Source organism: Synechococcus sp. 65AY6A5 (assembly GCF_002760415.1).
Lineage (GTDB): Bacteria > Cyanobacteriota > Cyanobacteriia > Thermostichales > Thermostichaceae > Thermostichus.
On sequence record NZ_AXUW01000001.1, the window covers coordinates 773,090 to 814,237 of the forward strand.

Here is a 41,148-nt window from a genome sequence, read left to right on the forward strand (position 1 = left end):
TGTTTGTGAGGAGCGTGTTCCCAAGACCTTGTCGGAACGGGTGCATGATTGCCCCCGTTGCGGGTCGTGGGACAGAGACTTGAACGCTGCTATCGAGATTTTGAAGCGTGGACTCAGGTCCCCCCGTATACGGGGGGATATAGGGGGGCGGTGGGACTGCCGCTCTCTGGCTGTGGAGGATCCTGGTTTACCAGTCCGTTGAAGCAGCAACTCCGGGAAGTGATTCTCGGAAGCTCCCGTCTACAGCCCGTCAGGGCTTAGCGGGAGAGGATGTCACCTCACGGTGTTTTGAATCGAAATCCAACGGCCATCAGGTGGGTTCATCACAAGCGGTAGCCGCGGGGAGTGATCAGCCGGCTGCCGTAGCGAAAGGTCTGCGAGCTGCCGATCAAGACCAGGGTAAACATGTCCACCTGCTCAGGATCCAACTCCCCTAGCGTGGTGAGGTGGATGGCCTCGCCGGGACGGTAGAGGTTGCGGGCCACCGCCACCGGGGTGTGGGTGGGGCGGGCCCGGCGAAAGATCTGCAGCGCCTTGAGGAAGGGATCCAACCGCTGCCGCGAGCGGGGGTTATACAGGGCCACCACAAAGTCGGCCTGGGCAGCCGCCTGCAGGCGTTGCTCGATGGCCGGCCAGGGGGTGAGGCGATCCGAGAGGGAAATAGCGCAAAAATCCTGCATGAGAGGGGCTCCTAGGCGAGCGGCAGCAGCTTGAAGGGCGGAGATCCCCGGCAGCACCTCCAGGGAGGGGCGGATCCCATCCCAGCCGCTGCGGGCCAAGTACTCCAGCACCAGGCCGGCCATGCCGTAGATCCCCGCATCCCCCGAAGAGATCACCGCCACCTGCAGCCCCTGCTGGGCCAGGGCGATGGCGCGCTGCGCCCGCTGCACCTCCTGGGTGATGGGAAAGGCTTCGCAAATCTGGCCGGGGTGCAGGAGGGGCGCCACCAAGTCCAGGTAAAGCTGGTAGCCAATCACCACCTCGGCTTGGGCCAGGGCCAGGCGGGCGGCCAAGGTCAATTGGGCGGGATCCCCAGGGCCGATGCCAATTAGCCACAGGTGCCCGGCGCGAGGGGAATACTCGCGGGCGGCGCGGGCAATGGCCAGGGTACAAGCTCCCTCGCTTTCTGAGGTGAAGATCTGCTTGGGGCAGACAAGGGTGGCTCTCCCCTGGGCTGGATTGTCCTCTCCCGACCAGCGCTGGGCCGCCAAAAGAGCAGCCGCCTCCGCCACCGAAGGGGTGCCCACCGCCTGCCGCACCGCCTCTGAAGGGTGGGGAACCGGGATCCCTGCCAGGGCCGCGGCGGAGAAAAACTGGATGGGCCAGCCATGGGCCTGGGCCAGCTCCAAGAGCCCCGCCTCATCCCGTTTCAGCTCCAGAGTGGCCAAGCCGGCAACGGCCTCGAGGGCCAGCCCCTGGTTTTGCAACAGGCGCCGCAGGGATCCCTCCAGCCAGGCGCGGCTGGTGCCCCGCTCGCAGCCCACCCCCACCCACAGCACCCGCGGATGCCAGTGGACGGTGGGGATGTGGGGGCAAGGCGTTGTGTATTCCCCAATCCGGATCTGGGCCACTGCTTGGTCGGGAGCCGTAGTCAAAAGAGGATGATCCGCTGGCCAGGCCCGCCGCCAGAGCTGCGTGCCGCAGGTTTGCTCTACGGCCACCGGCTCTCCCCGCGTCAGGGCAGCAGCTACCCCGTTCCAATCGCCACTGCCCCGCCGCCAGCCGTAGGGATGCCCCAACACATCCACAGGCGGGATCCCCAGCCCTTCGGAGGCAGAGGTGAGGATCGGCTCGGCTCCCAAAGCAGCCGCCACCTGCCGCGCCAGCGCATCGGCCCCGCCCACATGTCCCCCGCAGAGGCTAATGGCCCAGCGGCCTGATTCATCCACCACCACCACCGCCGGATCCCGGTATTTGTCCTGCAAGAGGGGGGCAATTAGCCGCACCACCGACCCAACTGGCAAGATGAAAAGACAGCCCTGCACCTGGGGCCAAGTTTGGGCCACCGCTGCCGCCAGGGATCTGGGCGCTGTGGGATGGCTGGGATCCCCATAGGCTTGCCAGGGCCAAGGCAGCGGCTCTCCCTGTGGATTGGCTTTGCTCCAGCAGATCCACTCCTCTGGCAGCAGCGACAGCAGAGCCTGGGCCAAGCGGCGACCGCGCGGGGTGGGGGCAAACAGGGCAAGCTTCATCAGCCTAGGGATCCTATACTGGACTACAGAGCCACCCGCAAATGGACAAGCGCCAATGCCAACCCCCCTTGGACTGATGCTGCCGCTGATCCCCCTGGAGGTTTTGCTCTCCACGAAGGGGCTGATGTTTTTGCTGCTATCGGCCTACGGCGGGGCCATGTGGACGTTTCTGAGCGGCGCACCGCGGGTTTACACCATCATCGTGCCCGATCTGGAGCAGGCGCGAGGGTTTTACGAAAAGGTCTTGAGGCTGCCGGAGGCGGAGCTGCCGCTGCAGTACTACTACGGCTATGAGCAAAGCATGGTCGGCTCCAGCCTGGGATCTGCCTACTTCCCGGCGGATATTGGCCTCAGCTCCCGCCTTGATGCCAAAGCCCGCTCCACCTCGACACCTCTCGATACCGCTGGCCTCTGGTATCAGCTCTCCGACACCGTGCAACTGCACGTGATCCCCGGTACCACGGATCCCTACGGCAGTCTCTCCAGAACTCCCTTTGTACCTGCCTACGGGGCGGCAGCCGGTCGCAGCAGCGGCGTCCGCTATCGCCACACCACCTACGAACGGGAAGCCCTCAAAGCCCTCCTGAAGCGGATCAACAAGCAAGGGATCCGCAGCAGCGTCCGCTCCGAAAAGCCTTTTGTCTTCTGGGTGCGCGACCATCAAGGGCAGATCGTCGAATTTGCCGAAATAGGATGAGGGGATCCCCTAAGATTGTTGGGGAGGCAAAAAGTCGGCACCGGGGGGACGCCAACGGATGAAACAGATGCTGCTGCTGTTGCTGGGTTTGCTGTGGATTGGGGTGTGGGCTGGACAGCCGGCCATGGCTCTGTCGCGAGCCAAAGATCACCCAGCAGTTACTGTGCAATCTCAAGCCCAGCAATTTATCACCACCGAGTCGGGTCTGCAGTACTACGACCTTGTCGAAGGTACAGGGCCTTCACCTCAGCCGGGGCAAACGGTGGTGGTGAACTACGTGGGCAAGCTGCAGGATGGCACCGTCTTCGATAGCTCCTACAAGCGCAATCAACCTTTTACCTTCACCTACGGGGTAGGGCAGGTGATCCGTGGCTGGGAGGAAGGTCTGGCCACCATGCGGGTGGGTGGCAAGCGGTATTTGCGCATTCCGCCGGAGTTGGCCTATGGCAGCCGCGGCGCCGGCGGCGTGATCCCTCCCAACGCTACTCTCGATTTTGAAGTGGAGCTCCTGGCCATCCAGTAGGTTCTGGATATCCACCCCTAAGCTTGACTGGGGGTGGGGAAAGTCAAGGCAGGGAGATGGCATGGCGCTGCGGCAACTCCCTTCTACGCTACAAACCTGTCTCCGTCTGTGGGGCCCAATTTTCTCCCCAAAGCTCGCTTGCGCCGGCACTTCCGCCAAGTGCGGCAAGGGGTGGATCGCTCTCTGGTCGAGCAGAAGATAGTGGCTCATCTGGCCTCTCAGCCCCGGCTTTTGGCGGCCAAGACCATCCTGGCCTACGTGGCCTTCGGCTCCGAGGTGGACTTGGGATCCCTGTTCGCCCTTTTCCCTGAAAAGCGCTGGGGGATCCCTCGTTGCTTGCCGCAGCGGCAGTTGCGGTGGCACCGCTACCACCCAGCTGAGCTTGTTCCCAACCGCTGGGGGTTGCTGGAGCCCTCTCCCAGCAGCGAAGTCATCGATCCCGCCGAAGCCGAGTTAATCCTTGTGCCCGCCCTGGCCTGCGATCGCTGGGGGAGGCGCCTGGGCTATGGCGGCGGCTATTACGACCGCTTTTTGGCCTCGCTGCCGGATCCCGGCGTGCCCAAGTGGGGCATTGTCCCGCAGGCCTGCCTACTGGAGCAGCCTCTGCCTCAGGATCCCTGGGATCAGCGCTTGGACGGGATCCAGACCGAGGAGGGGTTTTACCGGGCGGGGGATCCCCTAGACTAGGGGAGATGGGCCTTGGAGAAAAAACATGAGCCAAGTTTGGAAGAAGGGGCTTCGCTCCCTCTGCTGGAGCCTGGGTTGTGCAGCTTTGGCGGCGCTCTTGCTGGGTTTTGGAGCCATCCCCCTGCAACTGAAGGATTTGCACCTCACCCCCTGCCCGGATACCCCCGAATACACCAACCTGGTTACCAGCAACGGCAACCCCATACCGGCCAGGTGCCTATTCATTGAAGGCACGGTGGTCAACCGCTCCAGAAATACTGTGCTGAATGCGGATGTCTTCGGTCGCCTTTACGATGCCAACGGCAATGAGGTTCTGCCGGAGCGCACCCGCCTGGGAGCCATCGAGGAGGTTCCCCCCGGCGAAAGCCCCTTCTCCATTCGCATCTCCGTGCCCGTGACCAGCCCGCTGCCTCTGACTATGGAGCAGTTCAAAGCCAGCGGCTTCAGCGGCACCGTGCGCCGTTAAAGCTGGCGGGTGAAGTCCACCTGGGCCGGGCGCCCCGGCAAATGGAGCTGGGCAACCACCGGCGGGGTTTGGGCGATCAGCCGTCCCCGACGGAAAACGTACAGGCAAGCCGGTTGCAGGCGAATGGCTTCGACAGCATCGGCAGCCTGGAGCACCACCAAGTCGGCATAGCAGCCGGGTTCTAGTCCGTAGCCTTCTAACCCCAGAATGCGGGCCGGGTTTTCCGTAACCGCCAAGAAACACTGCCGCATCTGCTCATAGCCTGTCAGTTGGGCAGCGTGGATCCCCATGTGGGCCACCTCCAGCATGTTGCCGCTGCCCAGGGGATACCAGGGATCCATCACACAGTCCTGGCCAAAAGCCACCGTCAGCCCGGCGGCCATCAGCTCTGGCACTCGCGTCAGTCCCCGCCGCTTGGGGTAGGTGTCCTGGCGGCCCTGCAGCACCAGGTTGACCAGCGGGTTGGCGACCACTCCCAGCTCTGCCTCGGCCATCAGAGGAATGAGTTTGCTCACGTAGGCGTTGTCCATTGAGTGCATCGAGGTGAGGTGGGAGGCCGTCACTCGACCCTGCAGGCCCAGCCGCAGCGTCTCATAGGCCAAGGTCTCGACGTGGCGGGAGAGGGGGTCGTCTGTTTCGTCGCAGTGCAGATCCACCCGCAGGCCGCGCGCGGCTGCAATCTCGCACAGAGCCCGCACTGAAGCGGCTCCTTCGGCCATCGTCCGCTCGAAGTGGGGGATCCCGCCCACCACCTCCACCCCTAGATCCAAGGCCTTCTCCAAAAGCTGCACCGCCCCCGGCGAGCGGTAGTAGCCATCTTGGGGAAAGGCCACCAGTTGCAAATCCAGGTAGGGGGATACTTTTTGCTTGACCTCCAGCAAGGCCTGCACCGCCACCAGGTTGGGATCGCACACGTCCACATGGGCGCGGATGGCCAGGATCCCGCGCGCCACCGCCCAATCGCAATAGGTCAAGGCCCGCTCCATCACTGCCTCCGGCGTCAGCAGCGGCTTCAACTCCCCCCAAAGGGCGATCCCTTCCAGCAAGGTGCCCGATTGGTTGACGCGCGGGATCCCGTAGGTAAGGGTGGCATCCAGGTGAAAGTGGGCATCCACAAAGGGGGGCGACACCAAGCGGCCGCTCACATCAATTTCCTGCCAGGCAGTGGCCTGCAGATTCACCTCCAGGGCAACGATGCGCTCCCCCTCGATGCCGATGTCGATTCCCTTACGGCCATCCGGCAAATTGGCCCGGCGCAAAATCCAATCCATCCACCTCTTCCAAACCCGGCTTGACCATTTTCTCGCCAGCGGTAGCTACCTCAATGGCAAGCTCGATACAGGGATTCCAGCTTGGGCAGGTAAGGCAGGAGTCCAGGAAGCGGCGCACGATGTCTGACCGCCCATGCAGCAACAAAAAGGCCATCACCGGCACGTTGTTGCGGATAAACACCTCGTGATGGTTGAGGTCGGGGCTGGATCCCACCACCTTCAGTTAGCCGTCTACATAGGCACGAGCCTTCTGGGGGATTGCCGCCAACGCGCCGTTCGGCTTGTCCTGGTAGTTAACCTTTGCAGAGGATCTGGGGCCCCGTCGCCACGCCCCCATTGGCCCTGGGCCGGCGGCTCTCCCTCCCAGGCGGCTCGGACAAAGCGTGTATGGTAGATAAAAGCCTGTTTTCGGGTATTTCCTCGTCCCTATGCCCAGGGTTAGCGCCTCTCGCCAGCAGACCGACCTTGGTTTGAGCCTTGCCCAGGCCAAGGGGCTAAAACCCTATCAGCGCAAGCAACTGCAACGTCTTTACCAACTGCGCCTGCCCCCCAATCGCTTGGTGACGGTGGAGTTTGCCCAAAGGCTGGGAGCCCTCACTCAAGATCTGGAAAGCCAGCCCATCAGTGTCTACCTCAATCGGCGGGGCCAAGTGATTCGCGTGGGGCTGGGATCCCCTTTTGAAACGCAGATCCCGGCCTGGGAATTGCCCCGCCAAGGGGCGGAGCGCCTGTCTGGGATCCGCTGCATCACCACCCAGGTGGGCGAGGGCGGCCCCAGCCAAAAGGCGCTGACGGCCATGGCCCTGCAGCGGCTGGACGCCCTCATTCTCCTGTCGGTATCTCCCTCAGGAGGACGGCTGCGCCGCGGCGGAGGGGCCACGGGCTTTGTCAACTACGCTTATCTGGCCCACCTAGTGCCCCAGGGAGAGAGCCGCTGGCAGGTCTCCGAGCCTCTGCCGCTGGCGACCCTGGCAGAGCAGGATCTGCAGGAGCTGGTGGCGGAGTTGGAAGATAGTTTTCGTCGCCAATTCACTGCCCGCCAGGTGGATCCCCAGCAGGAGCGGGCCATCCTCGTGGGACTGCAGGAGCCGGGACAGAGCAGCGAAGACCTCATAGACAGGCTGGCCGAGCTGGGCCGCCTGGTGGAGAGCGCCGGCGGCCAGGTGCTGCAAACCCTTTGGCAGCGGCGGGAGAGTCCCAATTCGGCCACGGCGATCGGCTCCGGTAAGGTGCAGGAGCTGGCCCTGCTGGTGCAGGATCTGGGAGCTAACCTGGTGGTGTTCGACCGCGAGCTCACCCCCAGCCAGGTGCGCACCCTGGAACAGGCAGTAGGGGTGCGGGTGGTGGATCGCAGCGAGGTGATCCTGGATATCTTTGCCCAGCGGGCCAGAACCCGGGCCGGGAAATTGCAGGTGGAGCTGGCGCAACTGCAATATCTGCTGCCGCGCCTGGCCGGCCGAGGGCGCACCATGTCGCGGTTGGGGGGTGGGATCGGCACCCGCGGCCCCGGGGAAACCCAACTGGAAATGGAGCGGCGGGCCATTCAGCGGCGCATCGCCAAGCTGCGGCAAGAAGTGGAAGAGCTGCGCCGCCACCGGCAACGGCTGCGCCAGCGACGGGAGGGATCCCAAATTCCCGTGGTGGCCCTGGTGGGCTACACCAACGCCGGCAAGTCCACCCTTCTCAACGCCCTCACCCAGGCCCAGGTCTATGTGGCCGATCAACTCTTTGCCACCTTGGATCCCACCACGCGGCGGCTGGAGCTGCCCGGCCAGCAGGCAGTGCTGTTGACCGACACGGTGGGATTCTTAACCGAGCTGCCTGAGCAATTGGTAGAGGCCTTCCAGGCCACGCTGGAGGAGGTGACGGAGGCGGATGCCCTGCTGCACGTGGTGGATCTCTCCCACCCCAACTGGGAAGGGCACATCGAGGCGGTGGAAACATTGCTGGACGAGATGCCCCTGGCCACCGGCCCGCGACAACTGGTGTTTAACAAAATTGACCGCCTCGATCCCGAATGGGTCGAGGACGTGCGCCTGCTCTACCCCAAGGCCCTGTTTGTGTCCGCCGCCAACGGCCAAAACTTGGATCAACTGCGCCACACCCTGGCCCAGTTTGCCGCAGCTTTTGCTCCCAGACCCTGCGGGGGTCGGCAGTTTGGGGATCCCTGAAGCATTTCATCAGAAAATCAAAACTTGGCGGCTCCTCAACATTTAGTTACATCACGGTTACGATGAGTGCAGAGGGCAGTTAGGTAAAGTTGCCATTTGGCAGAGGGGGAAAACATGGCCGTTACGGCAGTTGCACCGCGTTCAGGCCATCTTACGCTGCAGACGCTGCTCATTGGAGCCGATACCCTTGCCATCCGCTCCCAGGACTGGGATCGGGATCGGTTTGATATCGAGTTCGCCCTGGAAAACGGCACCACCTACAACTCCTTTTTAATTCGCGGGGAGAAGGTGGCCCTCATCGACACCTCCCACGAGAAGTTTCGCCAGTTGTACCTGGATCTGCTGCGAGGCCTCCTGGATCCCGCCACCCTCGACTACCTGGTGGTCAGCCACACCGAGCCGGATCACAGCGGCCTAGTCGGGGATCTGCTGGAGCTGGCGCCCCAAATGACGGTAGTGGCCTCCAAAGTGGCCGTGCAATTTTTGGAAAACCTGGTGCATCGCCCCTTCCGGCACCTGGTGGTCAAGCAGGGGGATCGCCTGGATCTGGGCAAGGGACATGTTCTGGAGTTCATCTCTGCTCCCAACCTGCACTGGCCCGACACCATCCTCACCTACGACCACGGCACGCAGATCCTCTACACCTGCGACGTCTTTGGGATGCACTACTGCGATGACTTTGCCTGGGACGAGCATCCCCACCTGCTACAGGCCGACTTCAAGCTCTACTACGACTGCCTCATGGGGCCCAACGCCCGCTCGGTACTCTCGGCCCTGAAGCGCATGGAGTCCCTGCCCCCCATCGCCGCCATTGCTACCGGCCACGGCCCCCTGCTGCACCACCACCTGTCTGATTGGGTGGAGCACTACCGCACTTGGAGCCTGGAGCAGGCCAAAGCCGAACGAATGGTGGCGGTGTTCTACCTATCGGGCTATGGCCAGGCGGAAGCATTGGCCCAAGCCATTGCCCGCGGCATCCAAAAAACCGGCGTTGCCGTAGAGCTGGCGGATCTGCGGCTGCTGGATGCCCACGAGGTGCGCGAGCTGATGAGCTTGGCCGCTGGTGTGGTGATAGGCATGCCGCCCCAAGCGGGGCCTGATGCGGCCTCCACCCAGGTGCTGCTGAAAACCCTCCTGGCTGCTGCCCACAGCAAACAAGGCTTTGGCCTGTTCGAGTCGGGGGGAGCAGATGACGAGTCGGTCTACCTCTGCCGCAACACGCTGCAGGAGATGGGCGCCAAAGAAGTGTTCCCTCCTATTCTCCTCAAGCAACCCCTAGACGAAACCCTGCTGCAATTGGCGGAGGAAGCCGGCACCGACCTGGGGCAGTGGCTAACGCGGGATCGCACCATTCAGCAGATGAAAGCCCTGGATGCCGACTTGGATCGCGCCCTAGGCCGCATCAGCAATGGCCTTTACATCCTCACCGCCCGCAAAGGGCAGGCCACCAGCGCCATGCTCGCCTCCTGGGTGGCCCAGGCCAGCAGCGATCCGCCGGGGATCAGCGTTGCCGTGGCCAAAGACCGGGCCATCGAGTCCTTCCTGCAGGTGGGCGATACCTTTGTCCTCAACGTGTTGCAGGAAGGCCATCACCAGTCCCTAATGCGCCACTTCCTGAAGCGCTTCCCGCCGGGAGCCGACCGCTTTGCCGGCATCAAGACCTACCCCGCCGCCAACGGATCCCCCATCTTGGCCGATGCCTTGGCCTACCTGGAGTGCCGCGTGGCCAGCCGCCTAGAAACCAGCGACCACTGGGTGGTCTACAGCACCCTAGAAGCCGGGCGGGTCTCCAACCTGGAGGGCCTCACCGCCGTCCACCACCGCAAGGTGGGGAATCATTACTGATCCCTCACCCCCAGGGAGAGGAGAGGTTCAGCAGGGCTTGAAATAGCCGTCCTGCTAACGCGAAAACCTCCCCGCCTATTTCAATAGGACAGTTGGTAGACCAGCCCGTTGACATGGAGGAAAAAAGGGCTACCCTCTCCCAGAGGGATCCCGGCTGGCCGCAGTGGAAAAGGCAGCCCCTCTGGGCTCTGTTCCGCTTTCTGAGCGAGGCGGTAGAAGACCTCCCCAAACCCAGAAGAGGGAATCTCCGCGGCAGCATGCTGCTGTTGCCAGCGCTGGTAGGGGCTGAGTCGAGCTTCCCTCTGGTCGATGTTCGACGGCACAGGGAGAGAGGGCGATATAGCCGGCTGTCCGGCGGGCAAAAGAGCCGCTACCTCCGCTTGGGCCCATCCTCCCCTGGCCAAGGCCATAGCCAAAAGCCAGCCGCTTCCCCAAACCCAAATGAACTGCTGCATGACCGGATCCCTCGCTCTGCCTCGACTAGCCGCTTCTCGGGCTTTTTTGTCCGGCACTGAGAAGATAGCTCCCATCTTCTCGAAGCCAGACCGAGGGAAGCATGACGGAGATCCTGCCAAGCCTGTGATCTGGATCAGAACCATTTAGATCATCAGATCAACGGAGCTCCCCTCTATCCGCTAACTGATTTGCCAGTAGGGCTTGGGCTGCTGGCTCCCACATAGGCCTGCCAAGCCAAATCCAGCAGGCCATCCAAGACCGCCGCCGCCACTGCAGGGCCGCCCTTCCGTCCCTCAGTGCGGATGTGGGGCACCATGGAATCGGCCAGCTCCTGCTTGGCTTTCACCACATCCACAAACCCAGCCGGCGTCGCGATGACCAGGGCAGGGGATACCTCTTTCTCGGCGATCAACTGCACCAGGGTGGAAAGAGCCGTCTGGGATTGGCCAATGACAAAGATTGCCTCAGGGTAGCGCTGAGCTAGGGTTTGCAGGCCCCAGGCAGAGCGGGTCTTGTCCCTCTGGGGGCGGGTGACAGCTTCGCTGCCGCAGTAGATGGGGTTGGAGAAGGTGTTCTGCACGGCCCGCGCGATGCCTACCTGCACCATCGGCTCGTCCACCACAATGGTGGTGCGCGCCGCCAAAGCCGCCGCCCCAGCCTGCAGGGCTTCGTTGCCAAAACGGATGAGGTGGAGATACTCGAAATCTGCAGTAGCGTAAATAACTCGACGAACCACCTCATACTCGGCGGGGGAAAGCTCGTGCTTGCCCACCTCCTGGTCGATGATCATCAGGCTTTCCGCATCGGTAACATGCCACTCCATCGCCTCTAAACCTCGCCTGCCAGCCACCCTCAATGGCAGCATTCTAGCTGTAGAGGCCCCACTTGGCGGCAAAACCCGAAGCTAGCCCGGCGGCCAGCCCATCGCCCGACCGCCCAGAACGTGGATGTGCAGGTGAAAGACGGTTTGACCCCCGTCTTCTCCTTGGTTGATGACCAAGCGATAACCTCTGCTTAGGCCAGCTTCAACAGCCACCCGCTGAGCCGTCAGCAGCAGGTGCCCTAGCAACGCTTCGTGTTCGGGCTTGGCCTGGGCAATGCCGGGGATAGGCTCCTTGGGCACCACCAAGATGTGGACAGGAGCCTGGGGAGCAATGTCTTTGAAGGCGATGGCTCGCTCGTCTTCGTAGACAATCTGGGCCGGGATCTCCCTGCGGATGATCTTGCTGAAAACGGTGTCGCTCATGGGTAGTTACGAAACAATCCTGCCCTTAGCCTACCCGGTTTAGGGATCTCATTGGTTGAGCAGCCACTCAAACTCCTGCTGTAGGGATTGAATGGGCCCCACCCGCGAGATCAGCAGGACATCTTCTCCGGCATCCTGAAAGCGAGACCGCCACAAACTGACCAAGTCGGGATTGTTGCACCAGAAGCGAATAACCGCTTCGATTAGCTGATCCAAATCCCAGCCCCGCCGCGCCGGCACCTCCTCCAAGGATCCCAGCAGCGCATCCAGGGTGCAAGGGCGGGTGCCCAGGTACTCTACCCGACAAGGCCGCTTTGCCAGCTCCTGCTGCTGCCAGAAAAAATCGAGGGCAGGGGCAATGCCGATGATTTCAAAAGTATAAACCATTGGATCTGGTCCTAGTTTTCTTGCCAAAATAGAGACCTTGCAAAAAGAGGTTCAGAAACTCCTCGACCGATTCAAGTTGGGATCCCTTCCCAACCCTCTTCGGCCTGAACCTGAAGGTTAGTGGATGGTAGGCACTGATTATACTCAACTTGAGCCAATTGCCAAGGTAAAGAGCAGGTGGACACAGCTCTTTTGCCGCTGGCCACTACCTGGGAATCGGCTGCTGCGGCAAACAATCTTGTGCAGATAAGGCCGAAAACTGCTAGCAAACCAAAGCAAGGACTGCCAGCACTCCTCGAGATTTTTTGTGAGTTGACTCTGCCGACAAAACAGTTGACGCCCGCCTTTCCTGGAGGCGCCAGAGAGACGGTGGAAACAACGGCTTGGTGAAAGTCTCCGGCCTAGGCCCTTTCTTCTATCCAGGTCGGTATTGGGTTTTGCAGGTTTTGCGCGGCAGGAGAGCTGGGAGCGGGGAGATGAAACTCCAGGCGCGGCTGGCCTACCCCGTAGGTGAGGGTGTAGCTCCAGCTCAGGCAGCGCAACCACAGGCGGGGGTAGCGGGACTCCAGCCAGGGCTGCAGGCGCCGCACCAGCTTGGGAAACCAACTTCCCAGGAGGGCCGAGAGCAAAGCCAGTCCGGTGTAGCTGAAGTAGGTAGGTAGCCACTGGGCAAAGCCTTCCGCTCCTACTGCCTCCCAGATCCACAGCAGCAGCCGCGGGTTCTGCAGAGCCGCTTTGATAGCCATGCGGTTAAAGGCCAGCCAGCCAGCCCGGTCTTTGATAAAGTCGTCCACCACCTCAGGCGGCTCGGTGGCGAGAATACCGAAAAAGCTGTTGAGGATGGCGTTGATGCGCTCGGGCGGCAACACCTTGCCGGTGGGCACCATCATCCCCCGCGAAAACAGCCAAGTGACGGCGGAGTTGCCCTGGTAGGCGCGGATCTGGGCTAGGTCGGCGGCTTTGAGGAGATTATGGCGCAAGGCTGTGTCCAGCAAATCGCACAGGCGAGGGCAGTTGCGCACCAGGGATCCAAACCCCGTAAAGCTCAGGGGCGATTGCAGAGCTGCCGCATCCCCAATTAAAAGGAGGCGGTCGAAGGGCTCTTGGGGAGCTGGCTGCTGGCCAAAGCGTCCGGGGATGTAGCCAAAGGTGGCTTTTTTCCACTGCAGGCGCTCCGGGTCGCAGCGGCGGTATTCCGGCAGGATGGTGAAAAAGTCTTCGTACAGCTCCAAGAGGGAGCCCGGGTTTTCCGGATGCACCTGGTGGTAGTGGAACAGGTAGAAGGTGAGATCCTCCCCCGGCCCAGGGAACAGTTCCCAGATGAGCTGCCGACCGCGGCTGATGTCGCCGTGGCTGGCCAGGATGTCGCCAAATTGGGGATCCCAAACTCCTGGCTCAAACCCCCCTGCAATGGTGGCCCCTACCGTGGGGCAAACGCTGTCGAAGGCGCGGCGGCCGTAGAGCTGCTGGGCAATGGGGGAGGCCGTCCCCATGGCATCCACCAACAGGCGGGATCCCAGAGAGAACTCTTCTTGAGTGGTTAGGTCCTTAACCACCACCGTGACGCCTTGCTCCTCGATGTAGGCCCGCTGAAACTCGCTGCGCTCGTAGATGGCACCACCCCTGGATCTCAAGATTTGACCACAGAGCTGCAGGAGCTTTTCGGCATCAATGGCCAGGTTGAGCACCGTCGGCGTGTGCAGGACGGGGGCGCGCACGGGGCTGTTGCCATCAAAAAACTTGTTAAAACCATCCGTGTATTCCCTGAGGATGAGGCTCTCCATCTCCTCAGGGCTGAGGAGGCCAAACTCCACCAGCGTCTGCAGCTCCCGCCGCGAGATGTTCCACTCCCGGTTCATGCGGCCAAAGGGCAGCCGTTCCACCAGGGCCACGCGGTAACCTAAGCGGGCCATGGCCGCGCCGTAGATAGCCCCCAACGCCCCGCCCACGATCACCAAGTCCCACTCTTGGGGGGCGGGCTCTGGGGCAGGCTGGCGAAATAGCACGGGGGGCCGGCAAGCGTGAGGGGATTGGACTTCTTCCCGCCAGCGTTTCTCCCACCAGTAAACCCGCTGCAGGTCAAACTCCCCGTTGGGGATACGGCGGAAATACTTCACCGTCTGCGGGTAAAAGGGCTCCAGTTGCTCAAAGATGGATCCCTGGCTGAGATCGACATCTGGCAACTGCGGGTAGCGGTGGGGAAATTGGCTTTGGATAGCCCTTTCCACTTCCTTTAGCCAGCGGCCCTGCTGGGGGAAAGGCCGCTCTGACCACTGAAAGATCTTGAGATAGGTGGTGTTCAGCCCCGACCAGAGGAAAACGGCCAGCTGCGCTCCGGATCCCTCTAGGCGTAGCCCAGTGGGGGTGAGTACCTTTTGGCTGCTCGCAGGCAGAGGCAGGTGCTCCTGCAGCCAGCTCAGCACTTGAGCGGTATCTGGGCAAGGGATCTCGCGGTAGTACAGGAGCTTGAGCACAGCGCCAAGACACAAAAAAAGCCGATCTTTACCCATTGTGACACGAGGGGATGCCGGAGGTGGGGTTATCTCGACCATCCATTCCCAGAGACGAAGGGGAAGAGGCGAACTAATGCCTCAGTGACGGGATCCGACTCCAAGGCCCAAACCCGAGCCTAGGGGGCTTCCCACTCGCTCCCCTCAAGCAGGAAAAATCGGGGATCCCCTCTAGGAAGCTGCAAAACACTGCTTCATCTCCTGCAGCACCTGAGCATCCTGGGAGGCGGTTCTAGCGCCTGCCTGGGCGGCCCAGCACTTAAGGCTTTCGATCTGGTCGCGGGCAATGGAGGCCAGGGGCACAGTTTCGCGGATGGCCTGCAGGATGTCTTCCTGGGTAAAGTCTCGCCGAGCGCCGCTGCCGCTGCCTCCAAAGGCGTTGTACATAGCGTCAACGATAGCCTGCTCGATCTCGGCGCCACTGAAGTTTTGGGCGGCTGCTGCCAGCTCATCTAGGTCAAACTCCCGCAGCCGGCTGGGGCGCAGCCGCTGGAGGTGCACTCGGAAGATCTCCTTGCGCTCGGCCTGGGTGGGCAGGTTGAGAAAGAAAATCTCGTCAAAGCGGCCCTTGCGCAGCAGCTCCGGCGGCAAGAGGGGCACGTTGTTGGCGGTGGCCACGATGAAAACGGGGCTGGTCTTCTCCTGCATCCAGGTAATCAGGCTGCCAAACACCCGACGGCTGGTGCCCGAGTCCCCGTCGGCGCTGCTGGTGATGTTGCCAAAAGCTTTGTCGATTTCGTCAATCCAGAGCACACAGGGGGCCATGGCCTCCGCCAGTTGGATCATCTGGCGCACGCGGCTTTCCGATTCGCCAACAATGCCGGCAAACAGCCGCCCAACGTCCAGCCGCAACAGCGGCAGCCGCCACTCGTTGGCGATGGTTTTGGCGGAGAGGGACTTGCCGGTACCCTGGATCCCCACCAGCAGCACGCCCTTGGGATTGGGCAGGCCGTAGCGCCGCGCCTCTTCGGTAAAGGCTTCCTGGCGCACCCGCACCCAAGCTTTGAGGTTGTCCAGCCCGCCCACGCTTTTCAGGGTCTCGCGGGCGGTGAAAAACTCCAGGATGCCGGTCTGGCGGATGGCCTGCTTTTTCTCCTCCAACACCAGGTCGATGTCGGCCTCGTTCACCTCCTGCTTGGCGGCCAGGGCGCGAGCCAAGACGCGGCGGATGCGCTCCCGGCTCAGCCCCTGACAGGCTTTGACCAGTTGCTCGCGGGCCAGGGGGGTGAGCTTGAGTTTTTCCGGGGCCACATAGAGCTGGATGAGGCGGCTGATCTCTTCGCTGTTGGGCAGGGGAATGTCGACGACGGTGATCTCCTCGGCCAGGTCGCTGGGCACTTCTAGAATGTGGCTGAGCAGGATCAGCGTCTTGCGGGTGCGCTTGAGCTCGCGGCTGAGGTTTTTCAGCTCCCGCAGGATAGGGGCGTTTTTGTCGCTGCTGGCGTTGCGCAGCACAAAGTGCAGATCCCGCAACACAAACAGGGTGTCTTCCTGAGGAGCCGAGCGCCACACCCGCCCCAGGGCGGCCATGATGGAGCCGCGATCTTCGCCGCTATCTTGCCAGCCCCGCACCACGTCCCAAAACAGCAGCCGCCGCGGCGGATCGGTTCTCTTGGCTACTTGCACGAGCACAGCATCCGCTGGCTCCTCTTCTGGAGAAACCAAGTAGATCAGGGGGTAGCGAGCCCGGATCATCAGATCCAGCTCCCGCACCAGTTCCCCTTGCACTTCGGTGGCGATCCCGCTCAGGATGGGATCCCCGCCGCTTTGCCGAGTGGGGTCAGTGAGATCTTTTACGGCTTCTGCCATCGGGAGTTAGGAGGGTTTTGAGAAGATTCTGTGTCTAACTTCAGGATAGAGCAGGGATCCGTTGCAGTTCGGCCAGCATGGCACGGGCGGTCTGGGTGGGATCCGCCGCCTCCATGAGAGCCCGCACCACGGCTACGCGGCTGGCGCCTGCCTGGCGCACCTCGGCCAGGTTGTGGAGGTCGATGCCGCCGATGGCAAACCAGGGCAAGTGGGCCTTCTCAGCGGCCAGGCGCACGTACTCCAGGCCGGCGGGGGGTTTTTCCGCTTTGGTGGGGGTGGCATAGACGGGGCCGACACCGATATAGTCCACGCCGCTATTGAGGGCTTGGGCCAGCTCTTCGGCATTGGTGGTCGACAGGCCAATCAGGCGCTGGGATCCCAGCAGGTGCCGCGCCTGGGCAACCGGCAGATCCGTCTGGCCCAGGTGCACCCCATCCGCTTGGCTGACCAAGGCCAAGTCCACCCGGTCGTTGACAATCATCAACGCCTGGTAGCGGTCGCACAGTTGCCGCAGCTGTTTGAGATCCCAGAGCATCTCCCTATCGGTGAGGTTCTTGCGGCGGTACTGCACCAGCGTCACCCCTCCCCGCAGCGCCTTTTCCACCACCTCCAGCCAGTGGGGCACCGGGCTGGTGACCAGGTAGAGATGGGCCGCCAACAGCCGTTGGCGCAGGGATCCCCCCAGCAGCTCGCTTTCTAGAACATAGAGCCGATAACGCATGTCTTTGGCCAGCTTGGCCAGGCCGGGTGCTACCCAATGACTGGACTCGGCCAACTTGCCGTATTCTTCCAAGACCCGCAGCGCTTCTTGCACACGGCTGCAATTGGCCTGCAGCAGGTGGCCGAGATCCCGCCGTTGCTCCTCTTGCGGATGGGAGATCTGGGTGCCCGGATCGGCAGGGGTGTCGCGGGCCAACCGCAGCGGGTCGCTGTGCCAGCGGGCCAGGGCTTGGCGCATGGCCTTGCATTCGCTGGCCAGCTCGCCGTTTTCTAGGCCAAAGCGAAACCACTCCTCTAGCACCCGTAATCCCTCACGAGCTCGGTCGAGGTTGGCATCCAGGATACGGGCGACGGCCTGCGGTTTCATGTCCCCTGCGCGTGGGAGTTTTAATCTTTTTTTTACTGTAAGTTGAAACGGTTTCTCTGGCACCTGTCCTAGCCTTTGTCCGAAAAGGAGGCAGGCTGTTGCCAAAGGGCGTTGAGGAAAGCTTGCTGTGGCGTGTGTCCCCAGGCAAACTCACGGGGGCCGATCCCTTCCGGCAGGTAGGCCCAAGCATAGCACTCGCAGGCAGGAAAGTAGCGGATCTCCCACCAGGGCTGGCCGGCGGCCACATCCTTCACCGCCCGCCAAAAATACCCCCGCTGACGGGTAAGACGGGTCTCGACGAAGTAAGGGCCTTCCAGGCGCAAAGCTTCCACCGCTGCAATAAACTCGGCTCGTTGTCGCTCATTTCGGATCATTACCCTGGCTTCCCCTCGCAGGTTGGCTCTATTTTAAGAAGAGATTTTTGGTAAGCTACAGGGTTCTGCTCGTTTAGCTCGAATGGAGGCGGCAACACCCCAGAGTTGAACTCCCATCCTCTACCCAATGAATCCACAGAATTTGTCGCGGGTGCTGTGCCTGAGCAATGGCCACGGGGAAGATGAGGTGGGCAGTCGCATCGCCCTGGCCCTGACCGGCCTGGGGATCTCGGTGCAAGCCCTGCCGATTGTGGGGGAAGGCACCGCCTATTGCCGCCGCGGCATCCCGCTGCTGCCCCTGACCCAGGTGATGCCTTCAGGGGGATTTATCTATCAAGATTGGCGGCAGTTGTGGCGGGATCTGCGCGCTGGCTTGCTGGGCCTGACGGGGCGGCAACTGGCTTTGGTTCGCCGGGCGGCGGCTCAGGTCGAGCTGGTGCTGGCGGTGGGGGACATTGTGCCTTTGTTAATGGCCTGGTGGAGCGGCAGCCCCTACGTCTTCGTGGGCACAGCCAAGTCGGACTATTATTGGCGGGACGAACAAGGGCCCTACCGACGCGCTTGGCTGGGACAGCCGGTTTCCGATTACCTGCCCTGGGAGCGCTGGCTCATGGCCCGCAGGCGCTGTCGCGGCTCCTTCTTGCGAGATGAGCTGACGGCCACCGCTCTGCAAAAACGGGGCCTCCGGGCTTTCTACCTGGGCAACCCGATGATGGATGACCTGGAGCCGCGGGGAGAATTGCCTTTGGATCCCGACCGGCCCGCGGTGCTGCTGCTGCCGGGATCCCGCCCGCCGGAAGCCTACCGCAACTGGGCCTTGATGATGCAGGTGGTAGAGCAACTGCCGCCGGAAATCCAAGTTTACGCCGCCCTCAGCCCTAACCTGGAGCGGAACCCCCTTCAAGAGCGGATCCCTGCTCGACGCCGCGACCTGCTCCTGGTGTGGGGAGATTTTGGCACCTGTGCTCACCGGGCAACAGCGGTGCTGGCCATGGCGGGGACGGCCACGGAACAATGCGTGGGCCTAGGGAAGCCGGTGGTCACCCTGCCGGGGGAGGGGCCGCAATTTACCCCCCGCTTTGCCGAAGCTCAAACCCGTCTCCTGGGATCCGCAGTCCACCTCACTTCACCCCAGCAGGCCCCTGCCGTGCTCTGCCGGATTCTGAGCCGCCTGGCCAGCGATCCCGCTTACGCCGACCAACTGCGAGCCCACGGGCAGCGGCGTATGGGATCCCCTGGCGCTGCTCAGCGCATTGCCGCCCAGATTAAAGCCTGGCTCCCCAACCCCGCTGGCTAAGTCCGCCCCACCCTCTCCATCAAGTCGTCCAGCTCTGCGTAGTCCGGCAGCGCCGTGTCGATGGGCTGACCTTGGCGCAGCACCACCCGGTCGTGCTGGGGTCGGGAAAGCAGCTCGTCAAACCCCCGCCCCTTGAACAGCACCAAGTCTGCCGGCAGGCCCACCCCAATCGCCCCGGCCTCTACCAAGCCCATCATGCGGGCCGGGGTGGCAGTGATGGCCTGCGGCCAATCCCCATAGGGGGTGTCCAGGTGCAGGATGCGGGTGGACTCCCGAAACACTTCTAGGCCATCGTGATCTCCAAAGCCGTAGAAGGGATCCCGGCAGTTGTCGCTGGCGATCATCACCGGCACGCCCAAGGCTTTGAGCTCGTGCAGCAGCGTCACCCCCCGCCAGCGGGGCGTGTGGCCGGGGCGGCGGTCTTGCAAATAGAGATTGCACAGGGGCAGGCTGACCACGGCGATCCCCGCCTCCTTCACCAGGGCCATGGTCTGGTGGGCCACCTGCGGCGGCTGCACCGCCAAACTGCAGCAGTGGCCGCACACCACCTGGCCTGCAAACCCATGGCGCAGGGCTGCCGCTGCCACATGCCGCAACGTCAGGGATTCAGGGTCGTCTGTCTCATCGGTATGAAAATCCAGATCCAGCCCCCGCTCCTGGGCCAGGGCAAACACCCGCTCCAACTGCTTATCCAGCTCCGGCCCCATCGCCGCCACTCCGCCCAGGATCCCGCCCAGCTCCGCCACCTTGTCCGCCAGCTTCTCCCCTGCCGGTGTGAGAAAAACATCCAAGTAGGTCAGCGTCACCGCCTGCAGCTCTAGCCTGCCCGCCCACTCTCGGCGCAACTGGGCAAAGACTTCCCAGCTCACCTCGGCTTGAGGGCCCTCGCAAACCAGGTGGGTGCGCACCGCCTGGGATCCATGGGCGTAGCTGCAGCGCAGGCCAAAGTTGCAGCGGCGGTAGACATCCTGCCAAAGTTTTTCTCGCCTGCCGGCGTAGGCCCGCTCCATCTTGGCCCAGTCTTCCTGCTCGGCCCGGGTGGCCCCGGCAAAGGTGCCGTCGGGGTTGGGGCTGCGCGGCCACACGTGCCCTTTGTCCAGGTGGGTGTGGATATCGACAAAACAGGGCCACACCTGGCCCCGCCTTAGATCTACACTCGGGATTCCCTGGGGCGGGATCCCTGTGGCCGCTCGGATATGGCCAATTCGCCCTTCCCTAATCTCCAGATCCAGCAGCACCAAGCCCTCTCGGTTGGGAACCGCCGCTGGCACCACATCCTTCAGCACCGAGATGGGAACTTGGGCATTCAGCAGCCAGTAGCGGGCAGCGCCAGGGATCTGCACAGTGGTACAGCAATTAGGCAAACTGGCCCACCACCTGCATGGCAAAGCTCAGCAAAATAAAGGCCAACCAGGGGGAGAAGTCCAGGCCGCCGATGGGGGGGATGAGGCCGCGGAAGAGGTTGAGATAGGGATCCGTGAGCTGGCTGAGCACCGACAGAATGGGGTTAGACCAGTTCAGTTGCGGGAACCAGCTCAGCAAAATCCGCACAATCAACAGCGCGTTGTAAATGACGATGAACTGGTAAAGGGAGCGAAACAGCAAAGACGCGGCACTGCCGTAGACCAGCCCCAGAGAGAGGCCGTCTGTCCAAGGGAGAGGGAGCAACAAAGGGCTGAGCATCATGGTTAGAAACAGCGAGGGAACAACTCTTCAACAACTTAAGCGCTGTCGGCAGAGGCAGACCTGATCCAGGAGAGCAACTCAGCCGAGAGGCGAGAACGCTGGCACTCCCCAGAGGAGAAAGCCAGTGCCGCCTCTAGTTTGGCATGGACAGGGGTCCCCTGCTTAAGGCTTTTCCTCGACAGCGCTAGAAGATATCTCCTTGACGAGCAGTTGTGCGCGGGTGGCCTGGATCGCCTCGTTCAACTCGGCAATCTTGGCTTCGAGGGTGCGGCGGGCCTGGGCAATCCGCTCTGTTTCCTGTTCCCACTCCCTCCAGTCGCCGGAGCTGGGCACAGCCGGCTCACCCGAGGCTCGGAGGCGCGGTCGTTCAGGAGGGACAGAGGTGCCGTTGAGACGGTCGGGATCCCGGCGCTGGCCTTCGGCGGATCCCTTGCTTAGTCGGGGGGCCAGCACAAAGGCGATCACCCCGCCGATGATCCCGCCCAACACAGCGCCGGCTACCACACCGGCAATGAAGTCGCCTTTCTGATCTGCCACGCTTTTGTCCAGCTCACCAAACTTAAGCTATCTTTTTCCGTTTTACCTTTCCTGTCCCACTCCCGCCAGCCAATTCGGCCAGGGCTGGGGAAGTCGCCAGGGGCTGAGCCGCTCCAGGTGGGCCTGCACCTGTTCCCTCAACTCGGCCAAAGTATGTTGCAGATCGCTGGTTGAGGGCAGGGATCCCAGTGCCGCCTGCCAGAGGTGAGTTGGAGACAAGTCGGGGCTGATCACATGCCACAGCCGCTGCAGCTCCTCAAAGTGAAGGCGGTCATCTTCCGTGAGAGAAAGCACCAACTGGCGGCGCAGTTCACGGGCCTCCTCCGACATCAGGTAGCGCAAACCCATGCGGGCGGTGGGTACCCAATCCAGCCCCCCATCGCTGCGGGCAATTTGGATCAGGTTCTCCAAGCGGTTCCAGCGGAACTTGCCATCTTTAATTAGCACTTGCAGCAGCCGCTGGCGAATGCGGGGCGATTCGTCCGTCAGCAGGCGCTTGGCCACATAGGGATAGGCCACGCCGACAATGCGAAACTGCGGATAGAGGCTGAGGGCCACCCCCTCTTGGGTAACCAAAGAGCGGATGACCAACGCAAAGTGGGAGGGCACCTGAAAGGGGTAGCGGTACATCAAATCGGAGAACTGGTCGGTGGCGGTTTTGAAGTTAAAGTTGCCCACCTCCTGGTTCAACACATCCGCCAACACCGTCTCCAAAGCAGGGATCAGCTCTTGACGGTTGACATCCGGCTGTAAAAAGCCCAAGTGAATAAAATCGTCGAACAAGGCGTCGTAGTCGCGATCCACCAGGTGAACCAGCGCGTCCACCAGGTACTCCTTCATTTCTTCGGTGAGCTGATCCATCATGCCAAAGTCGATGTAGGCCAGGCGGCCATCGGGGAGGGCAAACAGGTTGCCCGGATGGGGATCGGCGTGGAAAAAGCCGTATTCCAGCAACTGCTTCAGTCCGGCCACCACGCCGATGCGCACCAGTTGTTTCACCTCCAAGTTGGCCGCCCGAATGCGCTCCACATCGGTGAGCTTGATGCCGTCAATCCACTCCAGGGTCAACACCCGGCGGGTGCTGTAGGCCCAAAAGATGCGCGGCACATACACATCGGGATCGCCGCGAAAGTATTCGGCAAAGCGCTCGCAGTTCCGTCCCTCCTGCAGGTAGTCGATCTCCTCAAACAGCTTGCGACCAAACTCATCCACCACCGCCGTCAAGGTGTTGCCCAGGTTCAGGGGCAGCCAAGGCCCCAGCCAGGTGGAGGCCCAGCGGATGAGGTACAGATCCAGGCTCAGCCGCTCCCGCAGGTGGGGCCGTTGCACCTTCACCGCCACCCATTCGCCACTGTGCAGTTGCGCTTTGTAAACTTGGCCCAAGCTGGCGGCAGCCACCGGCTCGGGCGAGATCTGGGCGTAGATCTCGGTGATCGGACGGCCCAACTCTGACTCAATGCGGGCAAACGCCTCCTGGGAAGGAAAGCTGGGCAATTGATCCTGCAGCTTGGTGAGCTCTTCCAAGTAGTCTTTGCGCACCAAGTCCGGTCGCGTCGAGAGGGCCTGCCCCACCTTGATGAAGGTAGGCCCTAGGTCAGTGAGCAGCTTGCGCAACTGCTCTGCCCGCTGGGGCACTTTGCGATCGCCCTGTCCCCAAAGCTGATCCCAGCGTAGACAGAGAACAAACCAGAGGAGGGGCCAGAGAATGGCCAGCGCCCGACCCATCACCCGGAGCAGGCGCCAGCGGTAGTAACGAGTGATGAATTGCGGATCGTAAACTTCTAGGTCGGCAATGGAGGAAATCCTGTTAACCACGCTCAAGGGATCTCACAATCTGTTTTTAAAGCTCTTAATATCTATCGTAATCTATCGTAATGGCAAAAGCCTCTTGTTTTCTCTTATCTTGCTTAACAGCGCCTCCTCAGCGTTCGCCAGCCAGGTTCTCGGCCAAAGCCGGCTTCCCCCGATCAAATGACGGTGTTGTCCGGGATCACCGAGTCCTTGATGATGGTGACGATGCCGTTGCTGATCCAGATCCCTTCCTCTTCCCGCTGCGCTTCGCTGACGTGATCCTTGTTGAGGATGCGGACATTGCGCCCGATGCGGGCGTTTTTGTCCACGATGGCGTTGACGATGTGGGAGTTGGCGCCGATGCCCACCGGTGGGATCCCAGCCTCCAGCTTGGCCTGCCGCTCTTCTGCCGACTCGTAGTAATCGGCCCCCATGACCAGGGTATTCTCTACAATGGTATTGGCCTCCAGGCGGCTGCGAATGCCGATGATGGAATTGCGAATTTGAGCATTTTTGATGATGCAACCGTCGGCAATCATGGAGTTGACGATCTGGGAATCGAGGATTTTGTTGGGGGGCAAAAAGCGTGGGCGGGTGTAGATGGGCATTTCGCTGTCAAAGAAGCTGAAGGGAGGGTTGGGCTGCTGCACCAGCGCCAGGTTGGCTCGATAAAAAGCCTCGATGGTGCCGATGTCCTCCCAGTAGCCCTTGAACGGGTAGGCCTGCAGATGGTACTTGCCGATGGCTGACGGCAGCACCTCTTTGCCGAAGTCGGTGTGCTCCTTCACCTTCAGCATCTCGATGAGGGCCTCCCGCCTGAATACATAGATGCCCATCGAGGCGATGTAGGGCTTGGCTTTGGCCTCTTCCGGGCTGAGGCCGAGGGCTTGGGTATCCACCTGACAGGCTTTCAGCAGCTCCCCTTGCGGCTTTTCTTTGAAATCGACGATCCGTCCATCGGCGTCGATCTTGAGCAAGCCAAAACCCGAAGCCACTTTTTCTTCGCAGGGGAGCACCGCCAGCGTCACATCGGCTCCGGTTTGCCGGTGATAGTGAATAAAGGGGCGGTAGTCCATGCGGTAGAGGTGATCCCCCGATAGGATGAGGAAGTCACGCGGCTTCCAGGAGTCCATCAGCCAGAGATATTGGCGAACGGCGTCAGCCGTGCCCTGGAACCAGTCGGGGTTATCGGGGGTTTGCTGGGCCGCTAGGATATCTACAAAGCCGCCGGTGAAGGGAGACAGGCGGTAGGTATTGATGATGTGGCGGTTTAGCGAGGCGGAGTTGAACTGCGTGAGGACGTAGATCTTATCGATATCGGAATTGATACAGTTGCTAACCGGAACGTCGATAAGGCGATACTTGCCTGCTAGAGGTACAGCCGGCTTGGCGCGGCGCTTGGTTAGAGGATAGAGGCGGGTGCCCCGCCCACCGCCTAGGATAATTGCCAGTACATCGCGCATGGTGGTTCTCCACCAGGTTACACCCAATAGCATAGACCGCGGCGAGGGGAAGCGGCTGCAACGGCCCTGGGGAAGCTGATGGCACGCATCCTGGCCTTTACCAACAACAAGGGCGGCACTGGCAAGTCCACCCTCTGCGTCCACGCGGCCCAGTTGACGGCCCAGCGGGGCCACGCCGTTCTGCTAGTCGATCTCACCTCCCAAACCACCGCCAGCAGCTTTTACCTCGAAGAGGCCGGATCCCTTCCCCCAGAGGAGACCGTTTGGGCTAGCCTCCACCCTCACCACCAGCGGCCTCTGGAGGAAGTCATCTATTGCACCGACAAGGGAGTGGATGTGGCGCCCTCCCACCGCACCATGGCCGAAGTGGCGGCCCAACTGGCGGCTGCTGGCGACTCCGGGCAAGACCTGTTGCAGCATCAGCTCGCTCCCCTGCTGCCGGATTACGACTTTGTCTTTCTCGACACGCCAGGGGAGCTGAATGCCCTCACCGCCAATGCTTTGCGGGCAGCCCAGCGGGTGTTGATCCCGACACGGCTCAACCGCGTCGACTTCTCTTGTACAGAGGTGACCCTGCGCTATGTCGAGTCCCTGAAGGGCGAGTTGAGCCAAGTCCGCGCCATCTTGACCATGCTGGACGACCGCTACTTGCCAGGGGGCATCTGGTCCGGATCCCATACCGGGCAATTGTATGTGCAAGCGCAACAGATTTTTGCGGATGTGCTTTCACCCGTTACCATTCCAGATAGCAGCGATTTGCGCACCGCTTTTGACTACGGCTTGACGGTCATGGACTATCGGCCTGGCTCGGTGGTGTGTCAGCGATTGGAGCAGTTTGTCGAACATGAGGTGCTCTTGTGACTGGATCGGACCGTAGCCTCTTTCCTTCTTCGGGAGAAACTTCCCGCACTCGGCGCAAGGCCAGTGCTAAAACCAGTTCAGAGCCCACCCCTGCAGAATCTACTCCCACGGGCGAGGAGCCGACAACGATGTCTTCTCAGTCTCCTACAGAACCAGCCCCAGAATCGCCGGACCTTGAAACCCTCAAAAGCCAACTGGCCGAAGCTCAACAACTTTTGCAGGACTACCAAAACAAAGTCTCTGCCCTGCAAGCTCAGCTACAGCAAGTCACTGCCCACCGCGACGAATTGCAGAAGGCGCTGGCCCAGTTACAGGCGGTGGCCGAGGAGCGGGCCAAGACCATTCAGGAACTGCAAAGCCGCCGAGGGCAAGTCGCACCTTTACCCAAGCCGCAACCCCAGCCTTCGCCTCTGCACGCGCAAAAGAAGATCATGAATCGGCCCATCTTTGACAACGTGTCGCCCACCGACGAAGATATGCCCCCCTACATGCTGGACTAGGCAGTTGGTACTAGTCTGGATTGCGCCGGAGGAAAGGAGGGTGTAGGGTTAGGGATCCCTGTCTGCTCGGTTGCCGTTCCGGTCTGCACGCTATGACTCCATCCCAGGCGAAGATGACTGTTTCTGGCGATGCCATTCCGCCCCACGGGGGCACCTTGGTCAACCGCATTGCCTCCCCTGAGCAGGCGCAGGAGCTGCGCTCCAAAGCTGAACACTGCCCCATCCTCCACCTCGACGAGCGGGCCCAGTCGGATCTGGAGATGATCGCCATCGGGGGCTTCAGCCCGCTCACCGGCTTCATGGGGCGGGAAGATTACCAGTCGGTTCTGGAGACGATGCACCTGGCCAACGGCCTGGCTTGGTCGCTGCCGGTAACGCTGCCGGTCTCTGCCGAGATAGCTGCCGATCTCAAGGAAGGGCAGACCATTGCCTTGGCCAATGCCGAGGGCAGGCTCTTGGGCCTGTTGGAATTGACCGAGAAGTTCACCTACGACAAAACCCGCGAAGCGCAGCAGGTCTACCGCACTACCGATGAGCAGCATCCGGGGGTGAAGGTGCTCTACCAACAGGGATCCGTCTATTTGGCCGGCCCTGTAACTCTCTTGCAGCGGGATCCCCATCCCCTTTTCCCGGCCTACCAGATCGACCCGGCCCAGTCGCGGCAACTGTTTCGGGAAAGAGGCTGGAAAACCATTGTCGGCTTTCAAACCCGCAACCCCATCCACCGCGCCCACGAGTACATTCAAAAGTGCGCTCTGGAAATCGTGGACGGGCTGTTTCTCCACCCGCTGGTGGGGGCCACCAAAAACGACGACATCCCCGCCGAGGTGCGCATGCGCTGCTACGAGGTGCTGATCGAAAAGTACTTCCCCAAGGAGCGGGTGATCCTGGCCATCAACCCTGCGGCCATGCGCTACGCCGGCCCGCGCGAGGCCATCTTCCACGCCCTCGTTCGCAAAAACTACGGCTGCACCCATTTTATTGTGGGCCGGGATCACGCCGGGGTGGGCAACTACTACGGCCCTTATGATGCCCAGCACATTTTCGATGAGTTCCGTCCCGAGGAACTGGGCATCATCCCCCTCAAGTTTGAACATGCCTTCTATTGCACCGTCACCGGCACCATGGCCACGGCCAAGACCAGCCCCAGCCAGCCCCACCAGCGCATCCACCTCTCGGGCACCAAGGTGCGGGAAATGCTGCGCCGCGGCGAGATCCCCCCGCCGGAGTTCTCCCGCCCCGAGGTAGCCCAACTGCTGGCCGAAGCTATGCGTGAGCGGGGACAGCCTGAGTAGGGGCAAAAAGAGCCTGCTCCAGCCCAGGCCCTCTGTGTTCTTGGGGAGTCGGCCAAGCTGAAATAGGGCGCTGCCTCCTTGCCTAGGCTGACTCCGCTAGATTGATCGTTGGGTTGCGGTCGCAGAGCCCCCAGGTATCAGCTTAAAACCGGTTCTGTACATGGGCATCACCGGCCAGTCCTCTGGCGCAGCCTCAGGGATACCAAACCATAAACAAACCCACGCCCAAAAGCAGGGGAAGGATGCTGCTCTCCTAGGAAACTCTCGCCAGGAAGCCCTCCATGGGCAGCAACAGACCTCATCCCGCCTCAAAGCGGAGCTGGTCGGGATCCACATAATAGCAGCGGGCATTGTCAACACAGATCAACGCCCAGCCATTTTGGTCAACATCGACCAACGTATACTCGGATTGAGGGATGAAGTGGCCCTGGTGGTTGCGGGTCTCGCCTTTAACCCAAACGGTCTGACGGTTCATCTTCAAGTTCCTCCAATTTACAGTCAAAGAAAATCAAAAGCAGAACTCAATTTCAATGCAAGTCGATGCAAGAAGTGTCACACCAAACAGAAACCCTTGCATCTCCTCAAAGCCCAACAAATCCACAGGCTTGCGTGGGATGCAAGCTAACTCACAGCGGTGCCAGAATACCGTCTTGCGATTTGGTAAGAGAAGTCTAGCACCAACTCTATGAGAATATTGTTAAAAGTTGCGGATTAAGTTGACAAGCTCTAGATTTTCCTAAATTCTTGTTGCAAAATCGGGTTAAGCCTGCTTAACCTGCTTGGTCTACTTCAAATAGCCATTGGTGCATCTTGCTCAACTGAGGCCAATTGGGACGGCGGTTCCCTCCCTCTGCCAAGTTAGATTTGACCCCCTCGATCTGCTCGGGATCCCGCGCCAAGATTTGCTTGATGATCTCCACCTGCTGGCGTACCCCTGTTTTTTTCAGCTCCAGCATCGCCAAAGTCAAGTTCACCCGCGGCTGGGCGTCCACCGGGTCTAGCTTCACAGCAGTTTGGGCAGCTTTCAGGGCTTTTTCCGCTTGCCCCTCCAAAAGATAGAGCCAGGACAAGCAAGTCCAGGCTGCTGCCGCCTTCGGGGATCCCTTACAAATGGCCTCGAAGGAAGGGATCAGCGTCTTGGCCGCTTCCCCCGCCTCGTAGCGCCGGATCCCTTCCTGAAACAATTCTTCAATGGCTGCGCTCATCGTTCTCAACTCGGCATAATGACGTATTGACAAGTGCACTACTTTATGGGTGTAAGGCTGCTCTTGCCTGTTCGCTCATCTGCTGAAGTGCACCGAGGTCGGGGAGAGGGATCCCTTCCCCTTCCGCCAGCCATAGCCAGTACTCGATGTTGCCGGCAGGGCCAGTGATAGGCGACCACGTATAGCCCTGCACCCGCCAACCGCGACTCACTGCCGCCTGCATCACCGTCTGGAGCACGCGAGCGTGGATAGACGGATCCCGCACTACCCCCCTTTTGCCCACCTGGCCTCGGCCCGCCTCAAACTGCGGCTTGACTAGCAGCAAGGCTTCCCGCGGCGAGCGCAACAGCTTCCACAGAGGATCCAACACCTTAGTCAGGGAAATAAAGGAGAGATCCACCACTGCCAGATCCGGCCAGTTGGGAGTGGGCACCTCGGTTCCGTAGAGATCGGCTGGCTGAAGATAGCGCAAGTTGGTTCGTTCCTTAAGGATTACCCGCGGGTCAGTTCGCAAAGACCAGGCCAATTGGCCATAGCCCACATCCACCCCATAGACCCGCTGCGCCCCTCGTCGCAGGAGGCAATCGGTGAAGCCCCCAGTGGAGATGCCAGCATCCAAACAGATGCGACCCTGGACTTGAATGGGAAAAGCTTGCAGTGCCCCCTGAAGCTTTTCTCCTCCTCGCGAGACAAAAGCAGACTTGGCCTGGATGTGGACTACAGGATCTCCGCTTACCCACGTCCCGGCTTTTTCCGCCCGTGCTCCGTTGAGGAAGACTTCTCCCGCCAAGATAGCCCGCTGCGCCTGCTGGCGCGAAGAAAAATACCCTCGCTCCACCAGCCAGGTATCCAGGCGGACTCGCTCGGCCATGCCCCAGCCACTGGCCTTCCACTCCACCAAGATAGACGACCGGGATCCCTTCTGTCAGCCGCGACTTAGCCAAAGCGTCCGCTCACATACTCTTCCGTCTCGCGGTTGGCGGGAGAGTTGAAGATCTTCTCGGTGCGGTCAAACTCTACCATTCGTCCGTAGCGGATCCCTCTCTCGTCAAGTTCAGTGTTGAAGAAGGCAGTGAAGTCGGACACGCGAGCTGCCTGCTGCATGTTGTGGGTGACGATGATGATCGTGTAGCGACGGCCCAATTCCTTAAGCAGCTCCTCAATGCGCAGCGTAGAAATCGGATCCAGCGAGGCGCAAGGCTCGTCCATTAGAATTACCTCCGGCTGAATGGCCAGGGTGCGGGCAATGCAGAGGCGCTGCTGTTGTCCACCGGAGAGGGAAAGGGCGCTCATCCTCAACTTATCTTTCACCTCATCCCAGAGAACGGCCTGGCGCAGTGCCCGCTCCACGAGCTCGTCCAGATCCCCCTGGTAGCCATTAATCCGGGGCCCAAAGGCAATGTTGTCGTAGACGGATTTGGGGAAGGGGTTGGGCTTCTGAAACACTAGGCCAACCCGCCGCCGCACCTCAGAGGGATCCACATCCGGGTCGTAGATGTTTTTCCCGTGGAAGATAACGGAGCCTTCTACCCTTGCCCCTGGGATTAAGTCATTCATGCGGTTGAAGCAGCGCAAAATAGTGCTCTTGCCGCAACCTGAGGGTCCAATAAAGGCTGTGATGTGATTTTTCGGGATCTTCAGGGAAACCTGCTTAACCGCCAGGTGGGAGCCGTAGTAGACGCTCAGATCCCGCGTCTCTAGTTCAACCTCCAACCGGGTGGGTTGCTCAGGAGAGCCCGACTTGTCAGAGAGTGGAGAGCGCATAGGCGTGTTGAAAAGAAGATAACGTCACTGCAAGGCTTAGATAGTGATGGCTTCTTGGCGACGACTCACAAGGAGCCGGAAACTGACGGTGGTAATCAGGACCAAAATCACCAGAGCCAAAGCCCCTCCCCAGGCAAGCTTCTGCTGGTTTTCAAAGGGGACAAGGGCAAAGTTGTAGATCAACACAGCCAGCGAGGCCACTGGCTTCAACAAACCGCTGGGCCAGAGAAAGCTAAACAAAGCCGTGAAGATCAGGGGCGCCGTCTCACCTGCAGCGCGGGCAATGGCCAACGTCACCCCCGTCAGGATCACCGGCAGAGCCGCTGGCAACACCACGCGAAACACCGTCTGCACTCGCGAAGCCCCCAACGCATAGGCAGCAGCCCGCGTATCGGCCGGCACCAGGCGCAGCGCCTCTTCACAGGACAAAATGATGATAGGCAGGGTCAGCACCGATAGAGCCATCCCGCCGGCAAGGGCCGAGAAGGTTTTGGAGGAAAGCACCAGCACCCCATAGGCAAACACCCCGGCAATGATGGAGGGAACCCCCGTCAACACCTTGATAACGAAGCGCAGAAAGGAGGCCGCGGGGCTGTTTTTGCCAAACTCCGAGAGATAGATGGCTGCGAATAGACCAATGGGGAATGTGATGGAGATAGCAATCGACACCACAATAATCGTCCCCAGCACCGCATTGCCAAATCCGCCCACCTGATCGCCCGGAGGAGGGGGAAGCTGGGTCAGCGTCTGCCAGTTCAGGCGCTCGATGCCCCTGGTGAAAACGTAGTAGAGGATGAGAGCCAGCACAAAAATGGCGAAGATGCTGGAGATAGCTGTCAGCGCTGTCATTCCTACATCCAAGAAGATGCGCTGCCAGGGCTTCGCTCTGCGCTTAAACCAATTGCCTTGCTCTACCGCCTGCACTTGCGCTGTCATGTTCCTCTACTCCCACGAAGCTGTTAGCGCAAACTTGACACGGCGTATCATCAGCTCCGCCGCAATGTTAACCACCAGAGTGATGGCTAACAGAATCAAGGCCAAATACATAAGTGCTGCAACCTGCTCGGGGCCCGCTTCCGCAAACTCGTTGGCCAATAGGGCTGGGATGTTGCTGGCAGGAGCCAGAAGCGAGATGCTAATGCCGCGGGCATTCCCAATCAGCATCGCTACTGCCATCGTCTCCCCTAGGGCGCGTCCCAAACCCAAAACCACCGCTCCCAGGAGGCCGCCAATTGCTGCCGGCAGCACGACACCAAAGATGGCTTCCCAGCGAGTGGCTCCCATCGCATAGGCAGCCGCCCGCAACTCTGGCGGAACGGACACCAGCATTTCCCTGGCGATGGCAGTAATGATGGGGATGATCATGATCCCCAAGACAACCCCCGATGTCAGCATCCCAGGCCCTACTGGTGGTGTGCTGAAAATGGGCAGCCAGTTGAAGTGCTGGAACAAAAACATCTGTATAGGGCGGAAGAAGGGGACGAAGATAAACAACCCCCAAATGCCGTAGACCACACTGGGAATGGCTGCCAGCAGCTCCACCACGATGATCAAGGCTGTGCGCAAAGGCTTGGGCAAAAAGTCCTCGCTCAAAAAGATGGAGATGCCAAAGCTTAAGGGAACGCCCACGATCAGAGCAATCAGAGAAGTTACCAGCGTGCCGTAGATCTGGGGCCAAGCACTGTAAATGTCCACAACAGGATCCCAGGTGGTGCCCCAGAAAAAGCCCAGCCCGAACTTCCGAATGGCAGGTAGCGCCTGAATCCCAATCTCCAGGGCAATCCACAACAGTAGGAAAGCCGAGAAAAAGACGGCGATCCGCGTTGCCCAAATAAATAGCCAGTCGCGCCGGCGCTGGAAGACGGGCCGGGGCCGAAATAGAGAACTGCTCTCCGAAAAGGTAGTGGTCATCTGCTGGGTAGGGGGTACAAACCTCTACAAAGTGATGCTTTCCAGGGCAGCCAGAGCTTTCTTCCAAACCTCTACGGAGTGATTTTTTCCAGGGCAGCCAGAGATTTCTTTCGCGTTTCCTCCGGCAAAGGCACATAGCCCAGCGGCTCCGCAAAGGATTGCCCCTCGGTGAGGGCGTAGCGAAGAAACTCTCTGACAGCCTTGGAGGTTTCAGCTTTGGGGTAGACTTGGTAAGCCAAGATCCACGTGTAGCCCACAATGGGGTAGGAGTCTTCCCCTTCGGGATCTGGGTCAACCCCCAGCAGCCGCTCGTCGAGCTTGATTCTCGCCAGCGCTGCCTGCTCCGTCTCAACTTTGGGGACGACGAACTTGCCTGCCCGGTTTTCCAGGCGAGCGAAATTTAGGTTGTTGAGCTTAGCAAAGCCGTACTCCACATAGCCGATTGAGCCAGGAATCTGCTTGATTTGTTCAGAAACGCCTTCGTTACCGCGAGCTCCCACGCCAGTTGGCCAGTTCACGGAAGAGCCACGGCCCACTTTTTGCCGCCATTCGGGGCTAATGGCGTTGAGGTGGGTGGTAAAGATGTCGGTGGTGCCACTGCCATCAGAGCGGTGCACAACAGTAATCGGCAGATCTGGGAGAGTCACGCCTGGGTTAAGGCCAGCCAGCAGCGGATCGTTCCACTTCTTGATCTTGATCTTGCCCAGGAAGATATTGGCCAGCGCCAGGCGAGAGAGGCGAATTTCAGGACCTACGCCGGGGACGTTATAGGCTGCCACCAATGCCCCGCCCACCATAGGCACGGCCACCATGCCCTTGGGAGGGTTGGCTTCACCCTCAATCTTGCTAATCTCCTCAGGACGCGGCACGCTATCACTGGCGCCGAAGTCGACAGTGCGGGCCACAAATTGCTGACGGCCAGCGCCGCTCCCCACCGATTGGTAGTTGACTTGGATGTTGGGGTTTTTCTTGCCAAATTCTTGGGCCCACGTTTGGTAGAGGGGGGCCGGGAAGGTAGCTCCAGCGCCGTTGATGGTTATCGTCTTCTGCTGGGCAAACACTCGCTGCCAGCCGGCCTGACTTGCCGCAAAACCCGCAGCAACTGCCGACAAGGACTTAAGGAAAGAACGACGACCCAAGGAATGCGACATCAACATACAGAGATCTCTCCACTGAAGAGCGTGTCCTAGCCCAGGTCAAAAAGCTGCAACTGTGAAACCTAACTCCAAGAGTTCAGTCCACCGGGCCGAAGAGAGCACAGGATCTCGTTGAGACCCCAGCCCTTGCAACTCAGTCGCTAATCGGTCGCTAAGTGTAACGTAAGGTCAACCCTTTTTGGGTCAACAAGAGGTTAAATTCAGGTTATTTCTAGGTTATTTCTAGGCCCAGCAGCCGAGGTCGCGACTGTCGGGCTTAATCAGGGTAGAGACCCCAGGGGGAGGCTGGGGCTGGGCTGACATTGGTCGGGGGAATGCCTAGAATAGAGAGCTGTCAAGAGAGTGGGTGCCTTCCTCCTATGGCAAAAGATGTGCAGGTGATGCTGCGCCAGGCGGTTCCTGGGCTCGGCAAGCCGGGAGAGGTGGTGAGTGTCAGGCCGGGCTATGCCCGCAACTACCTTTTCCCGCGGCAGATGGCGGTGCGGCTTACGCCTGGACTTCTCAAGGAGCAGCAGATGCGGCGGGAGCAGGAAGCAGCCCGCAAGCTGGCTGAGAAGCAACAGGCGGAAAACTACAAAAAGGCTTTGGAGACGATTGGCCGTTTTGTCATCCGCAAGAAGGTGGGCGAAAAAGACCTGCTCTTTGGACAGGTAACTGCCAGCGATATTGCCGAGGTGGTGCTGGCTACCAGTGGCCTCGATATCGACCGCCGCAATGTCCTACTCGATGAGGAGATCAAGAAAACTGGGGTTTACCTGGTGCAGGTGAAGTTACACCCCGAGGTTACCGCTACGCTGCGCATTCAGGTCACGCCTGAGTAGAAAAGAGGTTCTGGTTCAGACGGCTATGCCCACTTGGCCCGCTGCGCTAGGGTGTGCAGCCTAGCAGTCGGAGAGCGGGGGAGAGCTTGGTTTTTCTACCCTGGCTGGTGGTGATTAGCGATTACGACCTGAGCGGTGGGGATCGGCTTCCGCCTCAGAACATAGAAGCTGAGGAGGAGATCTTGGGCGGCATCCTCCTTGACCCTGAGGCGATGGCGCGGGTGGCGGAGCTCTTGCGGCCTGAGATGTTCTACCTCTCCGCCCACCAGGAGATCTACCGGGCTGCTCTGCAGTTGTACAGCCAGGGCCAGCCCACTGACCTGACCACTGTTTCTGCCTGGTTGGCAGATCACCAGCTCTTGGAGCGGGTGGGAGGAACGGCGGCAATTCGCCGCCTAGTGGAGCAGACGGTTAGCAGTGTCAACATTGACCAGTATGCCCGTCTGGTGGTGGACAAATACATGCGCCGCCGGCTGATTCAAGTCAGCAACACCTTGGCGCGTCTGGCCTACGACACTAGCCAGCCTCTCCCTCAGCTCCTGGATCGAGCCGAGCAAGAGGTGTTCAGCCTCACCCAGGAACGGGTGCAGCGCAGCCTTGTTCCAGCCTCGGAAGTTTTGGTAAACATCTTCTCAGAGTTGGAGGAGAGGTTCCAGAGCGGGGCTCAGATCCCTGGGATCCCGACCAAATTCATTGACCTCGACAACCTGACCCAGGGCTTGCAGCGGTCGGATTTGGTCATCCTAGCCGGCCGTCCCTCGATGGGAAAGACCAGCCTGGCTCTTAACATTGCCCAAAATGTGGCTGCCTACGTCAAGCAACCGGTGGCCATCTTCAGCCTGGAGATGTCGCGGGAGCAACTGGTGCAGCGGCTCTTGGCCAGCGAGGCGCGCATTGATAGTAGCCGTCTGCGATCCGGGCGCATCAGCGAGAATGAGTGGCAACGCCTGGGGCAGGCGATTGGCTTTTTGTCGCAACTGCCTTTGTTTATCGACGACACGCCCAACTGCACGGTTACAGAAATTCGCTCTAAGGCGCGGCGTCTGCAGGTGGAGCAAGGAGGGACGTTGGGGTTGGTGTTGATCGACTACTTGCAGCTCATCCAGGGATCTGAGTCCGACAACCGGGTGCAGGAATTGTCGCGCATTACCCGCGGCCTCAAGGCGCTAGCCAAAGAGCTGATGGTGCCGGTGCTGGTGCTATCTCAGCTCAGCCGGGCAGTGGAGTCGCGCTCAGACAAGCGTCCGCAACTGGCAGATTTGCGGGAGTCGGGTTGTCTAGCCGGCGATACCCGCGTGAGGGACGTGGATCGCGGCAAGATCTGGCGGCTGGAGCAACTGGCAGCCCTGCCGCCTTCAGCAGAACTGCCGCGCCTGCTCAGCCTCAATGGGCGCGGGCGGCTGGTGCCCCAACAGCCAGTGAGGGTATTTTGCAGTGGGCGGCAGCCCACATGTCTTCTAAAAACCCGCCTCAACTTTTCCATTCGTGCCACTGGCAACCACCCTTTCCTAACTCGGGACGGCTGGAAAACCCTCGACGAGCTGCAACTGGAGGAGGAGGTGGCGGTGGTGGTGCAGGAGGGGTTGATCTGGGATCCCGTCGTCTTCATTAGCGAGCCGGGGGAGCCGCAACCGGTTTACGACATCGAGATGCCCCGCCACCACAACTTTGTGGCCAACGGCCTGCTGGTGCACAACAGCATCGAGCAGGATGCCGACGTGGTGATGATGATCTACCGGCCCGAGTACTACGATCCCAACACCAGCGATCGCGGCATTGCCGAGGTGATCGTCGCCAAACATCGCAACGGCCCTACTGGCACCGTACGCCTTTTGTTTGAAAGCCAGTACACCCAGTTTCGCAACCTGGCGGATCCCTATCGGTGAGCGAAAGCCGCAGCAGAAGTAGATCGGGACTCCTTTCAAGGACAGGTCCGGGGTGCGAGGTGTTAGCCTGAGATTGCCCCCCTAGGGCAGGTTGCTGTTGCTGGCTACCTCCCTCTGCCTAAAGCCATATGTTCAAAAGCCTGTTGATCGCCACCGATTGCCGCGATGGACTGCAGCGTTTTGGCAAATGCCTAGAAGAGCTTTACCTGAATGGGATTGAGCGCGTTGCTTTTGTGCATAGCGTTGCTCGGCAGGACGACGACATTGGCCTTCCCGAAGACCTCACCCCCAAAGTGCAGGCGCAACAGGCTCGCTTACACGAGGTGTTGAGCGCCGTTCCTGCAGGGCTGGAAGTCAAAGTCTTGGTGCAGGCGGGCAAGGCGGTGGATCTGATTTTAAGAGGGATCCAAACCTGCAGCTCCGACTTGCTAATCACAGGCATGGGGATCCACAATCTGCTCACCGAAAAACTGTTTGGAAGCACCACCTTGGAGCTGCTGCCGAAGCTGACCATCCCGGTAATGGTGATGCGTCCGCAACTCATCGCCGCCTTTACTCTGGAAGAATTGCGCCTGCGCAGCCGCCACCTATTTCGCTCCCTCCTAGTGCCTTTTGACTTTGAGGAGCCCCGCCGGCAGCTCCTCAGCCGTCTTGGCCAACTGCTGCCAGGAACTTCCCAGTGTCAGGCCATTACGCTGCTCTATGTGGTGGATCCCAGCGCCCGCCGCAACCAGGGATCGCCGGCAGAAGAGCTCAAGCGCAGGGCCGAGGCCGACTTGGCCCGGTTAGTCGAGCCGCTGGTCGAGCAGGTAAAACCGGTGCAGTTGCGGGCCTTGGTGCGGGTGGGATCCCCGCTTCAGGAAATCCTAGCCACCGCTGCTGAGGAGGACATGACCGCCATTGCCACCGCCTCCCCACGGGTGGGGACCTTTTGGGAGTGGTCAATCCGTAGCCTCACCGGCGAGATTCTACGGCAAAGTTGGCATCCGGTGTTGTTTTTCCCGCGCGGTTCCTTAGCGTAGTAGAGCTGCCCAACCCCCCTTCTATGCCGCTTGACCAAACCTTGAAGGAACTGTTCCAGGCGGTGGCTCAGGGGAAGCTCTCTCCCGAGCAGGCCCTGCAAGCCTGTCGCTTCCTGCCTTTTGAGGCGGTAGGAGACTTCGCCCGGGTGGATCACCATCGCCTTCTGCGCACCGGCTTTCCCGAAGCCGTGTGGGGGCCGGGCAAAACTCCCGAGCAGATTGCCCAGATTCTGGAGCGGCTGCACCGCCAGGGATCCCTAGCTTTGGCCACCCGCGTCGATCCCTCGGTCTATGCCCAAGTTCGCTGCCGCTTGCCCCAGGCCCAGTATTCTCCTGTAGCGCGCTTGTGCTGGATCCCTCCCCAAAAGGTGCATAGCTATCCCGGCCAGATTAGCGTGATCTCCGCTGGCACTGCCGACGTGCCGGTGGCTGAAGAGGCCGCTCTCACCGCCGAGCTCTCCGGGTTTCAGGTCAACCGCCTCTGGGATGTGGGAGTGGCCGGGATCCACCGCCTGCTGCACCACCGCGCCGCTCTGGAAGCCGATGTGCTCATTGTAGTGGCAGGCATGGAGGGAGCCTTGGCCAGCGTGGTGGCGGGCCTGGCAGACTGTCCGGTAATCGCTGTGCCCACCAGCGTTGGCTACGGGGCCAGCTTCCAGGGCTTGGCTGCCCTACTGACCATGCTCAACTCCTGTGCGGCGGGAGTGGGAGTGGTGAACATCGACAACGGCTTTGGGGCTGCGATTCTGGCCGGCCAGATCCTGCGCTGTGGCCAGCGGCTGGCGTCGCGATTGCCCTCGCCTGCATCCCCTGGAGAGGGAGAAGGTTAAGAAATGTAAAACAATCCTAAGCCAGACAGGCTATACTCAGGCCATGGCTAGGCCGGGATTTTGGCTGTCTCCGCTGGGAGGTTGTTTCCAAGAATTGAGGGGTGGGTTCTTTCCTCAGGTATCATTCTTGGGGCGCTCCCTAACGACCATAAAAACGACCATAAAAATGAAAGCAAATGAAAGGAGTTGTCGATTATAGGATAGCAGTCTGGGGTTGGCTGCACTGAACGAACGATTTTTTAGCCGGGGTACATGAAGCTTGCTGCTATGTCCATCGAGGCAATAAATACCGCTGTGGCTCTTGTTCAGGGGATCGTTCAGTCCTTCACTTGGACGGATCTCTTTTTGGTGGTGGCTCTGGTGTTTTTGGAAGCAGCCCTCTCTGCTGATAACGCCGTCGCCCTAGCTGCTTTGGTCAAGCATTTGCCCACCCCCCAGCAACAGAACCGGGCTTTGCGCTGGGGCATCATTGGCGCCTATGGTTTTCGCATCGCCATTGTGTTTGCAGCGGTTTGGCTGGTGGAGTATCCGCCCGCTCAGTTTCTTGGGGCCTGTTACTTGCTCTGGCTGGCCTGGCAGCATTTTCGCGGGGAAGAAGAAGGACCCGAGCAAGACATCACTCGCCAGGCCAATTTTTGGCAAACTCTGGTGATGGTAGAGCTGACGGATCTAGTCTTTTCTTTCGACAGCATCGCCGCTTCGGTGGGCGTCTCCCGCAAGGCTTGGGTGATCATCCTCGGCGGCATTCTCGGCATCACCCTGATGCGCTACATGGCCTCTTTGTTCTTGCGCTGGCTGGATGAGTTTTCCCGCCTGGAAGATGCTGCCTTTGCCATCATCGCCCTGGTGGGAAGCCTCATGCTGCTGGAGGTGTTTTTCCCCCAAATTGAGCTCCCGGAATGGGGGATGGTGCTGGCTGTGCTGCCTTTGTTTGTCTGGGGCTTTTCGCAGCGCCGCAGTCCTTCTCCTCCAGCCGTGGCCCAGCCAGATTCGACTCTGCCCAGTTCGACGGAAGGGATCCCTGCCGGCTTAGCCGCTCTTGCTGAGGTTGAGTCTGCCGCTGAGCTGGACTAAGGGAGCCCAGGGAGGAATTTCGGATCCCTGGGGCCGGTGAACGCCGGCAGGTTGTTCGGGCAACGGGAGGGCCTTGTAGACTAGTAGTGGAGGCAAGCCACCGGAGGAAGGTATCCTGATTCCGCAGTTTTGCCAGAAGTGGTGGGCAAAGTGCTGCCAGCAAGCCATTGCCACAAGCAGGGACAGCCAGCAGAAGCCGCCAGCAGGGGTAGAGAATGGTCAACCTCAGCCCCTTTCCTCTCCAGCCAAGGTAAACGATCCGATCCCTCTGGTAGAGCTGCGGCAGGTCTGCAAGCGCTTTGGGTCTACGGTGGTGCTGGATGGGATTGACCTCAAGGTGTACCGGGGCGATGCCCTAGGAGTGGTGGGGCCTTCCGGCACCGGCAAATCGACCTTGCTGCGCATTATTGCCGGCCTGACGGAGCCGGAGGCTGGCGAGGTGCTCTGGTGTGGGATCCCGCTGCCGGAAATTCAGGCCGGCCATCAGACTCCCCCCCTGCGGGTAGGCATGGTATTCCAGCAAGCGGCCCTCTTCGACTCCCTGACGGTGGAAGAAAACGTCGGTTTTTTGCTCTATGAGCACTCGCGGCTGCCGCGGGCACGCATTCGGGAGCTGGTGGCGGCCAAGCTGGAGGCGGTGGGGCTGGCGGGCAAGGAGCACAGCCTGCCGGAGGAGCTTTCTGGGGGGATGCGCAAGCGGGCCAGCTTCGCCCGCGCCATCATGGAGGATCCGTCGCTGCCCCAGGACGAGCCGCAACTGCTGCTCTACGACGAGCCCACAGCAGGCTTGGATCCCATTGCTTCCACCGTGATCGAAGATCTCATCCGGGATCTGCAGCGCGTGAAAAAAGCTTGCGAGAGCTACATTGTGGTGACCCACCAGCACAGCACCATCTACCGCGCCACCGACCGGATTGTGCTCTTGGCCCAGGGGCGGGTGCAGTGGGAGGGATCCGTGCAAGAGATCGAAACGTGCGACAACCCCTTTGTGCGGCAATTTTTCAGCGGTAGCGTAGAAGGGCCAATTCAAGTGGCAGGGCAGGTGTGATGCGTTCGCGAGCAATCCGAGAAGGGGCGGTGGGCCTGTTGATCTTGGCGGGGGCACTGGGCTTTGCCGGGCTGTTTTTGTGGATCTACAACTTGCGCTTCGGCAGCCGCGGCTTTCGGTTCACCGTCACCTATCCCAATGTGGCCGGCCTGGCGGAAGGCTCCAGCGTGCGGCTGCGGGGAGTAGCTGTGGGCCGGGTGGAGCGCATCCTGCCCCAGGCAGCCCAGGTGGAGGTGCAGGTGGCTATCGACCAGCCGCTGGTCATCCCGCGCGACGCCCTGTTTGTTACCACCCAGACGGGGCTGGTGGGGGAGACGGTGATGGATATCCTGCCGCAGGCGGCTGTGCAGCTAACAGGATCTCCCTTGGCAGCCGATTGCGACCGCAGCCAGATCATCTGCGATGGGGATAGGGTGGAGGGCGAGCCGGGCGTGGGTTTCGGCCAGTTGCTGGTTCAGGTGGATCGGCTGGTGACGCGCATCAACAACGATGAGTTCTTCGATACCCTCAACGCCACCTTAGAAGGGATCACCCGTGTTGCCAACAGCGTGGCCGACCTCTCGGAAACTGTGGAGAAGCAGGTGGCAGCCCTGCGCACCGAAGATCTGGACTTGTCGCAATTTACCTCGGCTGCTGTGGCTATCCAAGACGCGGCTGGAGCTGTGAGGGAAACGGCCCGCAGTTTTCAAGCGGCTGCCGATCGGTTCACCGTTCTGGTGGAACAGAACCGCACCTCCCTCCAGGCTGCCCTGGAAAACATCCAGCAGGTGAGCGCTGATCTGCAAGCCATGTCGAGCGCGGTTCGCCCGCTGCTTACCGATCCGCAACTGCAGGCGGATGTGCGCCAGATCCTGGCCGAGGTGCGAGCGGCGGCGGAGAACGTGTCCCAAGCTACCGACGATCTGCGGCAGCTTGCCGCCAGCCTCAACGATCCGGGCACCCTGGCGACCTTGCGCCAAACTCTGGACTCGGCCCGCATCACCTTTCAAAACGCGCAAAAGATCACTGCCGATATCGACGAGCTGACCGGGGATCCCCAGTTTCGTCGCGCTCTCCGGGAACTGGTGTTGGGGCTGAGCAACTTGGTCTCCAGCGCCCCTTCAGAGGAAGGGATCCGGCCTGCTGGGGCTCAGGATTATCGCTTCCATCAGAACCTCTGGGGTACTCCCGCCACAGCGCAGCTTGGCGGGATGGGGGATAGGCGGTGAGACGAAGGGGTTCAATGCCCCTGAGTCTCACAATCTGGGCGTTGCCTGCTGCTCGACATACTTCTTCAACT

General features: G+C 60.7%; 41 protein-coding genes. 19 read left to right on the forward strand and 22 right to left on the reverse strand.

Translation table 11 applies throughout. The features are described 5' to 3' along the window. The first annotated feature begins 40 nt into the window (after positions 1 to 40). The gene (locus SYN65AY6A5_RS14290; RefSeq protein WP_240527399.1) at positions 41 to 202 is read left to right on the forward strand and encodes a transposase; all 162 of its coding nucleotides are present in this window, start codon (positions 41 to 43) and stop codon (positions 200 to 202) included. A gap of 121 nt (positions 203 to 323) precedes the next feature. Here SYN65AY6A5_RS14290 and cobJ read toward each other — a convergent pair whose 3' ends face one another. Beyond that, positions 324 to 2,192, reverse strand: coding sequence for a precorrin-3B C(17)-methyltransferase (cobJ, locus tag SYN65AY6A5_RS03610; RefSeq protein ID WP_099812059.1), 1,869 nt, complete (start codon positions 2,190 to 2,192; stop codon positions 324 to 326). Positions 2,193 to 2,247: 55 nt separating this feature from the next. Between cobJ and SYN65AY6A5_RS03615 the strand changes: the two genes are divergently transcribed. The 4 genes from SYN65AY6A5_RS03615 to SYN65AY6A5_RS03630 all read left to right on the forward strand — a co-directional run bounded on the left by SYN65AY6A5_RS03615 (position 2,248) and on the right by SYN65AY6A5_RS03630 (position 4,565). After that, positions 2,248 to 2,889, forward strand: a complete 642-nt coding sequence (locus tag SYN65AY6A5_RS03615; protein WP_011430432.1) for a hypothetical protein — start codon at positions 2,248 to 2,250, stop codon at positions 2,887 to 2,889. Positions 2,890 to 2,947: 58 nt separating this feature from the next. Further along, entirely contained in the window at positions 2,948 to 3,412 is a 465-nt protein-coding gene (locus SYN65AY6A5_RS03620) for an FKBP-type peptidyl-prolyl cis-trans isomerase (protein ID WP_041438366.1), read from the forward strand. A 108-nt stretch (positions 3,413 to 3,520) separates the two neighbouring features. Then, a complete protein-coding gene (locus SYN65AY6A5_RS03625; RefSeq protein WP_240527650.1) occupies positions 3,521 to 4,099 on the forward strand; it encodes a 5-formyltetrahydrofolate cyclo-ligase in 579 nt (192 codons plus the stop codon). A 25-nt stretch (positions 4,100 to 4,124) separates the two neighbouring features. Next, positions 4,125 to 4,565, forward strand: coding sequence for an FxLYD domain-containing protein (locus tag SYN65AY6A5_RS03630; protein ID WP_011430429.1), 441 nt, complete (start codon positions 4,125 to 4,127; stop codon positions 4,563 to 4,565). Here the strand turns inward: SYN65AY6A5_RS03630 and SYN65AY6A5_RS03635 are convergent. Together SYN65AY6A5_RS03635 and SYN65AY6A5_RS14640 are read right to left on the reverse strand one after the other, a co-directional pair. After that, complete coding sequence (locus SYN65AY6A5_RS03635; protein ID WP_099883923.1) at positions 4,562 to 5,836, reverse strand: amidohydrolase family protein; 1,275 nt, start codon at positions 5,834 to 5,836, stop codon at positions 4,562 to 4,564. The two genes, SYN65AY6A5_RS03630 and SYN65AY6A5_RS03635, sit on opposite strands and share 4 nt — an antisense overlap. Next, complete coding sequence (locus SYN65AY6A5_RS14640; protein WP_346426184.1) at positions 5,793 to 6,050, reverse strand: glycoside hydrolase 100 family protein; 258 nt, start codon at positions 6,048 to 6,050, stop codon at positions 5,793 to 5,795. Before SYN65AY6A5_RS14640 ends, SYN65AY6A5_RS03635 begins: the two co-directional genes overlap by 44 nt. 214 nt (positions 6,051 to 6,264) lie before the next feature. Here SYN65AY6A5_RS14640 and hflX point away from each other — a divergent pair, with 214 nt between their 5' ends. Both hflX and SYN65AY6A5_RS03650 read left to right on the forward strand, forming a co-directional pair. Next, a complete protein-coding gene (hflX, locus tag SYN65AY6A5_RS03645) occupies positions 6,265 to 8,007 on the forward strand; it encodes a GTPase HflX (RefSeq protein WP_099883927.1) in 1,743 nt (580 codons plus the stop codon). Positions 8,008 to 8,121: 114 nt separating this feature from the next. After that, positions 8,122 to 9,852: a diflavin flavoprotein gene (locus tag SYN65AY6A5_RS03650; protein ID WP_011430418.1), complete on the forward strand. Its 1,731-nt coding sequence runs from the start codon at positions 8,122 to 8,124 to the stop codon at positions 9,850 to 9,852. Positions 9,853 to 9,932: 80 nt separating this feature from the next. Here the strand turns inward: SYN65AY6A5_RS03650 and SYN65AY6A5_RS03655 are convergent, their stop codons facing one another. The 8 genes from SYN65AY6A5_RS03655 to SYN65AY6A5_RS03690 all read right to left on the reverse strand — a co-directional run bounded on the left by SYN65AY6A5_RS03655 (position 9,933) and on the right by SYN65AY6A5_RS03690 (position 17,721). Beyond that, on the reverse strand, positions 9,933 to 10,307 hold the full coding sequence (locus SYN65AY6A5_RS03655) for a hypothetical protein (protein ID WP_041438360.1): 375 nt from the start codon (positions 10,305 to 10,307) through the stop codon (positions 9,933 to 9,935). 173 nt (positions 10,308 to 10,480) lie between these two features. After that, positions 10,481 to 11,131: a precorrin-8X methylmutase gene (locus tag SYN65AY6A5_RS03660; protein ID WP_011430416.1), complete on the reverse strand. Its 651-nt coding sequence runs from the start codon at positions 11,129 to 11,131 to the stop codon at positions 10,481 to 10,483. Between the two features lie 81 nt (positions 11,132 to 11,212). Then, complete coding sequence (locus SYN65AY6A5_RS03665; protein ID WP_011430415.1) at positions 11,213 to 11,554, reverse strand: histidine triad nucleotide-binding protein; 342 nt, start codon at positions 11,552 to 11,554, stop codon at positions 11,213 to 11,215. A 48-nt stretch (positions 11,555 to 11,602) separates the two neighbouring features. Then, on the reverse strand, positions 11,603 to 11,941 hold the full coding sequence (locus SYN65AY6A5_RS03670) for a hypothetical protein (protein ID WP_011430414.1): 339 nt from the start codon (positions 11,939 to 11,941) through the stop codon (positions 11,603 to 11,605). Between the two features lie 401 nt (positions 11,942 to 12,342). Continuing rightward, positions 12,343 to 14,415, reverse strand: a complete 2,073-nt coding sequence (locus SYN65AY6A5_RS03675; protein ID WP_041439059.1) for a flavin-dependent dehydrogenase — start codon at positions 14,413 to 14,415, stop codon at positions 12,343 to 12,345. A 207-nt stretch (positions 14,416 to 14,622) separates the two neighbouring features. Further along, complete coding sequence (locus tag SYN65AY6A5_RS03680; protein ID WP_240527872.1) at positions 14,623 to 16,146, reverse strand: AAA family ATPase; 1,524 nt, start codon at positions 16,144 to 16,146, stop codon at positions 14,623 to 14,625. A 154-nt stretch (positions 16,147 to 16,300) separates the two neighbouring features. Further along, the gene (locus SYN65AY6A5_RS03685) at positions 16,301 to 17,347 is read right to left on the reverse strand and encodes a thiamine phosphate synthase (protein WP_099812069.1); all 1,047 of its coding nucleotides are present in this window, start codon (positions 17,345 to 17,347) and stop codon (positions 16,301 to 16,303) included. 68 nt (positions 17,348 to 17,415) lie between these two features. Then, the gene (locus SYN65AY6A5_RS03690) at positions 17,416 to 17,721 is read right to left on the reverse strand and encodes a hypothetical protein (protein WP_011430410.1); all 306 of its coding nucleotides are present in this window, start codon (positions 17,719 to 17,721) and stop codon (positions 17,416 to 17,418) included. Positions 17,722 to 17,848: 127 nt separating this feature from the next. Here SYN65AY6A5_RS03690 and SYN65AY6A5_RS03695 point away from each other — a divergent pair, with 127 nt between their 5' ends. Next, positions 17,849 to 19,018, forward strand: coding sequence for a lipid-A-disaccharide synthase-related protein (locus SYN65AY6A5_RS03695; RefSeq protein WP_011430409.1), 1,170 nt, complete (start codon positions 17,849 to 17,851; stop codon positions 19,016 to 19,018). On the opposite strand, the gene SYN65AY6A5_RS03700 is transcribed toward SYN65AY6A5_RS03695, so the two are convergent. The 5 genes from SYN65AY6A5_RS03700 to SYN65AY6A5_RS03720 form a co-directional block, all read right to left on the reverse strand. Beyond that, positions 19,015 to 20,382, reverse strand: a complete 1,368-nt coding sequence (locus tag SYN65AY6A5_RS03700) for a cytosine deaminase (RefSeq protein WP_346426092.1) — start codon at positions 20,380 to 20,382, stop codon at positions 19,015 to 19,017. The genes SYN65AY6A5_RS03695 and SYN65AY6A5_RS03700 overlap by 4 nt on opposite strands. Further along, complete coding sequence (locus tag SYN65AY6A5_RS03705) at positions 20,375 to 20,704, reverse strand: YggT family protein (protein ID WP_011430407.1); 330 nt, start codon at positions 20,702 to 20,704, stop codon at positions 20,375 to 20,377. The genes SYN65AY6A5_RS03700 and SYN65AY6A5_RS03705 overlap by 8 nt, the downstream gene beginning before the upstream one ends. Before the next feature lie 162 nt (positions 20,705 to 20,866). Then, on the reverse strand, positions 20,867 to 21,241 hold the full coding sequence (locus SYN65AY6A5_RS03710; RefSeq protein ID WP_011430406.1) for a hypothetical protein: 375 nt from the start codon (positions 21,239 to 21,241) through the stop codon (positions 20,867 to 20,869). Positions 21,242 to 21,283: 42 nt separating this feature from the next. Continuing rightward, positions 21,284 to 23,056, reverse strand: coding sequence for an AarF/ABC1/UbiB kinase family protein (locus SYN65AY6A5_RS03715; protein ID WP_099813174.1), 1,773 nt, complete (start codon positions 23,054 to 23,056; stop codon positions 21,284 to 21,286). A 152-nt stretch (positions 23,057 to 23,208) separates the two neighbouring features. Then, on the reverse strand, positions 23,209 to 24,495 hold the full coding sequence (locus SYN65AY6A5_RS03720; RefSeq protein WP_099812071.1) for a glucose-1-phosphate adenylyltransferase: 1,287 nt from the start codon (positions 24,493 to 24,495) through the stop codon (positions 23,209 to 23,211). 78 nt (positions 24,496 to 24,573) lie between these two features. Between SYN65AY6A5_RS03720 and SYN65AY6A5_RS03725 the strand changes: the two genes are divergently transcribed. The 4 genes from SYN65AY6A5_RS03725 to SYN65AY6A5_RS14110 all read left to right on the forward strand — a co-directional run bounded on the left by SYN65AY6A5_RS03725 (position 24,574) and on the right by SYN65AY6A5_RS14110 (position 27,776). Continuing rightward, positions 24,574 to 25,356 (forward strand): ParA family protein, encoded by a 783-nt coding sequence (locus tag SYN65AY6A5_RS03725; RefSeq protein ID WP_099812072.1) that lies wholly within the window; start codon positions 24,574 to 24,576, stop codon positions 25,354 to 25,356. Between the two features lie 128 nt (positions 25,357 to 25,484). Continuing rightward, complete coding sequence (locus tag SYN65AY6A5_RS03730; RefSeq protein WP_011430402.1) at positions 25,485 to 25,856, forward strand: hypothetical protein; 372 nt, start codon at positions 25,485 to 25,487, stop codon at positions 25,854 to 25,856. 113 nt (positions 25,857 to 25,969) lie between these two features. Next, complete coding sequence (gene sat, locus SYN65AY6A5_RS03735) at positions 25,970 to 27,151, forward strand: sulfate adenylyltransferase (protein WP_168173349.1); 1,182 nt, start codon at positions 25,970 to 25,972, stop codon at positions 27,149 to 27,151. A gap of 160 nt (positions 27,152 to 27,311) precedes the next feature. Further along, positions 27,312 to 27,776 (forward strand): hypothetical protein, encoded by a 465-nt coding sequence (locus SYN65AY6A5_RS14110; RefSeq protein WP_168173615.1) that lies wholly within the window; start codon positions 27,312 to 27,314, stop codon positions 27,774 to 27,776. Between the two features lie 145 nt (positions 27,777 to 27,921). On the opposite strand, the gene SYN65AY6A5_RS03740 is transcribed toward SYN65AY6A5_RS14110, so the two are convergent. From SYN65AY6A5_RS03740 to pstS, 6 genes are all read right to left on the reverse strand, one after another. After that, on the reverse strand, positions 27,922 to 28,356 hold the full coding sequence (locus tag SYN65AY6A5_RS03740; protein WP_011430399.1) for a hypothetical protein: 435 nt from the start codon (positions 28,354 to 28,356) through the stop codon (positions 27,922 to 27,924). Between the two features lie 43 nt (positions 28,357 to 28,399). Then, positions 28,400 to 29,227: a TlyA family RNA methyltransferase gene (locus SYN65AY6A5_RS03745; RefSeq protein ID WP_099884492.1), complete on the reverse strand. Its 828-nt coding sequence runs from the start codon at positions 29,225 to 29,227 to the stop codon at positions 28,400 to 28,402. A gap of 65 nt (positions 29,228 to 29,292) precedes the next feature. After that, entirely contained in the window at positions 29,293 to 30,120 is an 828-nt protein-coding gene (pstB, locus tag SYN65AY6A5_RS03750) for a phosphate ABC transporter ATP-binding protein PstB (protein ID WP_099812076.1), read from the reverse strand. A 36-nt stretch (positions 30,121 to 30,156) separates the two neighbouring features. Continuing rightward, positions 30,157 to 31,056 (reverse strand): phosphate ABC transporter permease PstA, encoded by a 900-nt coding sequence (gene pstA, locus SYN65AY6A5_RS03755; protein WP_099883929.1) that lies wholly within the window; start codon positions 31,054 to 31,056, stop codon positions 30,157 to 30,159. Positions 31,057 to 31,062: 6 nt separating this feature from the next. Beyond that, complete coding sequence (pstC, locus tag SYN65AY6A5_RS03760) at positions 31,063 to 32,031, reverse strand: phosphate ABC transporter permease subunit PstC (RefSeq protein ID WP_099883931.1); 969 nt, start codon at positions 32,029 to 32,031, stop codon at positions 31,063 to 31,065. Between the two features lie 71 nt (positions 32,032 to 32,102). Further along, positions 32,103 to 33,188, reverse strand: a complete 1,086-nt coding sequence (gene pstS, locus SYN65AY6A5_RS03765; protein ID WP_099883933.1) for a phosphate ABC transporter substrate-binding protein PstS — start codon at positions 33,186 to 33,188, stop codon at positions 32,103 to 32,105. Positions 33,189 to 33,547: 359 nt separating this feature from the next. On the opposite strand from pstS, the gene rplI reads away from it, so the two are divergent. The 7 genes from rplI to SYN65AY6A5_RS03800 all read left to right on the forward strand — a co-directional run bounded on the left by rplI (position 33,548) and on the right by SYN65AY6A5_RS03800 (position 41,077). Then, the gene (rplI, locus tag SYN65AY6A5_RS03770) at positions 33,548 to 34,009 is read left to right on the forward strand and encodes a 50S ribosomal protein L9 (protein WP_011430393.1); all 462 of its coding nucleotides are present in this window, start codon (positions 33,548 to 33,550) and stop codon (positions 34,007 to 34,009) included. A gap of 110 nt (positions 34,010 to 34,119) precedes the next feature. Further along, a complete protein-coding gene (gene dnaB / locus SYN65AY6A5_RS03775) occupies positions 34,120 to 35,895 on the forward strand; it encodes a replicative DNA helicase (protein ID WP_099813175.1) in 1,776 nt (591 codons plus the stop codon). A 128-nt stretch (positions 35,896 to 36,023) separates the two neighbouring features. Continuing rightward, positions 36,024 to 36,917, forward strand: a complete 894-nt coding sequence (locus tag SYN65AY6A5_RS03780) for a universal stress protein (protein WP_099883935.1) — start codon at positions 36,024 to 36,026, stop codon at positions 36,915 to 36,917. A gap of 23 nt (positions 36,918 to 36,940) precedes the next feature. Beyond that, a complete protein-coding gene (larB, locus tag SYN65AY6A5_RS03785; RefSeq protein ID WP_099812081.1) occupies positions 36,941 to 37,747 on the forward strand; it encodes a nickel pincer cofactor biosynthesis protein LarB in 807 nt (268 codons plus the stop codon). A 252-nt stretch (positions 37,748 to 37,999) separates the two neighbouring features. Further along, the gene (locus tag SYN65AY6A5_RS03790) at positions 38,000 to 38,821 is read left to right on the forward strand and encodes a TerC family protein (protein ID WP_228375215.1); all 822 of its coding nucleotides are present in this window, start codon (positions 38,000 to 38,002) and stop codon (positions 38,819 to 38,821) included. A 313-nt stretch (positions 38,822 to 39,134) separates the two neighbouring features. Beyond that, entirely contained in the window at positions 39,135 to 39,869 is a 735-nt protein-coding gene (locus tag SYN65AY6A5_RS03795; RefSeq protein WP_240530975.1) for an ATP-binding cassette domain-containing protein, read from the forward strand. Next, entirely contained in the window at positions 39,869 to 41,077 is a 1,209-nt protein-coding gene (locus SYN65AY6A5_RS03800; RefSeq protein ID WP_099812083.1) for an MlaD family protein, read from the forward strand. Before SYN65AY6A5_RS03795 ends, SYN65AY6A5_RS03800 begins: the two co-directional genes overlap by 1 nt. Positions 41,078 to 41,148: the final 71 nt, after the last annotated feature.

Bases quoted from the DNA above. Each gene is read 5' to 3' on its own strand.
- cobJ (WP_099812059.1), bottom strand. From the start codon at position 2,192: ATGAAGCTTGCCCTGTTTGCCCCCACCCCGCGCGGTCGCCGCTTGGCC.
- SYN65AY6A5_RS03615 (WP_011430432.1), top strand. From the start codon at position 2,248: ATGCCAACCCCCCTTGGACTGATGCTGCCGCTGATCCCCCTGGAGGTT.
- SYN65AY6A5_RS03620 (WP_041438366.1), top strand. From the start codon at position 2,948: ATGAAACAGATGCTGCTGCTGTTGCTGGGTTTGCTGTGGATTGGGGTG.
- SYN65AY6A5_RS03630 (WP_011430429.1), top strand. From the start codon at position 4,125: ATGAGCCAAGTTTGGAAGAAGGGGCTTCGCTCCCTCTGCTGGAGCCTG.
- SYN65AY6A5_RS03635 (WP_099883923.1), bottom strand. From the start codon at position 5,836: ATGGATTGGATTTTGCGCCGGGCCAATTTGCCGGATGGCCGTAAGGGA.
- hflX (WP_099883927.1), top strand. From the start codon at position 6,265: ATGCCCAGGGTTAGCGCCTCTCGCCAGCAGACCGACCTTGGTTTGAGC.
- SYN65AY6A5_RS03650 (WP_011430418.1), top strand. From the start codon at position 8,122: ATGGCCGTTACGGCAGTTGCACCGCGTTCAGGCCATCTTACGCTGCAG.
- SYN65AY6A5_RS03655 (WP_041438360.1), bottom strand. From the start codon at position 10,307: ATGCAGCAGTTCATTTGGGTTTGGGGAAGCGGCTGGCTTTTGGCTATG.
- SYN65AY6A5_RS03660 (WP_011430416.1), bottom strand. From the start codon at position 11,131: ATGGAGTGGCATGTTACCGATGCGGAAAGCCTGATGATCATCGACCAG.
- SYN65AY6A5_RS03665 (WP_011430415.1), bottom strand. From the start codon at position 11,554: ATGAGCGACACCGTTTTCAGCAAGATCATCCGCAGGGAGATCCCGGCC.
- SYN65AY6A5_RS03670 (WP_011430414.1), bottom strand. From the start codon at position 11,941: ATGGTTTATACTTTTGAAATCATCGGCATTGCCCCTGCCCTCGATTTT.
- SYN65AY6A5_RS03680 (WP_240527872.1), bottom strand. From the start codon at position 16,146: ATGATCCGGGCTCGCTACCCCCTGATCTACTTGGTTTCTCCAGAAGAG.
- SYN65AY6A5_RS03685 (WP_099812069.1), bottom strand. From the start codon at position 17,347: ATGAAACCGCAGGCCGTCGCCCGTATCCTGGATGCCAACCTCGACCGA.
- SYN65AY6A5_RS03690 (WP_011430410.1), bottom strand. From the start codon at position 17,721: ATGATCCGAAATGAGCGACAACGAGCCGAGTTTATTGCAGCGGTGGAA.
- SYN65AY6A5_RS03695 (WP_011430409.1), top strand. From the start codon at position 17,849: ATGAATCCACAGAATTTGTCGCGGGTGCTGTGCCTGAGCAATGGCCAC.
- SYN65AY6A5_RS03705 (WP_011430407.1), bottom strand. From the start codon at position 20,704: ATGATGCTCAGCCCTTTGTTGCTCCCTCTCCCTTGGACAGACGGCCTC.
- SYN65AY6A5_RS03720 (WP_099812071.1), bottom strand. From the start codon at position 24,495: ATGCGCGATGTACTGGCAATTATCCTAGGCGGTGGGCGGGGCACCCGC.
- SYN65AY6A5_RS03725 (WP_099812072.1), top strand. From the start codon at position 24,574: ATGGCACGCATCCTGGCCTTTACCAACAACAAGGGCGGCACTGGCAAG.
- SYN65AY6A5_RS03730 (WP_011430402.1), top strand. From the start codon at position 25,485: ATGTCTTCTCAGTCTCCTACAGAACCAGCCCCAGAATCGCCGGACCTT.
- sat (WP_168173349.1), top strand. From the start codon at position 25,970: ATGACTGTTTCTGGCGATGCCATTCCGCCCCACGGGGGCACCTTGGTC.
- SYN65AY6A5_RS14110 (WP_168173615.1), top strand. From the start codon at position 27,312: ATGGGCATCACCGGCCAGTCCTCTGGCGCAGCCTCAGGGATACCAAAC.
- SYN65AY6A5_RS03740 (WP_011430399.1), bottom strand. From the start codon at position 28,356: ATGAGCGCAGCCATTGAAGAATTGTTTCAGGAAGGGATCCGGCGCTAC.
- SYN65AY6A5_RS03745 (WP_099884492.1), bottom strand. From the start codon at position 29,227: ATGGCCGAGCGAGTCCGCCTGGATACCTGGCTGGTGGAGCGAGGGTAT.
- pstB (WP_099812076.1), bottom strand. From the start codon at position 30,120: ATGCGCTCTCCACTCTCTGACAAGTCGGGCTCTCCTGAGCAACCCACC.
- pstA (WP_099883929.1), bottom strand. From the start codon at position 31,056: ATGACAGCGCAAGTGCAGGCGGTAGAGCAAGGCAATTGGTTTAAGCGC.
- pstC (WP_099883931.1), bottom strand. From the start codon at position 32,031: ATGACCACTACCTTTTCGGAGAGCAGTTCTCTATTTCGGCCCCGGCCC.
- pstS (WP_099883933.1), bottom strand. From the start codon at position 33,188: ATGTTGATGTCGCATTCCTTGGGTCGTCGTTCTTTCCTTAAGTCCTTG.
- rplI (WP_011430393.1), top strand. From the start codon at position 33,548: ATGGCAAAAGATGTGCAGGTGATGCTGCGCCAGGCGGTTCCTGGGCTC.
- SYN65AY6A5_RS03780 (WP_099883935.1), top strand. From the start codon at position 36,024: ATGTTCAAAAGCCTGTTGATCGCCACCGATTGCCGCGATGGACTGCAG.
- larB (WP_099812081.1), top strand. From the start codon at position 36,941: ATGCCGCTTGACCAAACCTTGAAGGAACTGTTCCAGGCGGTGGCTCAG.
- SYN65AY6A5_RS03790 (WP_228375215.1), top strand. From the start codon at position 38,000: ATGAAGCTTGCTGCTATGTCCATCGAGGCAATAAATACCGCTGTGGCT.
- SYN65AY6A5_RS03800 (WP_099812083.1), top strand. From the start codon at position 39,869: ATGCGTTCGCGAGCAATCCGAGAAGGGGCGGTGGGCCTGTTGATCTTG.